51 protein-coding genes and 1 riboswitch (1 of these 52 only partly in view) are annotated in these 57,095 nt (G+C 54.5%); of the genes, 21 read left to right on the top strand and 30 right to left on the bottom strand.

Going from position 1 to position 57,095, the window contains the following annotated elements; translation table 11 throughout:
- Window positions 1-129: 129 nt before the first annotated feature.
- From J4D97_RS06975 to mazG, 6 genes are all read right to left on the bottom strand, one after another.
- A complete protein-coding gene (locus tag J4D97_RS06975; protein WP_208306930.1) occupies window positions 130-978 on the bottom strand; it encodes an energy transducer TonB in 849 nt (282 codons plus the stop codon).
- A 266-nt stretch (window positions 979-1,244) separates the two neighbouring features.
- Window positions 1,245-2,093: an energy transducer TonB gene (locus tag J4D97_RS06970; protein WP_243900176.1), complete on the bottom strand. Its 849-nt coding sequence runs from the start codon at window positions 2,091-2,093 to the stop codon at window positions 1,245-1,247.
- Window positions 2,090-2,611: an ExbD/TolR family protein gene (locus J4D97_RS06965; protein WP_185282303.1), complete on the bottom strand. Its 522-nt coding sequence runs from the start codon at window positions 2,609-2,611 to the stop codon at window positions 2,090-2,092. The genes J4D97_RS06970 and J4D97_RS06965 overlap by 4 nt, the downstream gene beginning before the upstream one ends.
- A 14-nt stretch (window positions 2,612-2,625) precedes the next feature.
- The gene (locus J4D97_RS06960; RefSeq protein WP_208306929.1) at window positions 2,626-3,249 is read right to left on the bottom strand and encodes an ExbD/TolR family protein; all 624 of its coding nucleotides are present in this window, start codon (window positions 3,247-3,249) and stop codon (window positions 2,626-2,628) included.
- A 67-nt stretch (window positions 3,250-3,316) separates the two neighbouring features.
- Window positions 3,317-4,189, bottom strand: coding sequence for a MotA/TolQ/ExbB proton channel family protein (locus J4D97_RS06955; protein WP_208306928.1), 873 nt, complete (start codon window positions 4,187-4,189; stop codon window positions 3,317-3,319).
- Between the two features lie 259 nt (window positions 4,190-4,448).
- Window positions 4,449-5,291 carry a nucleoside triphosphate pyrophosphohydrolase gene (gene mazG / locus J4D97_RS06950; protein WP_208306927.1) on the bottom strand — a complete coding sequence of 281 codons (843 nt, stop codon included), beginning with the start codon at window positions 5,289-5,291 and terminating at the stop codon, window positions 4,449-4,451.
- 170 nt (window positions 5,292-5,461) lie between these two features.
- On the opposite strand from mazG, the gene glmM reads away from it, so the two are divergent.
- From glmM to J4D97_RS06930, 4 genes are all read left to right on the top strand, one after another.
- Window positions 5,462-6,856, top strand: coding sequence for a phosphoglucosamine mutase (gene glmM, locus J4D97_RS06945; RefSeq protein ID WP_185282307.1), 1,395 nt, complete (start codon window positions 5,462-5,464; stop codon window positions 6,854-6,856).
- Window positions 6,857-7,049: 193 nt separating this feature from the next.
- Window positions 7,050-8,216, top strand: a complete 1,167-nt coding sequence (locus J4D97_RS06940; RefSeq protein ID WP_208306926.1) for a cysteine desulfurase family protein — start codon at window positions 7,050-7,052, stop codon at window positions 8,214-8,216.
- A 327-nt stretch (window positions 8,217-8,543) separates the two neighbouring features.
- A complete protein-coding gene (locus tag J4D97_RS06935) occupies window positions 8,544-9,188 on the top strand; it encodes a hypothetical protein (RefSeq protein WP_208306925.1) in 645 nt (214 codons plus the stop codon).
- Window positions 9,189-9,216: 28 nt separating this feature from the next.
- Window positions 9,217-9,702 carry a PRC-barrel domain-containing protein gene (locus J4D97_RS06930; RefSeq protein ID WP_208306924.1) on the top strand — a complete coding sequence of 162 codons (486 nt, stop codon included), beginning with the start codon at window positions 9,217-9,219 and terminating at the stop codon, window positions 9,700-9,702.
- A gap of 206 nt (window positions 9,703-9,908) precedes the next feature.
- On the opposite strand, the gene J4D97_RS06925 is transcribed toward J4D97_RS06930, so the two are convergent.
- The 9 genes from J4D97_RS06925 to hemH form a co-directional block, all read right to left on the bottom strand.
- Window positions 9,909-10,832 (bottom strand): sulfite exporter TauE/SafE family protein, encoded by a 924-nt coding sequence (locus J4D97_RS06925; RefSeq protein ID WP_208306923.1) that lies wholly within the window; start codon window positions 10,830-10,832, stop codon window positions 9,909-9,911.
- A gap of 176 nt (window positions 10,833-11,008) precedes the next feature.
- Complete coding sequence (locus tag J4D97_RS06920; protein WP_208306922.1) at window positions 11,009-12,724, bottom strand: NADPH-dependent assimilatory sulfite reductase hemoprotein subunit; 1,716 nt, start codon at window positions 12,722-12,724, stop codon at window positions 11,009-11,011.
- A 23-nt stretch (window positions 12,725-12,747) separates the two neighbouring features.
- Window positions 12,748-13,398: a DUF2490 domain-containing protein gene (locus J4D97_RS06915; RefSeq protein WP_208306921.1), complete on the bottom strand. Its 651-nt coding sequence runs from the start codon at window positions 13,396-13,398 to the stop codon at window positions 12,748-12,750.
- A 164-nt stretch (window positions 13,399-13,562) separates the two neighbouring features.
- The gene (locus J4D97_RS06910) at window positions 13,563-15,389 is read right to left on the bottom strand and encodes an assimilatory sulfite reductase (NADPH) flavoprotein subunit (RefSeq protein ID WP_208306920.1); all 1,827 of its coding nucleotides are present in this window, start codon (window positions 15,387-15,389) and stop codon (window positions 13,563-13,565) included.
- An 11-nt stretch (window positions 15,390-15,400) separates the two neighbouring features.
- Window positions 15,401-16,183 carry a uroporphyrinogen-III C-methyltransferase gene (gene cobA, locus J4D97_RS06905; RefSeq protein WP_208306919.1) on the bottom strand — a complete coding sequence of 261 codons (783 nt, stop codon included), beginning with the start codon at window positions 16,181-16,183 and terminating at the stop codon, window positions 15,401-15,403.
- 100 nt (window positions 16,184-16,283) lie between these two features.
- A complete protein-coding gene (locus J4D97_RS06900) occupies window positions 16,284-17,570 on the bottom strand; it encodes a sulfate adenylyltransferase subunit 1 (protein WP_208306918.1) in 1,287 nt (428 codons plus the stop codon).
- A gap of 100 nt (window positions 17,571-17,670) precedes the next feature.
- Window positions 17,671-18,576 (bottom strand): sulfate adenylyltransferase subunit CysD, encoded by a 906-nt coding sequence (gene cysD, locus J4D97_RS06895; protein WP_185282316.1) that lies wholly within the window; start codon window positions 18,574-18,576, stop codon window positions 17,671-17,673.
- A gap of 91 nt (window positions 18,577-18,667) precedes the next feature.
- A complete protein-coding gene (locus J4D97_RS06890) occupies window positions 18,668-19,420 on the bottom strand; it encodes a phosphoadenylyl-sulfate reductase (RefSeq protein ID WP_208306917.1) in 753 nt (250 codons plus the stop codon).
- 273 nt (window positions 19,421-19,693) lie between these two features.
- A riboswitch (SAM riboswitch) is annotated at window positions 19,694-19,785 on the bottom strand.
- A 289-nt stretch (window positions 19,786-20,074) separates the two neighbouring features.
- Entirely contained in the window at window positions 20,075-21,121 is a 1,047-nt protein-coding gene (gene hemH, locus J4D97_RS06885; RefSeq protein WP_185282318.1) for a ferrochelatase, read from the bottom strand.
- A gap of 211 nt (window positions 21,122-21,332) precedes the next feature.
- Here hemH and era point away from each other — a divergent pair, with 211 nt between their 5' ends.
- From era to J4D97_RS06870, 3 genes are all read left to right on the top strand, one after another.
- Complete coding sequence (era, locus tag J4D97_RS06880; protein ID WP_208306916.1) at window positions 21,333-22,229, top strand: GTPase Era; 897 nt, start codon at window positions 21,333-21,335, stop codon at window positions 22,227-22,229.
- Between the two features lie 174 nt (window positions 22,230-22,403).
- Window positions 22,404-23,726, top strand: a complete 1,323-nt coding sequence (gene der / locus J4D97_RS06875) for a ribosome biogenesis GTPase Der (RefSeq protein ID WP_208306915.1) — start codon at window positions 22,404-22,406, stop codon at window positions 23,724-23,726.
- A 142-nt stretch (window positions 23,727-23,868) separates the two neighbouring features.
- Window positions 23,869-24,147, top strand: a complete 279-nt coding sequence (locus J4D97_RS06870) for a hypothetical protein (RefSeq protein ID WP_185282321.1) — start codon at window positions 23,869-23,871, stop codon at window positions 24,145-24,147.
- Window positions 24,148-24,242: 95 nt separating this feature from the next.
- Here J4D97_RS06870 and J4D97_RS06865 read toward each other — a convergent pair whose 3' ends face one another.
- A complete protein-coding gene (locus J4D97_RS06865; RefSeq protein WP_185282322.1) occupies window positions 24,243-24,809 on the bottom strand; it encodes a hypothetical protein in 567 nt (188 codons plus the stop codon).
- 200 nt (window positions 24,810-25,009) lie between these two features.
- Here J4D97_RS06865 and J4D97_RS06860 point away from each other — a divergent pair, with 200 nt between their 5' ends.
- Window positions 25,010-26,107 (top strand): porin, encoded by a 1,098-nt coding sequence (locus J4D97_RS06860; RefSeq protein WP_208306914.1) that lies wholly within the window; start codon window positions 25,010-25,012, stop codon window positions 26,105-26,107.
- A 121-nt stretch (window positions 26,108-26,228) separates the two neighbouring features.
- Here the strand turns inward: J4D97_RS06860 and murQ are convergent, their stop codons facing one another.
- The 4 genes from murQ to J4D97_RS06840 all read right to left on the bottom strand — a co-directional run bounded on the left by murQ (window position 26,229) and on the right by J4D97_RS06840 (window position 29,276).
- Window positions 26,229-27,029, bottom strand: a complete 801-nt coding sequence (gene murQ, locus J4D97_RS06855) for an N-acetylmuramic acid 6-phosphate etherase (protein ID WP_208306913.1) — start codon at window positions 27,027-27,029, stop codon at window positions 26,229-26,231.
- Window positions 27,030-27,053: 24 nt separating this feature from the next.
- Window positions 27,054-27,704, bottom strand: a complete 651-nt coding sequence (locus J4D97_RS06850; protein ID WP_208306912.1) for an HAD family hydrolase — start codon at window positions 27,702-27,704, stop codon at window positions 27,054-27,056.
- 44 nt (window positions 27,705-27,748) lie between these two features.
- Entirely contained in the window at window positions 27,749-28,003 is a 255-nt protein-coding gene (locus J4D97_RS06845; RefSeq protein WP_243900197.1) for a cytochrome b5 domain-containing protein, read from the bottom strand.
- 112 nt (window positions 28,004-28,115) lie between these two features.
- Complete coding sequence (locus J4D97_RS06840) at window positions 28,116-29,276, bottom strand: formimidoylglutamase (RefSeq protein WP_243900174.1); 1,161 nt, start codon at window positions 29,274-29,276, stop codon at window positions 28,116-28,118.
- Window positions 29,277-29,441: 165 nt separating this feature from the next.
- Between J4D97_RS06840 and J4D97_RS06835 the strand changes: the two genes are divergently transcribed.
- The 5 genes from J4D97_RS06835 to J4D97_RS06815 all read left to right on the top strand — a co-directional run bounded on the left by J4D97_RS06835 (window position 29,442) and on the right by J4D97_RS06815 (window position 37,642).
- Entirely contained in the window at window positions 29,442-31,220 is a 1,779-nt protein-coding gene (locus tag J4D97_RS06835; RefSeq protein ID WP_208306910.1) for an AMP-dependent synthetase/ligase, read from the top strand.
- 110 nt (window positions 31,221-31,330) lie between these two features.
- Complete coding sequence (locus J4D97_RS06830; protein WP_208306909.1) at window positions 31,331-31,807, top strand: MarR family winged helix-turn-helix transcriptional regulator; 477 nt, start codon at window positions 31,331-31,333, stop codon at window positions 31,805-31,807.
- A gap of 112 nt (window positions 31,808-31,919) precedes the next feature.
- Window positions 31,920-34,328 (top strand): 3-hydroxyacyl-CoA dehydrogenase/enoyl-CoA hydratase family protein, encoded by a 2,409-nt coding sequence (locus J4D97_RS06825; protein WP_208306908.1) that lies wholly within the window; start codon window positions 31,920-31,922, stop codon window positions 34,326-34,328.
- A 120-nt stretch (window positions 34,329-34,448) separates the two neighbouring features.
- Window positions 34,449-35,633 carry a thiolase family protein gene (locus J4D97_RS06820; protein ID WP_208306907.1) on the top strand — a complete coding sequence of 395 codons (1,185 nt, stop codon included), beginning with the start codon at window positions 34,449-34,451 and terminating at the stop codon, window positions 35,631-35,633.
- A 221-nt stretch (window positions 35,634-35,854) separates the two neighbouring features.
- Entirely contained in the window at window positions 35,855-37,642 is a 1,788-nt protein-coding gene (locus tag J4D97_RS06815; protein WP_185282333.1) for an acyl-CoA dehydrogenase family protein, read from the top strand.
- A gap of 190 nt (window positions 37,643-37,832) precedes the next feature.
- Here J4D97_RS06815 and J4D97_RS06810 read toward each other — a convergent pair whose 3' ends face one another.
- Window positions 37,833-39,281, bottom strand: coding sequence for a hypothetical protein (locus J4D97_RS06810; RefSeq protein ID WP_208306906.1), 1,449 nt, complete (start codon window positions 39,279-39,281; stop codon window positions 37,833-37,835).
- A 343-nt stretch (window positions 39,282-39,624) separates the two neighbouring features.
- Between J4D97_RS06810 and J4D97_RS06805 the strand changes: the two genes are divergently transcribed.
- On the top strand, window positions 39,625-39,873 hold the full coding sequence (locus J4D97_RS06805) for a hypothetical protein (RefSeq protein WP_185282335.1): 249 nt from the start codon (window positions 39,625-39,627) through the stop codon (window positions 39,871-39,873).
- A gap of 60 nt (window positions 39,874-39,933) precedes the next feature.
- Here the strand turns inward: J4D97_RS06805 and recG are convergent, their stop codons facing one another.
- From recG to mutY, 4 genes are all read right to left on the bottom strand, one after another.
- A complete protein-coding gene (gene recG / locus J4D97_RS06800) occupies window positions 39,934-42,033 on the bottom strand; it encodes an ATP-dependent DNA helicase RecG (RefSeq protein ID WP_208306905.1) in 2,100 nt (699 codons plus the stop codon).
- Window positions 42,034-42,127: 94 nt separating this feature from the next.
- On the bottom strand, window positions 42,128-42,724 hold the full coding sequence (gldD, locus tag J4D97_RS06795; protein ID WP_208306904.1) for a gliding motility lipoprotein GldD: 597 nt from the start codon (window positions 42,722-42,724) through the stop codon (window positions 42,128-42,130).
- Between the two features lie 250 nt (window positions 42,725-42,974).
- Entirely contained in the window at window positions 42,975-43,400 is a 426-nt protein-coding gene (locus tag J4D97_RS06790) for a single-stranded DNA-binding protein (RefSeq protein ID WP_185282338.1), read from the bottom strand.
- A 92-nt stretch (window positions 43,401-43,492) separates the two neighbouring features.
- On the bottom strand, window positions 43,493-44,578 hold the full coding sequence (gene mutY / locus J4D97_RS06785; RefSeq protein ID WP_243900173.1) for an A/G-specific adenine glycosylase: 1,086 nt from the start codon (window positions 44,576-44,578) through the stop codon (window positions 43,493-43,495).
- A 192-nt stretch (window positions 44,579-44,770) separates the two neighbouring features.
- Here mutY and J4D97_RS06780 point away from each other — a divergent pair, with 192 nt between their 5' ends.
- From J4D97_RS06780 to J4D97_RS06770, 3 genes are all read left to right on the top strand, one after another.
- A complete protein-coding gene (locus tag J4D97_RS06780) occupies window positions 44,771-45,076 on the top strand; it encodes an HU family DNA-binding protein (protein WP_185282339.1) in 306 nt (101 codons plus the stop codon).
- 78 nt (window positions 45,077-45,154) lie between these two features.
- A complete protein-coding gene (locus J4D97_RS06775; protein WP_208306903.1) occupies window positions 45,155-46,054 on the top strand; it encodes a tetratricopeptide repeat protein in 900 nt (299 codons plus the stop codon).
- A 393-nt stretch (window positions 46,055-46,447) separates the two neighbouring features.
- Window positions 46,448-48,055, top strand: coding sequence for an Rne/Rng family ribonuclease (locus J4D97_RS06770; RefSeq protein ID WP_208306902.1), 1,608 nt, complete (start codon window positions 46,448-46,450; stop codon window positions 48,053-48,055).
- Between the two features lie 218 nt (window positions 48,056-48,273).
- Here J4D97_RS06770 and J4D97_RS06765 read toward each other — a convergent pair whose 3' ends face one another.
- Window positions 48,274-48,951 (bottom strand): porin family protein, encoded by a 678-nt coding sequence (locus J4D97_RS06765; protein ID WP_208306901.1) that lies wholly within the window; start codon window positions 48,949-48,951, stop codon window positions 48,274-48,276.
- 105 nt (window positions 48,952-49,056) lie between these two features.
- Here J4D97_RS06765 and J4D97_RS06760 point away from each other — a divergent pair, with 105 nt between their 5' ends.
- Both J4D97_RS06760 and J4D97_RS06755 read left to right on the top strand, forming a co-directional pair.
- Complete coding sequence (locus tag J4D97_RS06760; protein WP_208306900.1) at window positions 49,057-50,064, top strand: gliding motility lipoprotein GldB; 1,008 nt, start codon at window positions 49,057-49,059, stop codon at window positions 50,062-50,064.
- A 90-nt stretch (window positions 50,065-50,154) separates the two neighbouring features.
- Complete coding sequence (locus tag J4D97_RS06755; protein WP_208306899.1) at window positions 50,155-51,384, top strand: glycosyltransferase family 4 protein; 1,230 nt, start codon at window positions 50,155-50,157, stop codon at window positions 51,382-51,384.
- Between the two features lie 43 nt (window positions 51,385-51,427).
- On the opposite strand, the gene nth is transcribed toward J4D97_RS06755, so the two are convergent.
- The 3 genes from nth to J4D97_RS06740 form a co-directional block, all read right to left on the bottom strand.
- Window positions 51,428-52,132, bottom strand: coding sequence for an endonuclease III (gene nth / locus J4D97_RS06750; RefSeq protein ID WP_208306898.1), 705 nt, complete (start codon window positions 52,130-52,132; stop codon window positions 51,428-51,430).
- 109 nt (window positions 52,133-52,241) lie between these two features.
- On the bottom strand, window positions 52,242-52,472 hold the full coding sequence (locus tag J4D97_RS06745) for a hypothetical protein (protein ID WP_208306897.1): 231 nt from the start codon (window positions 52,470-52,472) through the stop codon (window positions 52,242-52,244).
- Entirely contained in the window at window positions 52,408-53,046 is a 639-nt protein-coding gene (locus tag J4D97_RS06740) for an RNA polymerase sigma factor (RefSeq protein ID WP_208306896.1), read from the bottom strand. The genes J4D97_RS06745 and J4D97_RS06740 overlap by 65 nt, the downstream gene beginning before the upstream one ends.
- 503 nt (window positions 53,047-53,549) lie before the next feature.
- On the opposite strand from J4D97_RS06740, the gene J4D97_RS06735 reads away from it, so the two are divergent.
- Window positions 53,550-54,830, top strand: a complete 1,281-nt coding sequence (locus J4D97_RS06735) for an MFS transporter (protein WP_208306895.1) — start codon at window positions 53,550-53,552, stop codon at window positions 54,828-54,830.
- A gap of 7 nt (window positions 54,831-54,837) precedes the next feature.
- On the opposite strand, the gene J4D97_RS06730 is transcribed toward J4D97_RS06735, so the two are convergent.
- Window positions 54,838-56,280, bottom strand: a complete 1,443-nt coding sequence (locus tag J4D97_RS06730; RefSeq protein WP_208306894.1) for an alpha/beta hydrolase family protein — start codon at window positions 56,278-56,280, stop codon at window positions 54,838-54,840.
- A gap of 281 nt (window positions 56,281-56,561) precedes the next feature.
- Between J4D97_RS06730 and J4D97_RS06725 the strand changes: the two genes are divergently transcribed.
- A protein-coding gene (locus J4D97_RS06725; protein WP_208306893.1) for an SGNH/GDSL hydrolase family protein crosses the window boundary here: on the top strand, window positions 56,562-57,095 show its 5' portion. 135 nt of this gene lie beyond the right edge of the window; the window shows 534 of its 669 coding nt (coding positions 1-534); it begins with the start codon at window positions 56,562-56,564; its stop codon lies off the right edge, out of view.

Below are 57,095 nucleotides of genomic sequence, written 5' to 3'. Positions count from 1 at the left end.
CGTTAAAAGGAAGGGATTTTGTTCGTTTTGTGCGCGTCAGCTCCTTTTGGGAACGGCAACTAAAACCAAAAAACAGTCAACGGAAACCCCGTTGACTGTTTCTGACCGCTAGTATATAGGAAAATATGATTACTCGTATCGAAAAGTAATGGGCATGGTATACCGCACGGGTACTGTATGGCTGTTCTGACGGCCGGGCGTCCAAGCTGGCATCTTGCGTATGACGCGCATCGCCTCCTCGTCTGTTCCGTAGCCTAGGCCTTTCACAATCTCTACGTTCGTGATAGAACCATCCGTATTCACCACAAACGATACGTACACCTTGCCGGCAACATTGTTCGATAACGCTTGGGTAGGGTAATGCAGATTCTTCTGCATAAACTTCCGCAAAGCATCAGGCCCACCAGCAAATTCAGGCATTACCTCCGCGTGTATAAACGGTTGGGCCGGTGGTGCGGCCACGGTGGTGCCAGAGTCGCTGACGCCAGTAGTAGCGTTACCAGTAGCTCCTATCTTACCTGCGGCACTACCCCCTATTTCACCTACACGTTCAACATCGCCAAGTATACCGTCGTTAAGCGTAGTAGGCGGCGTTGCCTTTACAGGCTCTATTTTCGCTTGTTCGTCGGGCACCACGTGGGTAGGTACCTCTTCTTGTATAGGTGTTACTACTACCGCCGCAGGGGGCGCTACCGTTGCTTCAATCTGCTCTGCTGGCGGCGGCAAAACCACATCTACTAGTTTCAGCCCTTCATCCTCCAGGGCAGGGGGGAGGATAGTCGCAATGGTGGTGGGCCATATCTTATTTACTAGTAGCGGAACGCTCACCAGCAATAAAAACAGTGAGAAGGCAATAAGAGCGGCCCGCGTCAGGTGCTGATGATACAGCCGCCGAAGCACAAAAGCACCATAAGCTTTGTTACGCCCTTCGAAGACGATATCATCGAGGGTAGCGGTAGGGAGGTGTAGGGTATTCATGGGCAGAGGGGTTAAATAGTGAAACCATATCCGTAATGCGCATTACCCAAGCAGGTTACGGCCAATTGCCAATAGCGTTCTGCTTTCATCTCATCAACGGTACCTATCTGAGAAATGGTATATAGAGGCGTTGCATTTTTTTTGAAAAGTACATTACAATCAGTCTTCGTACGAAGCATCAAAACAGCTTCCGATAGAAAACAAAAAACCCGAACCGAGCAATGCTCAATTCGGGCTTTCTGTTTTCTATCGGAAGCTGTTTCGGCTTACTTGATAGCGAAGGTTACTGGTACAGTAAACGATACGCTTACATTCCGACCGTTCTGCTTACCTGGAGTCCATTTCGGTAGGCCTTTGATAACCCGCATTGCTTCTTCGTCGCAACCGGCACCAATGCCTTTTTGGATTTTAACCCCAGAGATAGAGCCGTCCGGACCTACTACGAAGTTCACGAATACTTTGCCTTCTACCTGGTTGCGCAATGCCATAGCGGGATACTTAATGTTTTTCCCGATGTATTGCAGCAGAGCGCCCATACCGCCCGGAGGCTCTGGCATCTGCTCCACGTAGTTGTACACCTTAGTGTCGATTACCTCTTTCACTGGCTCTTTGCCAGTTCCACCTTCAATACCGTTCAGGTCTGGTGGTGGGGGCACATCCGTGGTACCTTTCACCGTTTCCGTCGAAATGGTTGTCGTCGACAGCTTATCAACGTCTGGCACTTCTTCCACCTTGCGTACTTCCTCGTCGCGTTTTACCACGGGAGGCGTAAACTTGATCGTCGAAACAACTGGTGGCGGTGGTGGTGGCGCCTGAGGTGGTGGCGGTGGTGGTGGCGGTGGTGGCGGTGTAGCCGGATTGAGTGGTGGCGGCGCCATCAACTCTACGGTCTGTAGATTTTTCGGTGCTTCCACTACTTCCTCTTCAGGCTTTAGCAGATTCGCAATTGTCGGAATACTCACGGCAAAAGCAAAGAAAGCAACGGCAATCAACAGCGCCCGGGTAACGTGCTTGTTATACAAGCCGCGGAGCACATAGGCTCCATAAGCCTTGTTGCGACCCTCAAAAACGATGTCGTTGAGAGAAGCCTTGGCCAGTTGTGCGTTATCCATCATAGCCCTGAGCCTTTAATTAAGTCCTGATCATTCGTCGAAATCTCCATCAGGGCATATTTTTTCTGTCCCGTGATGTTCATTTCATCCAGAATATCCACCATGTTTTTATACGTGGAGGTATCATCTGGCTTAATCATCACCACTACATTCGGATTACGCTGCTTACGCTCGAACAATACCTTGCGGATACCATCAGCACTGAAATCCGAAGACTTCAAGTCCGGCTTCACATTGTTATCTAGCAGGCCATCGTAATAGTAGATCTTGTTGTCCCCACCGAGAAGAACAGTGAAAGCATTGGACGCTTTCAGTTCCGTTTTCTCTCGCTCATCTCTGATCTTTGCAGGCATGTTCAGCTCCATGACGGTAGGCTTGCTGAACGTAGAGGTGAGCATGAAGAAGGTAAGTAGCAGGAAGGCCAAATCTACCATAGGGGTCATATCGATTTTAGTCGACATTTTTTTGGCCCGCTTCTTACCTCCGCCACCGGAGTCGGCTTTTTGTTGTATTTCTGCCATGTTTATAAGGTCGGTTAGTTTCCAGCTACCGGCTTACCTTCCAAGTCGGTAATCAGATTGAAAGTGTTGATATCCTTATCCTGCAGAAGCTTAATGACTTTCAATACGGTGGGCACGTCGGCAGCACCATCGCCACGAATGGCGATATAAGCGGGCTTGTTGAAGGCTTTGTACTCAGCCCGCTGCGCAGCAGTCACCCATTCAATTAGCTGGTTATTAACCGAGTCAATGGGAACACCGGGCTGCGGTGCCTTCTGACGCTCCTCACTAGAGAGGTTCAGCAGACTAGGCAATTGCTGCACGGGTACTCCAAAGCTCGCCAAACCAGTGAAGCGTTTAGCTTGCTCTGCCGTGAAACCCACGCTGTACTTCGCACCTACGGTAGCCAACAGATCCTCTTTCACCTTCGCATCATCTAACCCGAAAAATACGCGCTTGTCCTTGTCAATGGAGATAACCATTACGTGGCTCTCAGGCAAACGAATTTCGGAGATGGAAGCAGGAGTATCTACTACTACGTCTTCTTGCGGCGCAAACTTAGCCGTGAGCATGAAGAAAGTCACTAGCAGGAATGCCAAGTCCACCATCGGAGTCATATCCAACGAGGGGGACGTTCTGTGAGGTTTTACTTTAGGCATTGCTGAAAGTGTTAGTTAGCAAAATTCAAAACGTTAAGAAACTAGGCTTTAGTGCGTAAACCGCAACTTAAGCAGGATAAGTTTCCGTTTCGCCGTGTTGCGAAGCAAACGTTTGGATAATGCTGAAGCCAGCTTCGTCGATGCTGTAGGTAAGAACGTCGATTTGGCTCGTGAAGTAGTTGTATGCAATAATGGCCAGGGCAGAAGTACCAATACCCAGAGCCGTATTGATCAAGGCTTCCGAGATACCCGTCGACAGAGCAGCTGTGTCAGGAGCACCGGCGTTAGCCAGAGCAGCGAAGGCGCGGATCATACCGAATACCGTACCGAGCAGACCTACTAGGGTAGCAACCGAAGCAATGGTCGAGATGATAACTAAGTTCTTCTCCAACATAGGTAGTTCCAAAGCCGTCGATTCTTCGATTTCTTTCTGAATCGACAGGATTTTCTGGTCTTTGTCCATGCCACGCTCACGAGCCATTTCCTGGTACTTAAGCAAGCCCGATTTCACTACGTTTGCTACCGAGCCTTTCTGCTGGTCGCACACGGCAATAGCACCTGCGATGTCGTTTACGTTCAGCTTCTGGCGGATCGAACGCACAAAGCTTTCAATACTCTTAGCGCCTTTGGCTTTGCCAATGGTTAGGAAACGCTCAATTGAGAAGGTAATAACCAAAATGAGCAGCGTCAGCAGCACCGGTACAATAATACCACCGGCGTATATAGTGCCCATGTAATTGCCAGGCAAGGGTAGGTTCTCGTTGTCGTTGCCTTGGAAGTTGGACGGGTTACCGAAGACGAATTTGTAAATAATGAGAGCAACTACAAAAGCCAGCGGAATAACGATGGCGGCGAACGCAGAGCCGCCTTTTGCTTCACCCTTGGGGGCAGCGGGAGCGGCAGGCCGCACGTTCTTGTTCGTGGCATTCTTTTGTTCCATTGTTCCGGAAAATTAGGGGAGGTTGGTGAAAGGTTGAAAAATGTAAAACGTTTGTGTCAGTTTAGAAAATATAGGTTGAGAGTGTTGTTCGCTCAAATAGTTGGCCCAAAAATTGAGAGGAAGAAGCAAAGCTATCAACCGCATGTATTGTCCCACTTACGATGGCAAGGTAGCCTTGGCAAACCTAATGAAAAAGGAATAGGTAGCCAAAAGAAAAATGCGTTTAAACGGTCTGAAAAGGCTTGAGGCTTAAAAAAATCTATTCCTGGTTTGCGGAATCTCGAGCAAAAGATAGAGCTTTTTTAGCTGTCTCCCAATACACGTCCATCTCGGGTAGGGTCAAATCAGCTAGCTGATGTCCGTCGCGGGCCGCTGCGGATTCCAAAAACTGGAAGCGCTGGATGAACTTCCGGTTGGTACGTTCAAGTGCCTCTTCAGGGTTTATGCCGGCGAACCGGGCAAAATTAACCAACGAGAACAGCAAATCGCCAAACTCCTGAGCAGCACGCTCCTGGCGGGCTGTATCTGCGGTGTCGATTGCTGAATATTCTTCGCCGAACTCCTGTAATTCTTCCTGAACCTTCTCCCAAACCTGCGCGGGCCGCTCCCAATCGAAGCCGGCACCGCGGGCTTTTTCCTGAATGCGCATGGCCTTTACCAAAGCAGGAAGAGATACGGGAACGCCGCCTAGTACCGACGTATTGCCTTTTTCCTTCAATTTCAGCTGCTCCCAGTTGCGCTTCACGTCCTCCTCCGTGTCGGCCTTAGTGTCGCCATAGATATGCGGATGACGGAAAATAAGTTTTTCGCATTGGGCATTCAGGACATCAGCAATGTCAAACTGACCCGTTTCGGAAGCTATTTTGGCATAAAAGAGTAAGTGAAGCATGACGTCGCCTAACTCTTTGCGCACGTCGGGGAGGTCGTTGCGTAGAATGGCGTCGCTCAGCTCGTAAGTTTCTTCTATTGTTAGGTGCCGTAGCGTTTGCATCGTTTGCTTACGGTCCCACGGGCACTCGGCACGCAAGCGGTCAAGCACATCGAGTAAACGGCCGAAAGCAGCTAGTTGGGCCGCACGAGCAGAGGAAGAAGTAGTATCCATTCAGCCAAATATACAAAGACATTCTGCTTCGTTGCCGTATAAGGGGTAGACAGCGACTCTATTTATATGTGCTGGTTACGCCGAATGCAACTTGGCACATCACCTAACTACTTTAGGGAAAGCAGCCACTATTTTCTACTTTTGCGCACTTTAAAAACGAACCCGTACTCGTGGCACTTATCAAATCTATTTCAGGCATTCGCGGCACTATTGGCGGTGCTCCCGGTGAAGGCTTGACACCCATTGACGTAGTGAAATACGCCGCTGCTTTTGGCACCTGGATGCTGGCTAACTCTTCTCAGACTACTATTGTAATTGGCCGCGATGCTCGCTTGTCAGGCGATATAGTGAGCAAACTGGTAGCTGCTACTCTCCAAGGACTGGGTATTGATGTACTAGATTTGGGGCTGAGCACAACGCCTACTGTTGAAATGGCCGTGCCGGCCAAACAAGCTGGAGGCGGTATTATTCTCACCGCTTCGCATAACCCTAAGCAGTGGAATGCGCTGAAGCTATTAAATCAAAAAGGCGAATTCATTTCGGATACAGAAGGGCAGCAGGTATTGGCCCTAGCTGACATGGAAGCGTTTGACTTTGCGCCTGTCACTAAACTTGGTAACTACAGCACCGACGATACCTTCCTGCAAACGCACATTGATGCCGTACTGGCTCTGCCGCAGGTAGACGTAGAAGCAATCCGTGCGAAAAACTTCCGGGTGGTAGTAGATGCCGTGAACTCAACGGGCGGTATTGCCGTGCCGCAACTGCTGGAAGCGCTGGGGGTAGAGAAAGTAGAAAAGCTATTCTGCGAACCTACCGGCGATTTTGCGCACAACCCAGAGCCCCTACCTGAAAACCTGCGTGATATAGCCAAAGTGCTGTCGCGTGGTGGCTTCGACCTGGGCATTGTAGTTGACCCCGATGTAGACCGGCTAGCACTGGTGTGCGAAAACGGCGAGATGTTTGGCGAAGAATATACACTAGTTGCCGTAGCCGATTATTTGCTGAAAGAAAATGGCGGTGGCAATACGGTGAGCAATCTGAGTAGCACCCGTGCCCTGCGCGATGTGACCGAGAAACACGGCGGTACCTACGCCGCTGCTGCCGTAGGTGAGGTGAACGTGGTGAACAAGATGAAGGAAACCAACGCGCTGATTGGCGGCGAAGGCAACGGAGGTATCATCCTACCCGAGCTGCACTACGGCCGCGACGCGTTGGTAGGCATTGCGCTTTTCCTGACGCACTTGGCTAAAACAGAAATGACGATGACCCGGCTGCGGGCGTCTTATCCCAATTACTTCATTTCGAAAAATAAGATCGAGCTAACGCCTGATATCGATACCGACCAAGTGCTGGTGCAGATGCAGGAGCGTTACGCCAAGCATCCTATCAACACGATTGACGGAGTGAAAATCGAGTTTGATAAAGAGTGGGTACACCTACGCAAATCGAATACCGAGCCGATTATCCGCATCTACGCCGAATCGGAATCGAACGCCACTGCCGACCACTTGGCCAATAAAATTATTGGCGACATTAAGGAGATTATTTCTCAAAAGGCGTAGTTTCTTCCCGAAACCATATGCAAGTTACTTGTTTGTTTTGTTGTTGTATCGCCTGCTGGCATGCTACAGTAACAGCTAATTGTGTGGCTGTGTGAGTGAAGGATTCCGGGACCCATGCCGGAATCCTTTATTTTTATATACCCGTTGCGGCTACACGTGCTACGTGTAGTCCTTACGTAACCCCTCTGCTACTATGGCGCTTGCTTCTGCTACCCCTACCACCGTTTATTTCGATAATGCTGCCACTACGCCGCTCGACCCCGAGGTGCTGGAAGCAATGCTGCCATTTATGCGTGAGTTTTACGGCAACCCCAGCAGCATTCATGGTCATGGGCGCAAGGTGCGGGCAGTGCTGGAAAATGCTCGCAAGACTATTGCGCACCTTATCAATGCTGCGCCTGCTGAAATTACGTTTACCTCAGGAGGCACCGAGGCAGATAATTATGCCATCTTCGGCAGCATCCAAACGCTGGGGCTAACGCGGGCTATTACGTCGCCGTTGGAACATCATGCGGTGTTGCATCCGTTGCAAGCACTGGAAAAATCAGGAGCCATTACGCTCCACTACGTGCAGCAAGACGCACTAGGTACGTTGAATCTGGCGCATTTGGAAGAGCTGTTGGCCGGGCAGCCCCGCGCTCTGGTCAGCCTGATGCACGGCAACAATGAGGTAGGCAATCTTAATGACGTGCAGGCTATTTCCGATATCTGCCGGCAGCACCAGGCTGTGTTTCATACCGATACGGTGCAAACCATGGGGCACTACCGCCACGATGTGCAGCAGCTAAAACCCCACTTCTTGGTTGGGTCAGCTCATAAGTTTCATGGGCCGAAAGGGGTAGGGTTTGTATACCGCAATCCGGAGTTGCAGGTGAGGCCGCTTATCCACGGGGGCTCGCAGGAGCGGAACGTGCGGGCCGGTACTGAGAATGTGTATGGTATTGTGGGGCTAGCTAAAGCATTGGAAATTGCCTACCGCGACATGGCTGCGCACCATCAGCATATCCAAGGCCTGAAAGATCGGTTTATCGAAAAGCTACGGGCGGGGATTGATGACGTGCAGTTCAACGGCCACTCCGCAGAAGCTGACAGAAGCCTGTATACAGTGCTGAATGTGAGCTTGCCACCGTCCGAACTAAACGAGATGTTGCTGTTCAACCTCGACATCAACCGTGTGTCGGTATCGGGTGGTTCGGCGTGTACTAGCGGGGCCAATGCGGGTTCACACGTACTCACGGCTATGAACTGCGACCCGAACCGCGGCGCCATTCGCTTCTCTATGAGCAAGTACAATACACCTGAAGAGGTTGATTATGCGGTAGCGCAATTAGCGAAAATGTATCACCGCGAAGCAGTGTAGCTCTTTCGTAATATTCCTCCTTGAAGGCTTGGTTATTATATAATGCTAGCCTGACTGTCACGCCCTACCTCGTCACAGAATATTTCAGACGGATAGCGGCAGAAGGCCGCTTGTTGCGCCGTTGTCGCAACCAAAACAATATACGCACAGTGGTATACCAACTGGAGCGTCATTTCAGGCTGTGCAGTAGATATACTCGCTGTTACCGATTTTATCCCGCTACCCATTGTACAAGCGTAGGCGAGAAACGGTAGAGTAAGGTGTATGGATAGTACCCATTTTTGCCGGTATGCGTACTTCAGTGCGTGCTCACTTTTATTCGCTCTCATGGCTGAAATCAATATCCAACGCAAGAAGTCTTCTCCCAGCCCATGGCTATTGGTTATTTTGGTAGCGCTGGCGCTGGCCGTGGCTGGCTACTTTATTTTTCGGAACGACACGGAGGCAACTCCGGCGCCACCAATAGTTAGTGACGGAGCTTCTACCCCCGCCGACCTGAACGCTAGCAGAGCTATGCCAGCCTCCGATGAGCAGGCCGTAGCCGATATGGCTGCCACCGAATTGCTGCCTACCCCCGACGAGTTGGAAGCCTACGCGGCTACCGACCCTGCGCAACCGGAATATGCCCGGGAGGGTCTGCGCATGTTCACGGCAGCGTTGGTGCGCATGGCCGACCGCACCGAATTTCGTGACTCAAACGTGAACGAGCAGCGTGACCAGCTGACCAGCGCCACAGCTCGCATTGACGAAGAGGGCACCAGCCTGCGCCCTGGTTTTCTGGCGGTGGCCTCGCTGTTGAAAGCTATGCAACAAAAAGCCTACCCCGACGAAGAGTTTGCTGCTAACGACCTCGGCCTACAAGCCAGCCAGTTCAGCGGCCGCACTGGCACGGCGCAGGAGCGCGAGTGGGTGCAGAATTTTTTCCGGCACGCCGCCCAGCTCATGAAAACGATGAACGGACCCACCTCGTAGGCCGAAGCAACTAAACGAAACATCCGAGATGGAAACTACCTCTACGCCCGTGCCCTCGGGCCAGCACATGCACCTACGCCGTCTGCGCGACCTAACCGAGTTTGAAGTGGCCGATGGCAACCCCGACGTGCGCGGATGGTCGGTACGCGGTGGCGACGGCAAAAAGTTTGGCGACGTGTACGAGTTAATTGTGGAGGTGGAAACCCTGAAGGTACGCTACCTCGATGTGGAGTTGGATGCTTCGTTGCAGGTCAATAAATGGGAGCGGCACATTTTGCTACCCATTGGGGTAGCAGCTATTGATGAGGACGCCGATAATGTGTTCGTGCCATCGCTTACCATAGAAACGGTGCTGGAATATCCTCCTTATACCGAAATTCAGATTACGCGGGAGTATGAAGAAGCTATGCTACGTAGTCTGAAGCTGGGGTTGCCGCAGCATACCAGCAGCAATTTCTACGATCAGCCTTCTTACAACGACGAGCAGTTTTATGCTAATCGTCGGCCAAGATGAAAAAGGTGAAGTGGTGAGTTTGTGAAGTTGAGAAGTTGAAATAAGAGAGCTTCTGTCATCCTGAGTTTGCGAAGGACCTTGTTACGTGTGAACGAGTCGTTGGTACGATGGTCGTTTAACTGGCAGAAGGTCCTTCGCAAGCTCAGGATGATAGAAGCTCTCTTATTTCAACTTCTCAACTTCACAAACTCACCACTTCACCTTTTCTAAAATACCAGCTTCCGCAGAGTCCAGAGGCTCCAGAAAATCACCATCAGCCCTACCCCGATAAACATACCGCGGATGGGGATACGACCGGCCAGCCGGGCCGCGAAGGGTGCTGCCGAAACGCCGCCTACGATCAGGCCCAGCACAATCTGCCAATGTGTGACGCCTAGGGTAGCAAAAAAGGTGAGGGCACTGGCAAAGGTTACAAAGAACTCGGTAAGGCTTACTGAGCCAATGACATACTGGGGCGTGCGGCCGTTGGCGATGAGCGTGCTAGTAACTAGTGGTCCCCAGCCGCCACCACCAAACGAGTCGAGGAAGCCGCCGGCGCCGGCCAGCCAGCCTGCATGCTTCACTTTTTTGCGGCGGTCGGCGGTCTGTTTGAAGGCTTTGCTGATAATGCGAATGCCCAATAGCAGCAGGTATACCGCTAACACCGGTTTGATCCAGTTGGCATAATGCTCTCCGAAATACGTGAGCAGCAGCGCCCCGCTCACCGAGCCTAGAATGCCAGGAATTAGCAGAGCTTTGAACAGGCGGCGGTTGACGTTGCCTGCTTTGTAGTGGCTGAAGCCCGAAGCGCCGCTAGCAAACATCTCGGCCGTGTGAATGCTGGCACTCACGGCAGCCGGATTCAGGTTCATCGACATCAGGCTAATGGCCGTAACCACGCCGTAGCCCATACCCAGTAGCCCATCAATCAGCTGTGCTCCGAAGCCGATGGCAACGAAAATGTAGAACGTTTTGGATGTGCTCAGAAACGTCCACACCGACTGCTGAGCAAAATAGGTTGCGGAAAAGTGCAGAATCAGCAGGAGCGCGCCGGCTGCCAGTGCACCTAGTGCCAGACGACGCCACCACGCCATACCCGCCGTTGGGGGGGCTGGTTTAGGGGGCGTGTAAGCAGCATGGGGAGAGTCCATTGGATGAGTAATCAGGTGTAGGTTGTGGTCAGTTGCGAGTGAGAATATATCTGTCATCCTGAGTGCAGCGAAGGACCTTATTCCAGTGGAACGAGTCGTTGCTACGCTAGTCGTTCTGCCGTGATAAGGTCCTTCGCAAGCTCAGGATGACAGATATATTCCCACTCGCAACTGAATTAAGCGTGGAAATCCAAGCCTTGCACGGTGGCGGTCACGTGGCCCTGGCGGATCACGAAGTCGCCGAATTTTTCCTGGGGCTCTCGCTCCTGAGCGTAGGCTTCCAGCAGCGGCGTTAGCTCAGCCAGAATGCCTTCCTCATCTAGCATTTCCTTGTAGAGCTTGTTCATCCGTTGACCGGAGTGGTCGGCGCCGAGGTAGAGATTATAGCGCCCGATGGCCCGGCCTACCAAGCCAATCTCGCCGAGGTAGGGGCGGGCGCAGCCGTTGGGGCAGCCCGTCATCCGAATCAGAATGCCGTCATCGCTGAGGCCATTGGCTTGAATGACGGTATCGAGGCGGTCAAGGAGGTGGGGGAGGTAGCGCTCAGCTTCGGCGAAGGCCAGCGAGCAGGTGTTCAGGGCCACGCAGGCTAGGGAACTGAGGCGCAGCGCGGTTTGCTGCTGGGTTTGCGCCCAGGCACCGCGGCTTTCCAGAATCTGCTGCACGCGTTGGCGGTGCTTGGGGTCGATGTTGGCAATGACTAGGTTCTGATTGCCGGTCAGGCGGAACTCGCCGGTGTGGAAGGCGGCAATTTCGCGCAGGGCGGTTTTCAGCTCTACACCGTTTTTGTTGGTCACACGGCCACCTTCTACAAATAGTGCCAGATGCTCCTTACCATCTTCGCCCTGCGACCAACCAAATGAGTCGCCGGAGCCGGTGAAGTGGAAGGGGCGTGCTTCCTCCAAGTCGTAGCCCAAACGTAGGCGTAGCTCTTCCAGGAATGCGGGCAGCCCTACCCGGTCGATGGTGTATTTGAGACGGGAGAACTTGCGGTTTTCGCGGTTGCCCCAGTCGCGCTGAATGGTTACCACTTTCTCGCACACGTCTACCACCTTATCCACCGGCACAAAGCCGATGAGGTCGGCCAGGCGGGGGTAGGTTTCGGGCATCCCAAAGGTCATGCCCATGCCGCCGCCAATAGCCACGTTGAAGCCTTGTAGCACGCCGTTTTCAGCAATGGCTACCAAAGCAATGTCATTGGAGAAGATATCGGCGTCGTTTTGGGGCGGAACGGCAATGGCAATTTTGAATTTGCGGGGCAGGTAGGTGGCACCGTAAATCGGCTCAAAGTCTTCCTTCTCCCCGTCGTTCACCAAGCTGGAATACTGCTTCTCCCCATCCAGCCACAAATCCCAGTAGGCGGTGGTGCGGGGCGTGAGGTGGGCGCTGATGGCCGTAGCCACCGCATACACATCCTTGTGCAGGGCCGACTCGTGCGGATTGGCGGCGCACATCACGTTGCGGTTCACGTCGCCGCAACCCGCAATGCTGTCCATCAGCACATCATTGAATTCCTGGATGGTAGCCCGCAAATCGCGCTTCAGGATGCCGTGCAGCTGAAACGTCTGGCGCGTGGTGAGCTTAAGGGCGCCGCTGCCATAAGCATCAGACAAAGCATCCATGCGCTGCCACTGGTCGGGGGTAGCCACGCCGCCGGGCACGCGCACCCGAATCATGAAGGAGTAAAGCGGCTCCAGCTTCTGGCGCTTCCGCTCGCTTTCCAGGTCGCGGTCGGTTTGCTGGTAGGAGCCGTGGAACTTGATAAGTTGCGTGTCGTCGGGCGCAATAGCGCCGGTGATAGGGTCAGCCAAACTTTCCTTCAGGGTGCCGCGCAAGTAATTGCTGCCCGCCTTAATGTGTTCGACTTCAGATAATTTCGGAGTATCAGCCATGATGGGTAGGTTTCAGAAGAAAGTTAGCGGGCAGTCAGCAGCGTCACATCTTTATAGAGTGTGAAGCGCAGCACGTCGCGGTTGTAGTTGTCGGGGCGCAACAAGCGGTTTTGCCAGAGTTTCATGTAGCCTAGTTCGGCCGCGAAGCCAGTGCCCAATTGGTACTCTGCTCCCGCATAAAGGCGATTTTGGTCGAAATCGTGCATCGATACCATAAACTCATCGAACAAACGCAGGCGCCAGCGTGGGTGCGGCTGCCATTCACCCTGCACCCGGTAGCGGAACCGCACGGGTGTGGTGTAATCGTCGATTAGGTGCCGGTCGCGTACTTGCTGTATCCAACGCTGCTCCACGCGCAGCTTTTGTTGCAGGCGCACTGCCGCGCTGAGGGGTATCGTCCAGCTGGTTTCGCCAAACAAGCGATACTCCGGTATCGTCACCGTACTCTGCGACTGGCGCGAGTACGTGCCGCCCACGCCTGCGTCGAGGGTAGGCGTTAAGCGGTAATGCACGTGCTGGTGGGTGATAAACTGCCACTGCTGGTCGGGATTGACAAAGCGCCGCTCGTCTACCTCGCTATGCCACGTCCAGTGCGGACTCACCTTTAAGCGCAAGTACGCCCGCGTCCAATAGCCTTGCTGATGCACGGTCTGTGCTCCGGCAGCGGTAGCCATAGTGAGCAAGAGCAAGAGGAGGGTAGGGCGTTTCATCAAGAAGAATTGAACAATTATTTCGACCAGCGAGAGAAATCTAACGTGCTGTTTTCTAAGTGAATGATTATCAAGCAAGATCTCTCCCACTGGTAGAAATGACCGCTCTAGTATGGTGGGCGCGTTGGTTAATACACGTCTTCCAGGTAGCGGCGCTGCTTGCGCAGATTGCGCACGTAGTCGGTGGCGGCTTCGGTGTCGAAGCCAGACTCTCGCTGCACTACCTCGGTAAGGGCCAATTGAATGGCGTTGCCGAGGCGGGCTTTGTCGCCGCATACATAGAAGGAAGCGCCATTTTCCAGCCACTCATACACTTGGCGGGAGTTTTCGAGTAGGCGATGCTGTACGTAGAGCTTCTCGGCCTGGTCACGGGAGAAGGCTACATCCAGCTTGCTCAAGCCGCCTTTTTTCAGGTATTGCTGCCACTCCGTTTGATACAGGAAGTCAGTTGTGAAGTGCGGGTTGCCAAACAGCAGCCAGTTGCGGCCAGTGGAACCCAACTCTACCCGTTCCTCCACAAACGCCCGGAACGGTGCCACGCCTGTGCCGGCCCCTACCATAATAATATCGGTAGCGGTGTCCTGCGGCAGTTTGAAGTATTCGTTCTGCTCCACGAACACACGCACGGTGTCGTCGGGCTGCACGCGGTCGGCGAGGAAGGTAGAGCAAGCACCTTGCTTCTGCCGGCCCAGCGACTCGTAGCGCACGGCGCCCACCGTAAGGTGTACTTCGTCGGGATGGGCCAGCAGACTGCTGGCAATAGAGTAGGCACGGGTAGGCAGCGGCCGTAGCGTATCCACCAGCGTTTGGGCCGATAGCTCGGTGGGATACTCCGCGAGCAGGTCCGCTATGTCGCGGCCGTAGAGGTAGGGTTGTAGTTTGGTCTTATCGGCCAGCAGCTCGCGCAGCTCGGTGCGCTCGGTGAGGGCGGCGTAGCGTTCCAGCACGTCGCGCGTGAGGGTTGATAGCTCACGGTGCTCCGTGAGGGCCGTGCTTAGGGGTAGGGTTTTGCCGTCGAGTTGTACCGTGTCGCTGGCGTTCAGGCCAGCGGCGCGGAGCGTGTGCTCTACCAGCGGCGCTTCGTTTACCGGTACCACAGCCAACGCATCGCCGGGCTGGTAGACAAGGCCCGAATCGGCTAGGTCTAACTCTAAATGGTAGGTTTCTTTCGTCGATCCACGGCCATTGAGCTGGATGCTTTCCAGCACGCGGGCCTCAAACGGATGGTCGTGTGAGTACACCGGGGCCTCAGGTGCGAGTGCGCTGCCGGTCACGGCCGCAGCGGCCGACACGCTGGCCGACGGCGTAGCTTCCGCAGCAATTTTCGTCAGCACCTCCTCAATCCACTGCTTTGAGGGCGGAATGAACGCTACGTCTACATCTACCCGGTCTTGCAGGCGCTGGCCGCCCAGCTCTGCCAAACGGGCGTCGAACTCCTTGCCAGTCTGGCAGTATTGCAGGTAGCTCTGGTCGCCGAGGGCCAATACAGCGTAGCGCAACTCCGGCAATTGGGGTGCCCGCTTGCCAAGAAGAAAGCGGTGCAGCTCCTCCGCCGAAATAGGCGGGTCGCCTTCGCCCTGCGTGCTCACTACTACCAACAGCAACTTTTCCTGTGCCAACTGGCGCGGGGCGTAGTCGTTCATGTCTTTCACCACTGCCTGCAAGCCCTTGGCGGCGGCGGCCTCAGCGGCCAGTTGCGCTACCTTTTTGGCGTTGCCGGTTTGGGAACCGTAGAGAATGGTGATGGGCGGGAGGGCAGTTGGAGCCGGCGTAGCGCTGAGAGCAGCCGGAGCCGCTGCCGTTCGCTCGCCTGCTGGTACAGCACCCGTGGCGGCGTAGCGCCCATAGAAGTAGCCGCTTAGCCACAGCAACTGCTCCGGTTTCAGCGTGGCACTTTGCTGGTCGAGGCTGGAGGGGTCGAGGCCGAAGGGTAGGGAGTTGGTTGGAGTTGACATGCAGAAAGCCCTTAGGCTACTTGAGCGTATTGATAAAGAATAGTGGCTGCCTCCTGGGGCGTAGCCTGGGTGGTGGCCAGCGTCACCACATCGCCTACCACGATAATGGCCGGCGCACCGATGCCGGCTTCGTCGGCCTGGGCAGCTAGAGTGGCCACCGTGCCTACCACAAGGCGAGCAGTAGGTAGGGTGCCGTTTTGCACTACGGCGGCCGGTCGGTGAGCCGCGCCGTGCCGGGCAAACAGTTGCATAATCTCTTGCAGCCGGCTTAGCCCCATCAGAATAATGGTAGTAGCATTGGCCTGTGCCGCCGCCATCACCTCCCCCGATAGCTCCCCACTCGATGTGGTAGCCGTAATCACCCGAAAGCCCTCACTCAGGCCACGGTGCGTGACCGGAATGCCCAGGCTACCCGCGGCTGCCACCGCACTACTAATGCCGGGCACATACGCCGTAGCAAGGCCGTGCGTCTCGGCGTACAGCATCTCCTCCCGGCCACGCCCAAACACGAATGGGTCACCGCCTTTCAGGCGCACTACGTGGCCGTGCTGGCGGGCTTGCTCCACAATCAGGGTGTTGATTTCATCCTGAGAGTAAGCGCGCTTTCCCCGACGTTTACCCACAAAAATCTGTAAGGCGGTAGGGGCATAGGCCAGCAGTTCGTCGTTGGCCAGTGCGTCGTAGAGCACCACGTCGGCCTCAGCCAGCACGCGGGCGCCCTTCAGCGTCAGCAGCTCCGGGTCGCCGGGGCCGGCGCCTACTACGGTCAGGCGAGGGGTAGGGAGGGTAGGCATGAGAAGTTAAGGTAGGGGGGCGTTGCACGCGCCCGTTGTTGCACGATAGCGCTATGTATAAACAACTTCAGCAACGATGGGCGTGTGCAAAGCGCTCCTGTTAAATAGAAAACGCCACGGCGCCAGGCTCTGCCACTGTGAAATAGTCCGGGTCAACAGCTTCGATGAGGCCAGCCGCTACCGTGTTGCCCGTCTGCTCATCTACCAAAATAAAGGAGCCAGACTTCCGGTTCTGCCGGTAGGGGTCGGCGGCCAGCGGTACGGCCGTTTTCAGGCGCACCCGCACAATGTCGTTCAGGCGGGCTTCCTCGGCGCCCAGGTGCGTGAGACTTTGTACATCGAGGCGGTAGAGAATAGTAGGCAGCGAGGCCTTCACCAGGGCCGCGTGGTGTTGGAGCAGGAAGCGCCGACCAGCGCGCAAGGGTGTTTCGGCCATCCAGCACAGCGTAGCTTCCAGCTCGCGCGTGAGGTGCGGCACATGGTGCGCGGGTACAATGGTGTCACCGCGGCTGATGTCCACGTCATCAGCAAGACGAATAATCACGCCTTGCGGGGCCACGGCTTCTTCCACTTCCTGCTGATTGATTTCAATGGCCTCAATGGTCGATTCCAGGCCCGAGGGTAGGACGTGCACTTTGTCGCCACGACGGTAGGAACCGCTCTGGATCTGTCCGGCGTAGCCACGGTAGTCGGGTAAGTCGGCAGTCTGGGGGCGCACCACATACTGCACTTGGAAGCGCGGCTCAGCCTTGGTTTCCTCGGCGCCAGGCACGGCTTCGAGGTGCTCGAGCAAATTCGGACCGGTATACCATGCCATGTGCTCCGAGTTGCGTACGATGTTGTCGCCCTGCAAAGCGCTCATCGGAATCGGCGTTACGTCGGTCAGCTTCAGCAGCTTGGTGATATCCTGATAATCGGCTACAATCTTGTGAAACACGTCCTCGTCGTAGCCCACCAGATCCATTTTATTCACAGCCAGCACAAAGTGCTTGATGCCGAGTAGAGCCGCAATGATGCTGTGGCGGCGCGTTTGCTCAATCACGCCATGGCGGGCGTCTACCAGCACAATGGCTAGGTCGGCATTGCTGGCACCCGTCACCATGTTGCGGGTGTACTGCACATGGCCCGGCGCATCGGTAATGATGAACTTGCGGCGCGGCGTGGTGAAATATTTATAGGCTACGTCGATAGTAATGCCTTGCTCGCGCTCGGCTTTCAGGCCATCGGTTAGCAAAGCCAAGTCTACGTTGCCCTGGGCAGCGCCCCGGCTTTCCAGCGCCGCCAGAATATCCAGCGACACTGAATCGGAGTCGTACAGCAACCGGCCAATCAGCGTACTTTTGCCGTCGTCTACACTGCCGCAGGTGATAAATCGAAGAAGATCCATGAGATGGAATGGTGAAATTGTGAGGTTGTGAAATTGTGAGTTTGTCGTGCGGGTGAATTGTGCGTGTAATTCACAACTTCACCCTTCACAACTTCACCATTTAGAAATAGCCGTTGCGTTTGCGGTCTTCCATGCCGGTTTCCGAGATGGTATCGTCGAGGCGGGTGGCACCCCGCTCGCTCACCTTGGCCTGGATGATATCGGCAATGATGTCTTCCACGGTGCTGGCGTCGCTGGCCACGGCGGCCGTGCAGGTGGCGTCGCCTACGGTGCGGAAACGCACTTGGCGGCTCACAATCTCATCGTCGGCATCGAGGTGCAGGTGCTCCGTGAGGCCTAGCAGCTGCCCGCCGGGTAGCACCACGCACTGGCGCTCGTGGGCAAAGTAAATTTCGGGAAGGGCGATGTTCTCGCGGCGGATGTAATTCCACACGTCCAGCTCCGTCCAGTTGGAAATAGGGAACACGCGCACGTTTTCACCCTTCTGAATTTTGCCGTTGTAGATGTTCCACAGCTCGGGGCGCTGGCGCTTGGGGTCCCACTGGCCGAAGTCGTCGCGCACAGAAAAAATACGCTCCTTGGCGCGGGCCTTCTCCTCGTCGCGGCGCGCCCCGCCGATACAGGCGTCAAACTCAAACTCCTCAATCACATCCAGCAGTGTATAGGTTTGCAAGGGGTTGCGGCTGGGGTATTTGCCAGTGGGGTCCTGCAAGCCTTTCTGCTTGATGGTGTCTTCTACCTTGCGCACCACCAGCTTCTCGCCGAGCTGCGCGGCCAGCGCATCGCGGAAGGCCAGCACCTCAGGAAAGTTGTGGCCCGTGTCTACGTGCACCAGTGGAAACGGAAACTTGCCCGGCCGAAAAGCCTTTTCGGCCAATCGTGTGAGCACAATAGAGTCTTTGCCGCCCGAAAACAGCAACGCCGGCCGCTCAAACTGGCCCGCTACTTCGCGCAAAATGTGAATGGCTTCGGCTTCGAGCCGATCCAGGTAATCAAGGGTAGGCATATAGTGAGTTGTCTGTATTCAGTTGTTAGTTGCCAAACGGAGACGTCATTTCGACCAGCGGGAAAAATGACGGTCCGGTTTAGCAATTGATCTACGCTGGCACCGATTCTACCACGGGGTCGGGGCCGTTATGGGTAGCGTGCAAGCCGCACTCCTTGGCATCAGCATTTTCCCACCACCAGCGCCCAGCCCGGAAATCCTCGCCCGGCTTGATGGCGCGGGTGCAGGGCGCACAGCCAATGCTTACGAAACCTTGCTGGTGCAAGGGGTTGGTAGGCACGCCATTGTCTTTGGCAAATGCCCAGCACTGCTCCCAAGTCCAGTTGAACAGCGGGTGTATTTTGACAAGCTGATGTGGCTCGTCCCACTCCACGGGCTCCATCGTCTGGCGGTTCTGCGACTGCTCGGCCCGAATGCCGGTAATCCAAATCTGCTGACCTTGCAGCGCCCGGTTCAACGGTTCCACTTTGCGAATACCGCAGCATTCCTTTCGGTTCTCGATGCTCTCGTAGAAGCTGTTGGGGCCTTTGGCTTCTACCAATGCCTGCACACTATCGGTCTGCGGGGCGTAGGCTTTGATGGACTTCTGATATTTCAGAATAGTCTTGCTCCAGGTGGAATACGTCTCCTGAAAATTGCGGCCCGTATCCAGCGTGAACACCTCAATGGGTAGGTCGTGCGCAAAAATCAGGTGAGTAATAATCTGATCCTCAATGCCAAAAGAGGTAGAGAAAGTAATTTTGCCGGGAGCCTCTTCTACCGCAGTGCGCAGGATATCTAGTGCATCCTGGGTAGCAAACTGCTGGCGTAGGTCGGAAACCCGCGATTCGAGGGAAGTAGACATAAAACGAAAAAAAGCTAGAGGAAGAAGTGCGGACGAGGCCGCGGAAGGGTAGCCGGCGGCAGCTGTGGCTGCTTGTGCGCGGTACGAATGGGGAGTCGGGGCCGTGCCGGTGGCACTTTAGGCAGGCAGACTCAGGTCAAAGGGAAATGCTTCCCGGTCGTTTCAACAACAACAGGCACAGCAGCACATCATACCCATGCAGGCGGCCACACGGCCGGAGAGGGTAGGAGAAGCAAGTGTGCGGAGGTTGTTGGAATGGACCACGGTTGTTTGTTTTTATATGGTCAGGACTTGGCACCGTTCCGCATTAAGCGGAGGTTGCCGGCGTTTCGTCGAGCCTGTCTCTCCACGCCTCTGTATAAAAACAATCCTTCAAAGGGAAAGAATTGGTGGCACAAAGGTAAAGACACAGCGCCGAAAAACACAAATAAAAAATATCCGACCTGCTATACAAAGCGGGTCGGATATAACTAGTGAAGCTAAGAAAGGTTCTGAGCGGGCTAACTTGTATAGCTAGAAAAGTGGGTTTTCCATACTAGCACGTCATTTTGAGCCGGTCAAGAAATCTCGCGTGCTCCCGGTAATTTCTATCTTTCGTCAGCACGCGAGATTCCTCGACCAGCTCGGAATGACGTGCTAACTGATCAGGCGCTGCTAATTCTGGCGAATCATGTTCACCACGCCTTCTACCCATTGCGGGTGCGAGTTCAGGGAGGGCACCAGCTGCCAGTGCTTGCCGCCAGATTCCTCAAACAATTCCTTGAACTCCACGCCTACCTCAATGGTCGTTTCTAGGCAGTCGGCCACGAAAGCGGGGGAGAAGGCCAGCACGTTGTGAATGCCTTTTTTGGGGAATTCCTTCAGCACTTCGTCGGAGTAGGGTTGCAGCCACGGGTCGCGCAGGCGGCTTTGTAGGCGGCTCTGGAAGGCCACAGTGTACTGGTCGTCGCGCAGGCCGAGGCCTTTCGCCAACAGGCGCGAGGTTTCAAAGCACTGCGCGCGGTAGCAGTAGCGGTTGTTTTTGTTGTAGGTGTTGCAGCACTTGCCCAACTGACAATACCCCTTAAAGCTACCCTTGAGCACGTGGCGCTCGGGAATACCGTGGTAGCTGAACAGCACATGGTCGTAGTCATGTTTGGCCATTTCGGCCTTGCCCAGCGTCACGAAGGTGCCGATGAAGCTAGGGTCATCGGTGAAATTGCTGATAAAGCTGATGCTGGGTACAATCCACCACTTGCTCACAATATCCATCACCTTTTCCTGCACCGAGCCCGTGCTGGCTGCCGCGTACTGCGGAAACAAGGGTAGCACAATGATGCGGTCTACGGCTGCGTCGCGCAGCTCCTCCAGCCCTTTCTCGATGCTGGGATTCTGATAGCGCATCCCGAAGGCTACTACGTACTCGTCGCCCAACTGCTCCTGCACCAGCTTCTGCAAATCCAGGCCGTGGTAGAGTAGGGGCGAACCGCGCTCCGTGTCCCAGAGCTGCTGGTAGATTTTGGCCGATTTGGGCGCCCGCAGCGGCACTACCAAGCCCTGAAAAAGAGGGTAGCGCACGGCGGCCGGCATGTCAATCACACGGCCATCGGTGAGAAACTCATTGAGGTAGCGGCGCACGTCGGGCGTACGGGGCGAGTCGGGTGTGCCAAGGTTGACGAGCAGGACGCCAACGCGGCGTTTGGGAGTGGCGGGAGTAGGCATTATTGTTTAGCTGATAGCTAGTAGCGGTTGGCTATTCGCTTTTTTCGATAGAACGGACAGCTCCTAGGCTCACTTATGTCTAGAGGCTGACTATGTAACCGCAAAGTTGGCCGGTTATCTTCAATCCAACCACAAAAAAGCTAACGACTGCCAGCTACTAGCTAAAAGCTCAAAATACCCGTACCTTTGCAGGCTAATTCCCTGACAACCCGTGAATACCGAACCAAAACCGCACCGCGCCGGCTTCGTGAGCATCATCGGCAAGCCCAACGTGGGCAAGTCGACGTTGATGAACGCCCTGATGGGTGAGCGGCTTAGCATTGTTACCAGCAAGGCCCAGACCACGCGTCACCGCATCCTGGGCATTCTGAACGGCGATGATTTCCAGTTGATCTATTCCGACACGCCCGGCATTATTCAGCCCAAGTACGAGTTGCACAGCGCCATGATGTCGTTTGTGTACTCATCGCTGGAAGATGCCGACGTGGTGTTGTTCGTAACGGACATCTACGAGAAGCACGACGAAGAACCCGTAGTGGAGCGCCTGCGCAAAATGCAGGACACGCCCATCTTTCTGCTGGTCAACAAGATTGACCAAGCCGACCAAGCCGAGGTAGAGGCCAAAGTAGCCTATTGGGAGGAGCATCTGCCCAATGCCACCCGCGTGCTACCCATCTCGGCGCTGGAGAAATTCGGGACCGGTGAGCTGCTGGATCTGATTCTGGCAAAGCTGCCCATCCACCCGCCCTACTACCCCAAAGACGAACTAACCGACAAGCCGGAGCGTTTCTTTGCCGCCGAAATGATTCGGGAGAAGATCTTCAAGCTCTACAAAAAAGAGGTGCCTTACTCTTGTGAGGTAGGCATCGAGGAGTTCAAGGAAGAGGACGACATTATTCGGATGCGGGCCACGATTTACGTGGAGCGCAGCAGCCAGAAAGGCATCATCATCGGTAAAGGCGGGGAGGCCTTGAAGAAGGTAGGGACTTGGGCGCGGGAGGAAATGGAGAAGTTTTTCCTGAAAAAGGTGTTCCTCGAAATCCACGTCAAAGTCAACGAGAACTGGCGCACTGATCCGAAGGCACTAAGCCGGTTTGGATATCAGTAAGGGTGTGTTGCACGCACCCATCGTTGAACGACCGTGTCGCGCAACAGTGTTTTACTAAACAACATCAGCAACGACGAGCGCCTGCAAGGCGCCCCTACATTCCGACCTCAACAACTCACTTAACTACTCCGGGCACTGCCGAACTTGGTCGGGCCGGCGGCTGGAGTCAGACCAATGAAAAATACCATTGCAATTGTGGGCCGCCCCAACGTGGGTAAGTCCACGCTATTCAACCGCTTGGTGGGGCAGCGCAAAGCCATCATGGACAACGAGTCGGGCGTAACGCGCGACCGGCACTATGGCTACGGCGACTGGATTGGCAAGTACTACACCGTGATAGATACGGGCGGCTACGTGCATAACTCCGAGGACGTATTCGAGGAGGAAATCAATAAGCAGGTGAAGCTGGCCATTGATGAGGCTGACGTGGTGCTGTTTATGGTGGACGTAGACGCCGGCCTGCACCCTCTAGATGAGGAGTTTGCCAACGTACTGCGCCGCTACCAAGACAAAAAACCGATTTACCTGGTGGCCAACAAGGCCGATACCAATGCCCGCGCCCACGCCGCCGGTGAGTTCTACGCCCTGGGTATGGGCGACGGCGAAATCTACTCTATCAGCTCGCAAAGTGGCTCCGGCACCGGCGACTTGCTGGATGCCGTGGTAAGCCACTTCGAAGAAGAAGGTGTAGAAGAACCCGATGCCGGCGTACCTAAAATTGCCGTAGTAGGCCGCCCGAACGCCGGTAAGTCGTCGTTTGTGAACCTACTGTTGGGAACAGACCGCAGCATTGTAACCGATATTGCTGGTACCACCCGCGACTCCATTTCGGCGCGCTACAATGCGTTTGGCAACGAGTTTATCTTGGTAGACACAGCCGGTTTGCGCCGCAAAACCAAGGTAAAGGAAGACGTGGAGTTCTACTCCGTACTGCGGGCCATCCGGGCCATGGAGGAGTCGGACGTGTGCGTGGTGATGCTGGACGCTACCCGCGGCATTGAGGCGCAGGACGTGAACATCATCTCCCTGGCCGATAAAAACCGGAAGGGCATCGTGATTCTGGTGAACAAGTGGGACCTGATCGAAGACAAGGAAACCAACACGGCGAAGGACTTCGAGGCGAAAATCATGGAAAAGATTGCGCCCATTGCCTACCCGCCCGTGGTGTTCATTTCGGTGCTGAACAAGCAGCGCGTACATAAAGCCATCGAAACGGCCATTCAGGTGTACGAGAACAAGATGCACAAAATCCCTACCTCCCAGCTCAACGAGGTGATGCTGCGTGAGATTGAGAAGTCGCCGCCACCTGCTACGAAGGGCAAGATGGTACGGATTAAGTACGTGACGCAGTTGCCGACGCACAACCCGGTGTTTGCGTTCTTCTGCAATTTGCCGCAGTACGTGAAGGAATCGTATACACGCTACCTGGAGAATCGTCTGCGCGAAAACTTTGGCTTTCAGGGTGTTCCGATTGGTATTGTGTTTAGGAAAAAATAGGGTAGAAAAAATTTAAGTTTTTTTTCTAGTGTCGGGTTACCTTCTGCCAACGCCGGTATAAACTCCCGAATTTCGCCTCCAGCCTGGCTGGAACCGCGAGAAACACTAAACCTGAAATTCCATTTTTCAATTTACCTCCATCATGAAAAAAGTACTGTTCCTCGCTCTGGCTGCCGTTTCGTTCTCGTTCGCTTCGTGCGACAGCAAAACTGAGAATGCTCAGGAAAATGCTGCTGACAACGTAGAAGAAGCTGGCGAAGCTAAGGCTGACGCTATGGAAGAAGCTGGCAACGAAGCTGGTGCTGATTCGGTAGAAAACGCTACTGAAGCTAAAGCTGACGCTATGGAAGATGCCGCTGACGCTCTGCCAAGCCAGGCTACGCCAGCTCCAGCTGGTGGCGCTACCACCACCCAGCAGTAATTACGCAGCCTGCAAAGGCGGAAAAGGGGGCTTTCCACATAGGAGAGCCCCCTTTTTTATGTTTACTTTGAATAGGTTCGCTATAATAACAGCCACTATCCTAACCGATAGCCAATAATTTTATCGACTACGTTGAATAGTTTGCGCGGCTCATAGGTTCGCCAGGGTAACTCGTCGAGTTGCCCACCAAAATTGATGTAACTATCGAGATTAAACTGGCGCATTTCGCGAATAACATGCTCTTGGAAGTTGACGCCAGCAATCCAGCCGTCTTCTACATCCTCAAACCACTCTTCATAATACGAGTCGTCGGAGCCATGGAAGTTAAACACGTTTTCGCCTACCAAAATAAAGCGCGCAATGCCCTCGTGTAGCAACGGGTCGATAATCTCGCGTTTGAGCTGCATGATGTCGTTTTCGATAGCATCATTCCATTCTCCGATAAACTCCAGAATGGCTGATTGTTGCTCGTAATCGACGAATAAAATCTTGATAAACAGGGTGTCCGACCCGAAGTCGTCCCACTGCGGGTGTATGTAGTAGCCGTAGATGGTATTGACGTAGCTGTCGAGGCTGTTCTCGGCGCCGTGCAGGGGCGAGCGCGGGTCTTCAGAAGCCGAGTATTGGTCGATCCAGGCGTAGTGTGGCTCGATGGTATGCACGCAGGTAGAGCTAGAGGTAAAACAACCGACCCCGGACGCCCGGGCCGCTCCTCCCTAACGCAGTAGCGAATTGAAGTGTTCGACTGGGTAGAGTTTGCCATGCAAATTGCCAGGGTAGTACGGTCCCTCCAACCACTCCGGAACAAGAGGTTTTGAGGTAGAAAGTCAACATATAGAGCGCCTTTTCGTTACGGTCGGCTATGAAACACTGCTACGTATTGCTGAGTATTTTACTCCTGCTGAGTCAGCTGGCTGCTGCTCAGATTTCGCTCGATACCGTTGCTCGTCCGTCGCCCATCACGCTCTACGGCTACATCGACGGCTACTACGGCTATGACTTCCCACACCCTGATAACACCAGTCGGCCAGGCTTTTTCTACTCACACAACCGCCAGAACGAGTTTACGGTAAACCAAGCGCTGATTGGGCTGCGCTACGACGATGGCAATATCCGTGGGGCGCTGGGCTTACAGGCCGGCACCTACCCCGAGGCCAACTACGCCGCCGAACCCACGCTGTTGCGCAGTATTTATGAGGCCTACGCGGGCTTTCGGCCATTGAAAAAAACCTGGCTTGATATCGGGGTGTTCGGCGCGCACGTCGGGTTTGAGTCGGCCATCAGCAAAGACAATTGGACCGTGACGCATTCCCTGGCCGCCGAAGGCTCGCCGTATTACGAGGCGGGCGCCCGCTTTACCTATAAAGCCTCCGACAAGCTCACGCTCACGGCGTTGGCGCTCAACGGCTGGCAGAACATCCGCGACAACAACCGCGCAAAATCGGTGGGCACACAAGTGCAATGGCGCCCTACCGAGAAGCTACTGTTCAACTACAGCACGCTTTTTGGCAACGAGCAGCCCCAGGATTCGGTGCGGCGCTTCCGTTACTTCCACGATTTTTACGTGACCTACACGGCCACCAGTCGCTTACAGGCGCTACTGTGGTTTGACATCGGTAAGCAGGAAAAGCGCCGGCCTGATACCAAGGACGATACCTGGCACACAACCGCCGCCATTGTGCGCTACCAGCTGTCACCGCAGTGGTTTGTGGCCGCTCGTGGCGAGTATTACTATGCCCGCAATGGCGTAGTAGTCCGCGACCTGGGCCCTACCCCTAATGAACCCGATTATTTCGTGCGCGGCGGCTCTTTAAACTTCGACTACCGCCCCAATAAACACGTATTGGCCCGCTTAGAAGGCAAAATCCTGAACGCCCGCAACCCTATTTTCGCCAATACAGACGGCGCTTTCCGGCACACCTACGGCAACTTGACTTCGACGATTGCGCTGTCGTTTTGAGAGTAGGATTTAATGTCATCCTGAGCGTAGCGAAGGACCTTATGACAGTAGAACGAGTCGTTGTTACGTCTGTCGTTCTGCTGTCATAAGGTCCTTCGCTACGCTCAGGATGACACATAGCTTACCCTCGCGCATCCAGCGCCGCCCGCACGGAACCGTGTTTCTTCAATAGCGCAGCTGCCTCATCCTGCTCAATACCTAGCTCATCCATCAGCATCCGTTCGCCGCGGTCTACCAGCTTGGCGTTGGAGAGCTGCATGTCTATCATCTTGTTGCCCTTGACCTTGCCCAGCCGGATGAAGGTAACAGTGGTGAGCATGTTGAGCGCCAGCTTCTGGCCAGTGCCAGCCTTTAGGCGCGTGCTACCCGTCACGAATTCCGGCCCGGTCACGACTTCTACCGGAAACTCGGCCGCGGCGGCCACCGGAGAATCTGCGTTGCACACAATACAGCCCGTAGCCAGGCCGTGTTGCCGGGCCTGTTGCAGCCCGCCAATTACGTAGGGCGTGCGGCCCGAGGCAGCAATGCCTACTACAATGTCTTTCTCATTGACGTCGTGCGCTTGCAGGTCGCGCCAGGCTTGCTGGGCATCGTCCTCGGCGTTTTCCACGGCTTTACGAATGGCGGTATCGCCGCCAGCAATGATGCCCACTACCAACCCGTGCGGCACGCCGAAGGTAGGCGGGCACTCAGAGGCATCGACTACGCCCAGCCGCCCGCTAGTGCCCGCCCCAATGTAGAACAGCCGCCCGCCCTGTTGCAGCCGGGCCACGGTGGCTTCTACCAGCGCCTCTAGCTGGGGTAGGGCTTTGGCTACGGCCTGGGGCACGGTCTGGTCCACGCTGTTCATGCCGGTCAGCAACTCGTGGGTCGACAGCGTTTCGAGATTATTGAACAGGGAGGCGCTTTCGGTGGTGCTCATAGGGTGGGGGCTAGAAAGGGTAAATTACAGTAAGTTGCTGATAAAGGTATCGTTGAAATCCTTGACGAAGTGCAGCACGTTGGGCAGGTGCGCAAACTCCTGCGGCTGGTGCGTGGTAGTGAGAATCACGGTGTTCATGCCGGCATTGTGGGCAGCTTCGGCGCCTTTGGGCACGTCCTCAAACACCAGGCAATCAGCAGGCGCTACGCCTAGCTGGGCGGCGGCTTTCAGGAAGGTTTCGGGGTGGGGCTTGCTCAGCGTTACGTCGTCGGCGCTGACGATGGCCCGGAAATAGTGCCGGATGTCCAGTGTGTTCAACACAAAATCAATATTAAACGGAATAGCAGCCGACCCAATGGCCACCGGAATGCCCTGCCGGTAGGCGCGTTCCAGAAACTCGGCCAAGCCCGGCAGCAGCTGCAAATACGGCCGGAACTCGTCTTGGTACCGCTGCTCTTTGGCTACCGACAGTTGCTCTATCTCCTCGGCCGTGAACCGATCTGGCCCGAACATCCGCTCCAATACCTCCCCGTTCTTGCCGTACATCTGCGGCTTTACTTCTTCCCACGTGAAATTACCGCCCAACTCGTGGTTGAAAATGTGCTGCCACGCCTTGGTATGGTATTCCATATCATGAATCATGGTGCCGTTCAGGTCGAAGATAAATGCCTTCATGCAGTGCGTAGTGAGGGTAGGGAAAGCAAGCGTGATGCTTGTATTTAAGGTTTTGATGATGAGCTACTAGCCGCCAACTTGCCGATAATCGGGAAGTTGTCGAATACGTTGGGCGTATGTGGGGCATCGTGGTCCAGCTCGCGGGTCAGGTCTTGGCCAGCCCAGTGTTCGTAGTGGTTGCCGCGCCGCCACAGCCGGGAGCGGCTCACGTCGTAGATGTTGCCTTGGTAGGCCACCCAGATTTCGTCCCGGTCCTGCCCGTTGCGCAGGGCCAGTTGGGCGCGCGTGTAGGTAGGCAACAAGGTGTCTACCGGCGTGGGTATGCTATCTGGGGCAGATGAGTTTGTTTGCGTTTCGCTCATAGATTCAGCAAATAACCAGCGAAACGGCCAAACTTCCTTGCGGCGGGACCTACCCCAGCAGCGCCTGCGTTAGAATCCAGCGGTTGGGCAGGTCCCCCTGAGCGGCGCGGATGTAGTCGTCGTAGCTGCACGGCACGATGCGCTTGATGTCCTGGTCGGCCAGGCTTTCCACTTCCAGCCACCATTTTTCGGTGCGCTTGGCTTTGTAGAACACCAGCTTGGCTGGCGTGCCCGGCAGCCCCACCGCATAGCGAATAAACCGCCGACTCTGAAAATCCATTTCGCCCCAGCGGTGGTAGAAACCCTCCACAAAGTACCAGAGCATGGTAGCTAGCGTGCCGGCTGCCAGGCCGTGCGCGTCGTGGTCGGGGCGGTAGCCGTAAAGCCCGAAGGACGTGAGCTGGTCGTTGTGGCCGGCGTACCAGGCTAGCTGCGCGGCTTCTTCGCTGCTGAGGCCGAAGGGGTTGGCCGGGTAGTAGCCCGGCGCCTCCGTCCAGCGCAACGCAGCTACATCAAACGTCACGAAATCGGCCTGCCGGAGTAGGGGTTCTGCCTGGCGCACATCGGTGCGGATGGCACCCAAGCGCATGGTTTCAAAGTGCAACTTTTCCAGCGCCGCCAGCACGTCGGGCGCTACTAGGTATTGCTGGTGGCCTAGCTGCGCGAAGTTGAATAGGAAGTTGGGCTCGTGCATAATCATGCGCCGCAGGTGCGCTTCCTCGGCGGGGGCGCAGTCGTACTCGGCCATGTCCACGCGCGCATCTACAGAAGCAAAGCTGATGGGGCGGTCCAGGGTTTCGTAAGCCAGAAACTGCCCATAATCCAGGTCGGGACCACCGCCGAGCAGGATAGCTACCGTGTTGTGCTCCAGTAGAGTAGCTACAATTTCGCGCAGGCGCAGGTAGGTGTCTTCCAGCGTGAGGCCGGGCCGCAGATTGCCCAAATCCACCAATTTGGCTGGCCGTACGCCGCGCTGCAAATGATAGAAACGCTGCCGCACAGCATCGGCGCCGTGGTGGGTAGGCGCCCCGGCGGCGGTGCCGCGCCAGTCGTCGAGGCCGATGATGGCCAAGTCGGCTGTGCGCCAATCGGGGAACGTATGCACGAATGGGGCAATGTACGCCGCCAGGGCCGTAGGCGCAGCCGGTGGGGCCACCACCTCTTCCCGAAGCGGATCAAAAAAGATACCCAGATTCATGAGTGCAGGCAAAGCGTAGAAGCCCAAAATTACGCAAAAGGCGCTACCCAAGGGCTTTTTACGTACTAGAAAGTAGCTGGTCAGCTAGTTAACTACTAGCCCAACAGCCAAACCGTAGCTTTTCTATGAAAAATCCGGTTATTTAAGCGGTATTTCCCATCCTTCTGCTCTCTCTTTATGGACGTTCGTCGCGCATTTGATATTCTACCTGCTCAACAGGAAAAATTTCCCCAAACCGATTGCCTGACTGCTAAACACGACGGCAACTGGCAGAAGATGAGTACTCAGGAAGCCATTGATCAGATTAATCTGGTGAGCCTGGGCCTGGTGAAGCTGGGCTTGAAAAAAAACGATAAAGTGGCCCTTATTGCCATGAATCGGCCTGAGTGGATGTTGGCCGATTTCGGCATTTCGCAGATTGGCGCCGTGGTGGTGCCCATGTACCCCAGCATCACGATAGAAGACTACAAACACATTTTCAGCGACGCCGATGTGAAGGCTGTGCTGGTATCGGACGAGAAGCTGTACGAGAAGGTACTGGCCGCCACCGAGGGCATGGACATTGCCCACGATCATATTTTCAGCTTCGATAAAATTGATGGCGCCCGGCACTTCTCGGAGCTGTTGGACATGGGCCGGCAGGGCAACCCCGCCGACTTGGAGCCGCTGCGCGCTGCTGTGCAACCCGATGATTTGCTGACGCTTATCTATACCTCTGGCACCACCGGCAAGCCCAAAGGCGTGATGCTCAGCCACGACAACCTGCTCAGCAACCTACGCAGCGCCGCACCCTATGTGCCGGTAGGACCCAAGGACAAGGCCCTAAGTTTCCTGCCCCTCTGCCACATTTTCGAGCGCATGGTCACCTACCTCTACATGACGCACGGCGTGAGTATCTACTACGCCGAAAGCATGGAAACCATTGCTGACAATTTGCGCGAGGTGAAGCCCGAAATCTTTACCACCGTGCCCCGTCTGCTGGAGAAAGTCTATGAGAAGATTGTAGCGAAGGGCCACACGCTGGAAGGCGTCAGCAAAAAGCTGTTTTTCTGGGCGCTGGATTTGGGTTTGAAATACGACACCCAAAAGGACCAAGGTTTCCTATATAATTCGCAGCTGGCGCTGGCTAACAAGTTCATTTTCAACAAGTGGCGTGAGGCGTTGGGTGGTAATCTGCGTTGCATTGTGAGCGGGGGCGGGGCGTTGCAACCACGCTTGGCGCGGGTGTTCTGGGCCGGGGGCATCCGGGTGATGGAGGGCTATGGCCTCACCGAAACTTCGCCGGTAATTGCTGTGGGAGGCTACAAGCATGAGGACAACCTCATTGGCACGGTAGGGCCACTTATCGACAACATTGAGGTGAAAATTGCGCCTGATGGGGAGATTCTGACTCGTTCGGCTTCCGTGATGAAAGGCTACTACAACCAGCCTGAAAAAACCGCCGAAGCCATCGACGCCGACGGCTGGTTCCACACCGGCGATATTGGCGAGTTTGTGCAGGAGCGTTTTCTCAAAATCACGGACCGTAAGAAGGAGATGTTCAAGACTTCGGGCGGTAAATACATTGCGCCGCAGGTCATTGAAAGCAAGGTGAAAGAGTCGCCGCTGGTAGAGCAGATTATGGTGGTAGGCGACGGTCGCAAGTTCCCTTCAGCCCTGGTAGTGCCAGCCATGGACGAGCTGAAAAACTGGGGCAAGAAGAACGGCGTGGAGATTGGCTCACTGAAAGATGCCGTACAAAACGAGAAGGTGGTAAAAATGTACAACGACCTCGTGCACGGCTACAACGACAGCTTCGCGCACTGGGAGCAGGTCAAGAAAGTGGTGCTGGTGCCCAAGCAGTGGTCGGTGGAAACGGGTGAGATGACGCCTACCATGAAATTGAAGCGCAAAGTGATTTCGGAGAACTTGAAGGATGTGATTGAGAGCATCTACGAGTTCAACGAGAAGCGGTAAGCTTGGCAGGGTAGGGGGCACCTGCAGCCCTACCCTGCCAAATTTTTTGCCTTTACTTAGTATGCAAGCATAACAAATAATCGTATGTTTGCCAGACTTCACCCCGCACAATGAAACCGGAAGAAACCGTCGATTATAACATTAAAGTAGCCTGGCACGCCATTTCGCGTATGTATAATACGCAGGCAGCTAAGCACGATATCACCACCAGTATCGGCTTTGTGCTGCTGAATATTGACCAGGAAAACGGCACGCCCGCTACCAAAATAGCGCCGCTGCTGGGCCTGGAAACCCGCTCGCTCACGCGCATTTTGCGAAGCATGGAAGAGAAGGGCCTAATCTACAAACAGGCCGACGCGCACGACAAACGCTCGGTGCGCATCTTCTTGACCGAAGAGGGTCTGCGCGGCAAGGAAATCTCCCGCCAAACGGTGCGTCACTTCAACCAAAAAGTGCACGAACAGATTCCGCAAAACCAACTCGACGTGTTCTTTAAGGTGGTAGGGCAGATTACGGGCATGATTGAAGGCAAAACGCTTTTCGATGATTTCTCTGTGAAACCGCCGCGCAAGGAATTGCCGGCGTAGGAGCGGCCAGAGTTGGCTTTGCCTTTTGCAAGAAGCGTAACGTTGACAAGTAAATAGGTACTAATCAGAACAACTGCTAACGGCTAATAGCCATCAGCTAACAGCTAAACATATGAATAGAATTATCAAGAAAGTAGCGGTGCTGGGCTCTGGCGTGATGGGTTCGCGTATTGCCTGTCACTTCGCTAACATTGGCGTACAGGTGCTGCTGCTCGACATTGCGCCGAAAGAACTGACCTCCGACGAAGAGAAAAAGGGACTGACGCTGGACAAGCCGCAGGTGCGTAACCGCATTGTGAACAGCGCCCTGGAAGCCGCCGTGAAGTCCAACCCCTCGCCGCTCTACCGCAAGCAGGACGTGTCCAAAATCAAGACCGGCAACTTTGATGATAACCTGAAAGATATTGCCTCCTGCGACTGGACCATTGAGGTAGTCGTGGAGCGGCTCGATATTAAAAAGAGCGTGTACGAGCGGGTAGAGCAGTTCCGCAAGCCGGGCACGCTCATCACCAGCAACACCTCCGGCATCCCGATTCACCTGTTGGCTGAGGGTCGTTCTGAGGACTTCAAGCAGCACTTCTGCGGCACGCACTTCTTCAATCCGCCGCGCTACCTCAAGCTGCTCGAAATCATCCCTACCCCCGACACCAAGCCGGAGGTAGTGGATTTCCTGCAACACTATGGCGACCTGTACCTGGGCAAAACCGTAGTGCTCGCCAAGGATACGCCTGGCTTTATTGCCAACCGGGTAGGCGTATTTGGCCTGCTCGACGCCATGCACGTGATGCAAGAGCTGGGCCTGACGGTAGAGGAAGTGGATAAGCTGACCGGCCCGGTGATTGGTCACGCCAAGTCGGCTACCTTCCGCACCTCCGATGTGGTAGGGCTGGATACGACCGTGAACGTAGCCAACGGCCTCGGCCAAAGCTTACCCCACGACGAAGCCAAAGCGGTATTTACCCTACCCAACTTCGTGCAGAAGATGAACGAGAACAAATGGTTGGGCGATAAAACCGGTCAGGGCTTCTACAAGAAAACCAAAGGCGCGGGCGGCAAAACCGAAATCCTGGCCCTCGACCTGAACTCGATGGAGTACCAGCCGAGCAAGAAAATCAAGTTCTCTACCCTGGAAGCCACCAAGCCTATCGAAAAGGTGGCCGACCGCTTCAAGATACTGGTGGGCGGCAAAGACAAAGCGGGCGAATTCTACCGTAAGTCGTTTGCCGGGCTGTTTGCCTACGTCAGCAACCGCATCCCCGAAATTACGGACGCGCTTTACAAAATTGATGATGCCTTGCGCGCTGGCTTCGGCTGGGAGCTAGGACCCTTCGAAACCTGGGACGCGCTGGGCGTGCAAAAAGGGTTAGAACTGGCCGAGGCCGAAGGCAAAACCGTGGCGCCGTGGGTAGGGGAGATGCTGGCTGCCGGTCACACCACCTTTTACAAAGTAGACGAGAAAGGCACGCGTCAGTATTATAATAATGAGTCGAAGACTTATCAGCCGATTCCGGGGGTAGAGAACTTCATTATTCTCGACAACCTGCGCGCGGCCGGTAAAGTCTTGTGGAAGAACGCCGGTGCCTCAGTCCTCGACCTCGGCGACGGTATCCTGAATGTGGAGTTTCACTCGAAGATGAACGCCATGGGCTCCGACGTGATTCAGGGTCTAATGAAAGGCGTGGACATGGCCGAAAAAGGCTACCGCGGCCTGGTGGTGGGTAACGACGCACCCAACTTCTCGGCCGGCGCTAACCTGGGCTTGGTGTACATGTTTGCCCTGGAGCAAGACTACGACGAGCTGAATCTAATGATTGCCCAGTTTCAGCAAGCCATGATGCGCATGCGCTACTCCAGCATTCCGGTAGTAGGCACGCCCCACGGCTTGGCGCTGGGAGGTGGCTGCGAGCTGAATCTGCACTGCGACAAAGTAGTAGCCGCCGCCGAAACCTATATGGGTCTCGTCGAATTTGGGGTAGGGCTGATTCCCGGCGGGGGCGGCACCAAGGAAATGACCTTGCGCACCGCCGCCAAGTATGAGGAAGGCGAGCCGGAATACAATCTGTTGCGCAACACCTACATGACCATCAGCACGGCCAAGGTTTCTACCTCCGCCGCTGAGGCGTTTGATCTGGGTTTCCTGCGTCGGGGCGACGAAATTGTAGTGAACAGCAACCGCGTCATTGCGCAAGCCAAAGCGGCTGCTTTGGAACTGGCTGATGCCGGCTATACTCAGCCCGTACCCAAAACTAACATCAAAGTACATGGCCGCGGCGCGCTGGCGATGTTCAATACCGGCGTGTTTGCTATGAAGGAAGGCAACTACATCTCGGCCCACGACCAGAAAATTGCTGATAAGCTGGCCTACGTGATGTGCGGCGGCGACCTATCGGCCCCTACCGAAGTGAGCGAGCAATACCTGCTGGACCTGGAGCGTGAAGCCTTCCTAAGCCTGACCGGCGAGCGGAAAACGCTGGAGCGCATTCAGTCGATTCTGACCACGGGCAAGCCGCTGCGTAATTAAGTTTTTGTCATGCTGACGAAGGAAGCACCTTATCACGGCTGCTTTCGTCGGCACTCATATTCCCAACGGCGCGGGCGTGATAAGGTCCTTCGCTGCGTTCAGGATGACAAAGAAAATACCATGTCTCAACAAGCTTATATAGTTGCTGGATATAGAACTGCCGTGGGCAAAGCTCCGCGCGGCGGCTTCCGCTTCACCCGTACCGATGACCTCGCCGCCGACGTCATCAAGCACTTGGTTTCTACCGTGCCCGCCCTCGACCCCACCCGCATCGACGATGTGATAGTAGGCAACGCCGTGCCCGAGGCCGAGCAAGGCCTGCAAATGGGCCGCCTGATTTCCCTACTCTCCCTACCCCTCAACGTGCCCGGCCTCATTGTGAACCGCTACTGCGGCTCCGGTGTGGAAACCATTGCAATGGCCGTGGGCAAAATTGCCGCCGGCATGGCCAACTGCATCGTAGCTGGCGGGGCCGAAAGCATGAGCATGGTGCCCACCGTAGGCTGGAAAACCGTGCCTAACTACAAGCTGGCCAAGGCCCACCCCGACTACTATATGGGCATGGGCCTTACCGCCGAAGCCGTTGCCAAAGACTATGGCATCTCCCGCGAAGACCAGGACCAGTTTGCCTACAACTCGCACCAAAAGGCTTTGAAGGCTATTGCCGAAGGCAAGTTCAAAGACCAGATTGTACCCATCACAGTAGAAGAAACCTACGTGGATGCGGCTAGTGGTAAGAAGAAAACCCGCTCCTACGTGGTGGATACCGACGAAGGCCCGCGCGCCGATACCTCGCTGGAGGCCCTGGCCAAACTGCGGCCGGTGTTTGCCCAAGGTGGCACCGTGACGGCCGGCAACTCGTCCCAGACTTCTGACGGCGCAGCCTTCGTGCTGGTGATGTCGGAGCGCATGGTGAAGGAATTGAATCTGGAACCCGTGGCCCGTATGGTGAACTACGCCACCGAAGGGGTAGACCCGCGTATCATGGGCATGGGTCCAGTAAAGGCCGTACCGAAAGTGCTGAAGCAAGCCGGTATGAAACTCGAAGACATCAACCTGATTGAGCTAAACGAAGCCTTCGCCTCCCAGAGCATTGCCGTGCAGCGCGAATTAGGCATTGACCCAGATAAGCTGAACGTGAACGGCGGTGCTATTGCTCTGGGCCACCCGCTGGGCTGCTCCGGCGCAAAGCTCAGCATTCAACTGTTTGATGAGCTGCGCCAGCGCGGCCAGAAGTATGGTATGGTGACAGCCTGCGTAGGCGGCGGCCAGGGTGTAGCGGGTATTTATGAGTTGCTGAAGTAGTAAGGTCATTTCTCCCGCTGGTTGAAATGACGTTTTTGAGAAGAACTCCCCGAACCAATCGGGGTTTTCTTTTCGTTAACTACTCGGCAAGCATAACAAATTTTCGTATCTTTCGATACTTGAATATAGACCTCTTAAAGTCTTGATATACTCGGCAAGCCGAGCAGTTTTACCCTTTTAGAATTAGCATTTCACCCAACAGTAACACACCGCACCCGACCATGGAAGTAACGCAGAAACCCCTCAAAGGCGGCGAATTCATTATCAAAGAAACCAACGCCCAGGATGTTTTTACGCCCGCTGAATTCTCCGAAGAGCAGCGCATGATGCACCAAACCTGTCTGGACTTCATTGCCAGCGAGGTGCAGCCCCTGCTAGAGCGCCTCGACAACCACGAGGAAGGCCTGATGGAAGACCTGATGAAGAAAGCCGGTGAGTTGGGCCTGTTTGGCGTGAGCATTCCCGAGCAATATGGCGGGTACGATATGGACTTCAACACGGCCCTGCTGGTGACGGAAGGGGTAGGGGGTGGCCACTCGTTTCCGGTGGCATTTGCGGCGCACACAGGCATCGGCATGCTGCCCATTCTGTATTTCGGTACTGAGGAACAGAAGCAGAAATACATTCCCAAGCTGACCACCGGCGAGTGGGTAGGCGCCTACTGTCTCACCGAGCCTGGCTCCGGCTCCGATGCACTGGGTGCGAAAACCAAAGCCGTACTGACCGAAGACGGGGAGCATTATGTGCTCAACGGCCAGAAAATGTGGATTACCAACGCCGGTTTTGCGCACGTATTTATCGTGTTTGCCAAAATTGACGGCGAGAAGTTTACAGGCTTCATCGTGGAGCGCGACACGCCCGGCCTGACTTTCGGCAACGAGGAGCACAAGATGGGCATCAAGGGTTCTTCTACCCGGCAGGTGTTCTTGTCGGATGTGAAGGTGCCCAAGGAAAATGTGTTGGGTGAGATTGGCAAAGGCCACCTCATTGCCTTCAACATTCTGAATATTGGTCGTATTAAGCTGGCTGCCGCGTGCCTGGGCGCTTGCAAAATGGCCGCCGACCTGAGCGTGAAATACGCCAACGAGCGGGTGCAGTTCAACCTGCCTATCTCGAAGTTTGGCGCCATTCGGCACAAGCTGGCCGAGCAAGCGGTACGGATCTACGCCGTAGAATCGGCTATTTACCGCGCCGGTATGGACATCTACCGTACCGAGCAGGAATTGCTGGCCCAGGGTCAGGGTGCCAACGAGGCGCTACTGGGCGCTGCCCGCGAGTTTGCCGTAGAGTGCGCTATGCTGAAGGTAGAAGGCTCGGAGGTACTGGACTTTGTGACCGACGAAGGTGTGCAGATCTACGGCGGCTATGGCTTCTCGGCCGACTACCCCATGGACCGTGCCTACCGCGACTCGCGCATCAACCGCATCTTCGAGGGTACCAACGAAATCAACCGCCTACTCTCCGTAGACATGATTTTGAAGAAAGCCATGAAAGGCGAACTGGACCTGATGGGACCGGCCCAAGACGTGCAAAACGAGCTAATGGCCATTCCCGACTTCAACGTGGAAGAGGAAACGGGCCTGTTTGCCACCGAGAAAAAGACTATTCAGAAGCTGAAAAAAGCTATTCTGATGGTAGCGGGCACGGCCGTGCAGAAGTATATGAACTCGCTGGCCAAGGAGCAGGAAATCCTGATGAACATTGCCGACATGGCCATCAAAACCTATGTGGCCGAAAGCACCATTCTGCGGGTAGAGAAAGAAGCCAATGAAAAAGGTGAAGAGGCCCTGGCCACGCAAATCGATATTGCCCGCGTCTACCTCGCCGACGCCGTAGACATCGTGAACAAAGCCGGCAAAGATGCTATTGCTTCCATGGTAGAAGGCGACGAACAACGCCTCCTCTCACTCGGTCTCAAGCGCTTCACGAAGGTAGATCTATTCAACGCCAAGGAAGCTCGCCGCCGCATCGCCGCCAAGCTGATCGAGGCGAATGAGTATGTGTATTAACGTCTGAACCACGGATTCGCTCGAATTACACGTATTACACGGATTTCGTGGACCGCTGATCTACCGTATGATTGATACAGAAAGAGGGCGACCCAAATGGGTCGCCCTCTTTTATTGCTGAGTAGGCAATGAACGTATTGTCCAAAAAATCCGTGTATTCTGATAAATCCGAGCGAATCCGTGGTTCAGATTACTTCACTACAATCTTATTTAGCATCAACGCGGCGGATTTCTTACTTGGGCGGCTTACACCGATAATGGTTTTGGCATCGGCCCAGGTAGTGAAGTCCTTCACGTAAGCCAGGTTTTGGTCGTTGGCTACCTTCAGGCCTAATCCTTTTGGCTCTTGCACTACGCCGGTTGTCATGTCCACGTGGCGCACATATAGGTCAGATTTTCCTTTGATGGTCTCCTCCGTCAGGAGTTGCAGGTCCGGGCCAAATATAGCCGCACGAAAGCCGATGCTGGAGAAGGCTTCGGCGGGTGGGGCTACCTGGTTTTTGTTGATGATGGTGTGCCAGCGAGGCGCCAAAAACTCATTGTACCCAAACAGGTGCAACTCCCGCGAATGAATCGGTGAGTTCTCGCCGCCTTCTTCGTACTGTTTTTGCGCGATGATGACCAGTTGCTTATCCTCATTCACAAGCAACTGGGCCAAGTAAATGTCTTCTAGACGTTTGCTGGTGCCTTGGGTTGCTTTGTTTACCTCGGCTAAGTAGTCAGGCGAGAACTTCACTTCCGGCGCAAACTTCATGTCGCCCTCGTCGGTGAAGTCAAATCGAACGGCTTTCAGACTGTGATAAAGGCCAGTTTTGCGTTCGGTACAAATAGCAGCGGCGTACAAAGTGTTATCAGGTTGCAGACTAAACTTCGTATCGAACACCATCACCTCCTGCCCGCCAAACACGCCCCCAAGCGCTACCGACATCACCTTCACTTCCGTGCTGGTATTAAGGTAGCGCCGCACACTCAGCTTTTTCATCCCGTCGCTGAGCAGCGTTACGTACTGCGTGCCATCGTTGCCTAGGCTAACAGTAGTGGAAAAAAAAGCACCCTGATCATGGAAATCGTAGGTGCGCTCTTTCACTTGGGAAAGTTGCGCGTCATACACATCAGCAATGATAGCCTTTATTTGCTGTTCGCGGGTGAGGTAGCGCCACGCTACCGTGTGGGTGCCATCCGGTGAAAAAGCAACGCCTGGGCGTCGGTCACGCAGACCGGCTTCTGTTAATTTCTTCCCAACGCTTTTTTGACCTGTTTTCAGATCGAATGTGTAAGCCGTGAGCTGCTGAGCCGCACTGGTTTTGCGGTATATTACTACGGTAGCTTGCTGGTTGCTTTGCGCAAATCCTTCAATGCTTTCTTCCGCTGTTAGTGGTAAATCGGTACTCCATACACGTTTTAGTTCGCCATCATAACGCTCTACGGCGTAGCCCGAAACTGATTTATGTGCTAAAATCAAAAAACCACCATCTGGCTGCGAAAGGGTCTTTTGGGAGACACGCTGATTGTATCGGTCATATGATTGCTCGGGGAGGTATGCAAACGATACCGATTTCGTTTTCTGTGCTTGCATCACCTTCGGAGCCAGTAATGTGCTGCCCAATAGGATGCTGAATGACAAAAATGTAAGCCTCACAGATAAAGGAATTTAAGATGGTTTCAGAAAAAAATCAGTGAAAAGCACTGCGCAAAAGTGACCAATTATCAGGTGTTTACGTATATGAGCCGGACTGACGAAAAATAGTCTATTGCAAAGCGTAAGTTTCATAGAAGCTTAATAGTTTGATTAACCGCTATTAGCTGAAAATGCCTTTACTTTGCAGCCGGATACAGGAATGAAAAGGAAAAATGTGCGGTGCAAAGCTTGCGAAAAAGTGACGTTGTGCTGAAGAGTAAGATTAGCTAAATACAAAAAAACAAGTGATGCACAGAAGTTGGTCTCAACTTTGTGTCAGAAAGACTACAAATACCTTTCCTTTATGAAGTTCTTAGCAAAATCGTTGTTGCTTTCAGGTTTACTTGTAGTTGGCAAGCTCGTAAAGCAGCAGTCGCCTGAAGCAGTTATCACTATCGCCCCCGATTCGTTATCGTTAGAAGCAACCTCCACGCAGCCAATTTCTTTCTTCACTCGCCAATTATACCCTCAGGTGGTGAGTGTACAGGAAAACCAGCAGCCATGGCGAATTACCCCCGCCTATTTCACTACCAATGAGGTAGTCAATCAGTAAGTAGTTTCCTTAAGACGACCCATCAGGTCGTCTTTTTTGTATGATACCGTTTCTACGGCATCAGCTAATGCGGCTCCAGTTGACGGCCGTAGCCGGTAGTGACTCTATATGGTGCCGGATATTCTGATTTTGGGGCAATTGTAGGGTAGGGTCCTCTTGCAAAAGCTGATTAGCAGCAGCTCTGCTCTCTGTTAAAATGCGGGCATCTTTAGCCAAATCGGCAATCAACAGGTCCAGTACACCGCTTTGCTGAGTGCCCATCAAGTCGCCGGGGCCGCGCAGCTTTAGGTCGATGTCGGCGATTTCGAAGCCGTTGTTGGTGCGCACCATCGTTTCAATGCGGGTGCGTGACTCCTTACTAAGCTTATAGCCCGACATCAGGATACAATAGCTCTGGTCAGCGCCGCGTCCTACCCGGCCGCGCAGCTGGTGCAACTGCGAAAGACCAAACCGCTCAGTGCTTTCAATCACCATTACCGAGGCGTTGGGTACGTTCACGCCTACCTCAATTACGGTGGTAGCCACCATGATCTGGGTTTTGCGCTCTACGAAGCGCTGCATTTCGGCATCCTTCTCGCCAGCGGTCATGCGCCCATGCACAATGCTTATCTGAAATTCCGGGAAAGCTCGCTCTACGCTCTCGTAGCCATCCATTAGGTCCTTATAGTCGGCCATGGCCTCGCTTTCCTCAATCAGCGGGTACACAATGTACACCTGCCTACCCAGGTTGATCTGGTCGCGCAGAAACTGAAATACTTTCAGGCGGTTGGAGTCGTAACGATGGACTGTGATGATGGGCTTGCGGCCGGCCGGCAGCTCGTCAATCACCGACACATCCAGGTCGCCATAGAGTGTCATGGCTAGTGTGCGCGGAATGGGCGTGGCCGTCATCACCAGCACATGCGGAATCACATGCGGATTTTTCTGCCACAGCTTCGAGCGCTGCGCTACCCCAAACCGGTGCTGCTCGTCCATGATGGTGAGGCCCAGGTTGCGGAACTGCACTACATCTTCCAGCAGCGCGTGCGTGCCTACCAGCATGTGCATCTCGCCCGAGCGCAATTGCTCGTGCAGTACCCGCCGCGCCGCCGTGCGCGTACTCCCCGTCAGCAACCCGATTTTCAGGCCCAGCATATCAGCGTACACCTTTAAACCAGTATAGTGCTGATCGGCCAGGATTTCGGTGGGAGCCATCAGGCAGCTTTGGGCACCGTTGTCGGCAGCCATCAGCATGGAGATAAACGCTACGATGGTTTTGCCCGAGCCTACGTCGCCTTGCAATAGGCGATTCATCTGCTTTCCTGAGCAAAAATCCTTGTATATGTCATGAATAACACGCTTTTGCGCGCCGGTAAGGTCGAAGGGCATCACGTTCTTGTAGAAATGCACCAGCGAGGGTACCTCCTTAAAGATCTGCCCAGCCAACTCTACCTTCCGCTGGTCGCGCTGGCGCAGGAGCTTGAGCTGCACATAGAATAGCTCCTCAAACTTCAGGCGAAAGCGCGCAGCTTGCAACAGCTCGGTGCTCTGCGGGAAGTGAATCTGCTGCAAGGCGTTAGCCTTGCTCATCAAGCCATACTGCTGAATAAGGTAGGGCGACAACGTTTCCGTTACCTGAGGCAAGGCCAGCTTCAGCAAGTCGGCCACCATGCGCATGATGGCTTTGCTATCGATGCGGTGGTAGTTTTTAAGCTTCTCGGTGGTATTGTATACCGGTTGCAAAAAGCTCTGGCCGATCTTCTGTTCCGTCACTTCCTCTAGTTCCGGATGGGCCATCTGGGGCCGGCCGTTGAACATGGTAGGCTTGCCGAATACAATGTACTCCTGGTGATTCTTGATAATCTTCTCCAGGTAATTCACTCCCTTAAACCACACTAGCTCTAGCTCGCCACTGGCGTCGGCTACCTTGGCCACCATGCGTTTCTTGGGGCCTTCGCCAATCACCTCGCGGTTGCGCAAGATGCCTTTCACCTGCACGAAAGGTAGGTCATCGTGCAGGTCCACGATGTTGTAGAACTGCGTGCGGTCAAGGTAGCGGAAAGGGTAGCGCTGAATCAGGTCGCCGTAGGTGAAGATGCCTAGCTCCTTTTGCAACAGCTGCGCCCGTTGCAGGCCCACGCCCCGCAGGTACTCTATTTTAGTCTGAAAGAAATTACTCATCTACTAGCTGTTAGCCATTGGCTGTTAGCTATTCGCTTCAAAAAAAGGAGTTTGCGGAAAGCTAACAGCCAATGGCTATTAGCTAACAGCTAAATTATTGATACTTCAACGTGTTCAGTAGCTTCATTACGTCCTGCTTCACGTACTCAATCACCGGCGCCAGCGAGTCGTTGGCGGTGGCGGTGCGAAAATATAGCGCGCCCCGGAAGAAATGTCGAGTACTATCAGTTGTGTAGAACTGAAACTGACTAGGTACTTCGCCCTGCAACTCAAACACCGACACGCGCATGCCGTTGGGCGTTTTCATGGTACTCTCGTCGATGGCTGTTGCTTTTATTTCGTGCTTGCTGGTGAGCTTGCGCGCATCTTCCAACAGCTTATTGTAAAGCTGATGGTTCCCCTTTAAGTCGGCGTACGTGATCTGCACATTGGCGTGCAATTGAGGGTAGTAGATGTTCAGCCAGTGCGGCTGTGCCAAGTAGGAAGAGTCGCGCAGAATGCGTGCTTGTTGCGAATACTGAAACGTATACGGATGCCCCGGCGCTAACTGCTGGTAGCTGTGCGGTGGCAGGTCGATGCGGTTGTAGCCTTTGGGTTTCGGCGTGTAATCGGGAGCCGACGAGCAGCCGGTTGCCAGCAGCAAAAAGCTCAGCGCGGCGCTAAGGCCACGTAGGGAAGCGGAAACAGGCATACGAAGCAAGGCAGAGTTCACGTAGTAAAGGTAGCATATAAGGCGGTAGGGGCATATTATGGCCGCCCGTTGTTTGCTGGTTTTAAACAATGTCAGCGGCAATTGAGAATTCCACTGTTCCTACCTGTCCTCGCAGTTTACTCAATTGCTTCTAAACAACATCAGCAACGAGGGGCAGCTGCAAGCTGCCCCTACAACGCAAAAAGCCCCAGCAGCGTGCCGAGGCTCAGAAAGGCCAGGTAGGAGATGATTAAAACGGCAATTGGTCAAGCTCCGGCTCTTGCCGGAACGTGACCGTAGCCGCGGCAGATTGCTCCGCCGCGGGGGTAGTACCATCTCCTTGCGGGCGGCCGCCCAGCATGGTTAGCTCATCGGCTACAATCTCCGTGATGTAGCGCGTCTGGTTGTCCTTGTCCTGGTACTGGCGCGTGCGGAGTTTACCTTCCACGTACACCTGCTGACCTTTCTTCAAGAATTTCTCAGCCATTTCAGCCAACCCGCGCCACGCCGTGATGTTGTGCCACTCGGTGCGCTCCACGCGGTTGCCCTGCTTGTCTTTGTAATAGTCGTTGGTGGCCAGGGTGAAGTTTGCGACGCTGACGCCGCCTTCCAGATGCCGAATCTCCGGGTCTTTGCCCAAGTTGCCAATCAGGATGACTTTGTTGATGCCTGCCATAGTGTTACTTTTTCGTTCTGTGTGACATAGTATTTACTGTTCTAAAAGTAATAGATGAAAATATATATTCCAAGTTTTTTAGCTGAATTATTTCACTTTTTGCTAATATACTTAGTGATAAGAATGGGCTTAGGTAAGGCCTCCACTTCTGCAACGCTGAACGCGGCCAACCCTAGTTCCTGCAATGCCGCAACAGGCAAAGCCGCCTGCAACTGAATAGGGTAGAACCGGGCCTCCAGCTTCTGGTGGCTAAGCACGTGCCGGTAGGCCGCCGAAGGTTCCTCGGCTCTATCTGAAACTATCGTACCACCCAAAGCTTCTACCCGACGCAAAACCTCCACCGCCGATAACTCGGCTGAGTCTGTTTCCGTCAAAGCGAAATCGTAGAGGCCCTGCCAAATGTCTTTGCCAGTACGCTTACGCATGTACACCTTGTCGGCGTGACGTAGTACCAAGTAGTGAAAATAGCGCGTGCGGGTTGCTTTGGCTTTGCTCTTGATGGGCAATTCGGCCACCATGCCGTGCTGAAAGGCATAGCACTGCGCCTGCAACGGGCAAAACAGACAGTCTGGCTTCACCGGCGTGCACTGAATAGCCCCAAACTCCATGATAGCCTGATTGAACTCAGCCGGCGCATCGGCTGAAATCAGCGTATCGGCTAACTGCTGAAACACTTTGCGGCTAGCTGGCGCGGCAATATCCTGCGTGAGGCCAAATACGCGGCTCAGCACCCGAAACACGTTGCCATCCAGCACCGCCACTTTCTCGTCGAACGCAAAAGAAGCAATGGCGGCAGCCGTGTATTGTCCTACCCCGCGCAGCTTCAACAACTCGACATAGGTAGTCGGAAACTTGCCGCCGTACTCACGCACTACCTGCTGGGCGGTATGGTGCATGTTGCGAGCACGAGAATAGTAGCCCAGGCCCTGCCAATGGCGCAGCACCTCATCTTCGGGAGCAGTCGCCAAGTCCTGCACGGTAGGGTAGGAGTTGATGAAATCGAGGTAGTAAGGCAGGCCCTGCTTCACGCGGGTTTGCTGCAAAATCACCTCCGATAGCCAAATGGCATACGGGTCACGAGTGTGGCGCCAAGGTAGGTCGCGGCGGTGGCGCGGATACCAGTTGAGCAGGGTAATCGCGAAAGCGGAATGAACAGAAGTAGGAGGAACGTTGTTCAAAACAGTGAGTCAGAAAGACTTGTAAAAAAATAGGACAGAGGCCGGGATTGTGGGAAAAAAATTGGAAAACCAAAAAAGCAACCTACCTTTGTGGCCCCAATTCGGAAGCGAACAGCCTAGTGGGCAAAGGCTTACGTGTTGAACGGGGAAATTGCCCAGTACATTTTTTCACTCCATAGTACACTTACCAGCGTGACTAAAGCAGAAGTAATCGCCGAAATTGCCGATAAAACTGGCATTGAGAAAGCAGACGTGTCCGCAACCGTTGAAGCCTTCTTTAAAGTAGTAAAGGACTCGATGGCCGAAGGCAACAACATCTACGTGCGCGGCTTCGGTAGCTTCGTAAACAAGAAGCGGGCAAAGAAAGTGGCGCGCAACATCTCGAAAAATACCTCGATCATCATCGACGAGCACTTTATTCCGAGCTTCAAGCCGTCGAAAACATTCATCGGCAAAATCAAGAACAGCAAAAAGATCAAAGAAACGGCTAACGCCTAACTTTTTGTTGTTGTACTATTGCGGCGGAGCCGTCGGGCGCCCTTTCTTGGGAACTACCCGACGGCCTGCTTTTTCTGCATGGCCCGATCAAAATCTTCTCACCAGCTCACTGTTGTTGCTATAGCCGTTGCCCTGGTTATTGCGTTGTTTCTGTTGCCGAAGGTAATTGTGAAGCCCAAACAGGGTGAAAGCGAGCTTACGGCTCAAACAGCTGCCCGCACCGCCAATCGCGACCAAGGAGCTGCTGCGCCTTCCACAGCTTCAGTAGAAGCCGATGGCCGACCAGCCGGTGCTACCCCGGAGCAGCCCCACATGTCGCTTACGTCTCAGCAACGGAGCAGCATTAATGGTTTGCTAGGGCAATACAATGCTACCACCGACCGCGACACCAAGCTGCGCTTGGCCACCGATTTGGCAAAGCAATACAAGGCAGTCGAAAAGTTTGATAGTGCAGGCTATTACTACGAGCAAGTAGCCCTAGCCCGGCCCGGTGAGCAAGCCTGGCAGCGTGCTGCCGATGAGTATTTCGAGGCCTTCAGCTTTGCGGCTACCGCCGAGCGAGGGAAGATGTTGGGCGCCAAATCACGGGAATTGTACGAGCGGGTGCTCAAAAACAACCCCGACAACCTGAACGCAAAAACTAACCTGGGTATGGCCTACATGGCCAGCGACAACCCAGTGCAGGGCGTCACGTTGTTGCGGGAAGTGATTGCCGCCGACCCTAAAAATGAAAAGGCGCTCTACAACCTCGGGCTGCTTTCGATGCAAAGCAATCAGTACGACAAAGCAGTGGAGCGCTTTCGGGAATTGACTGCTGCCCATCCCAATAATGTGGAAGGGCAGTTCTACCTAGGCGTTGCCTTGGCTCAAACTGGTGCCAAGGAGGAAGCAAAGGTTGCGTTTGCTAAGGCCAAAAGCCTAAGTAATGACCCTGGCTTGGCCGCCTCAGTTGCCGAACAACTGCAAAAGCTGCAATAAAGAAGCTACGGAATGAAATCCGTACCTTTGCCGTCCCTCGGCTGGTACGAGGTTTCCCAAAGCCTACGTAATTCAAGTTTTAACCCTTAACCCATCAACTCATGCCCTGCGGTAAAAAGAGAAAGCGTCATAAGATTGCCACCCACAAGCGGAAGAAGCGTCTACGCAAGAATCGTCATAAGAAGAAGTAAGCCTTCCGGGGTCTGCTGGCGGTTGTTTCCGATGTAGGAAATGTCCGTCTATCTCTCATATAAATTCCCCGAGAGTGGCTAGCCGTATGCTTTCCCCGTGGCCTGAAAGGGAAGCTGGTGCCGTGCGCACTGGCTTCCCTTTGCGGGTTTCGGGTGGTGTAGGGTTTTGCCAGCCAGGGAGTTGCTTAATTAACCTAATCCATTGAGTAACGAATTAATCATTAATTCTACTCAGGAGGGAGAACGAATTGCCCTGCTTCAGGATAAACGGTTGCTCGAATATCATTTCGACCGCAACGACACCAACTATTCCGTTGGCGACATTTTCCTGGGTACGGTCAAGAAAGTTATGCCCGGTCTGAACGCCGCGTTCATTGATATCGGGTATCAAAAAGACGCTTTTCTGCACTACGGCGACTTGGGGGAGAACTTCCCGTCGCTGAATAAGTGGGTGAAAGGCGTACAATCGCAGAAAATTACCGTTGGTCCGCTCAAAACGTTTCAGTTTGAAGGACCACTAGATAAGGTAGGGAAGGTAGCCGACACGCTCAAAAAAGGTCAGCAATTGCTGGTGCAGATCGTGAAGGAGCCCATTTCTACCAAAGGACCGCGTCTATCTACCGATATTTCGATGGCGGGGCGCTATCTGGTGCTGGTACCGTTTTCCAACGTTATCAGCGTTTCTAAGAAAATCGTGAGCCGCACGGAGCGCGACCGGCTCAAGCGCCTTATCCAGTCTATTAAGCCTGATAATTTCGGGGTTATTATCCGCACTGTGGCCGAAGGACGCGAGGTGGCCGAACTGGATAAGGACATGCAAAGCATGATCGATAATTGGGAACAGCTCTTCCAAACCCTGCGTAAGGCCAAGCCGAACGATAAGATTTTGGGCGAGCTGGGCCGTAGCAGCTCCATGCTGCGCGATATGCTCAACGAGTCGTTTGATTCCATCATCGTAGACTCGCCGGCTTTGCACGACGAGATGCGCGGCTACCTCCAAAAAATTGCCCCCGACAAGCTAGGGCTACTCAAGCTCCACACCGGCAAGGTGAAAGTGTTTGAGCAGCACAATATTGAGAAACAGCTGAAAACGCTGTTTGGCAAAACGGTGTCGGTGCCTGGTGGTGGCTATCTGGTGATTGAACATACTGAGGCTCTGCACGTTATTGACGTAAACTCAGGCAACAAAAGTAACCAGGAAGGCGACCAGGAGGCCACAGCCCTCATGATTAACATGTTGGCGGCCAAAGAAGTAGCCCGACAACTACGCCTGCGCGACATGGGCGGCATCATCGTCGTCGACTTCATTGATATGAAGTCGGCGGAGAGCCGCAAGAAGGTGGAGGACGCTGTGCGCGACGTGATGAAGCACGACAAAGCACGGTTCACCATTCTGCCCATTACTAAGTTTGGGCTGCTGCAAATTACGCGGCAGCGCGTGCGCCCCGCCGAGGCCATCGTAACCGGCGAGGTGTGCCCTACCTGCGGCGGTACCGGCAAAATCTCAGCTTCTATCTTGGTCACCGACGAAATAGACAATAGCATTGATGATTTGCTGCTGACGCAAAACCAGTCGGGTATTACGCTCTACGTACATCCTTTCCTGCACGCTTACTACACCAAAGGTCTGGTATCGAGGCAGATGAAGTGGTACTTGAAATACTATAAGTGGGTGAAGGTGATGAAGGACACCAGTCTGGGCCTCACCGACTACCGCATCGAGGACGAGCACGGCGAGGACATCGAACTGCACTCAGCCGCAGCGGCCATGAGCCGTATGCAAGACCGCGAAATAGAAATAACGGACTGATTTTTCTGCGAAAATCTCCCCTGAATAAGAAGAAAGCCCGCCTTACTCCGAGAGTAGGGCGGGCTTTTCAATGGTGGGTTTTGCATTAGAATGCATCTGTCCTCCTGAGCTTGCGAAGGACCTTATGCCCGTTGAACGACCATCTTACCAACGACTCGTTCTATCGTGATAAGGTCCTTCGCAAGCTCAGGAGGACAGACGTATTTTAATTCGCCGGGTTAAAACTTAATCCCCAAATCCAGTGCTACTTCACTATTTTTTAGCGTGACGTTGTTGAATTTGCGGGTGTTATCAAAGTACCGGTCAATATTGACGATGCCGTGATGATAGGAGAGGCCAGCTATCAAACGGGTGCTTTGGCCTAGCAGATATTCAACACCAGCACCGCCAAGCAGGCCTACATCGGGAATAATAACGTGCTTGCTGGCGCGTGTTTCGGCGTTGCTGTTACCAGGATCCTGGTAGAATTTCTCGCCGTCGATACGGGCAGAAATAGCCCCCGCTAGTGTGCCGCCTACTTGGAAATATACTTTGGTTCCTTCAGAAATATCGTTGGTGAACAGCTTCAACGATACAGGTACCTCCAAATACTGTACACCAATTTTCTGATTATAGCGCGTGCTAGTACTCGGGTCGAGGTAGGAAACAGTACCGCCTTTACCGGTCAGGAATAAGCCGGAGCTGAACGCATAGTTTTGACCAAAGAAGTAGTCAATAATAACACCACCGCCGAAGCCTATTTTCGCCTTCTCATTTTGGAAGCCGGTGGCGTTGCGGGGCGAATCGGCCCGAAGATTGGTGATAGAAGGCGAAACTTTCAAGCCAATCTCAACCTGAGCAGAAGCTGCACCAGCGGTCAGAAAGGTTACACCTAGGGCAAGCAGAAGTTTTTTCATAGAGCGGGCCGAATTATCGGCAGTAAGAAAAGAAAGCAAACGGCGTAGCGTTTGCTTTTGGCTATTTTCGCCTCAAATATACGTGTGATGTACAACCTAATCCCGATGCGTACTTTGCTAGTGGCCCTGCTGGGCGGGTTCCTGCTCACGTCCTGCTCTACCGGCTCCGACTGCGAACAGAATCCCGACATAGCAAAAGTAGAGGCGCCAGTGCAGCTGGAACGATTGGAAAAGCCATTTTTTCAAATCAAAAACCCGGCCGAAGCCCAGCAGTTTTTGGATCAGCATCCGCTGTTTGCGCGTCAATACTTGCTGGAAGGACGCTACGGTTCTGAGCAATTGGCGCAAACCATGGCCCAACTGGCTACCAACGTTGGCTTGCAGAAGCTAGGCCGCGAGACGGAGGCCGTCTTTCAGAACACGGATAGCTTGCAGCAACAACTGCGTGGCTTGTTCCAACATGTGCGCTATTACTACCCTGGTTTTCGGGTGCCGCCAGTGAAGACCTTCGTGAGCGGCTTAGGTAAGGAGCCAGAAAAGGATGCGCTATTTGCCAATGACAGCCTGATTGTGCTCAGCCTGGATTTCTTTGTGGGGCCTACTGCCTCTTACCGTGCCGATGTGCCGGCCTATATCAACCGGCGCTATACCCCTGCGCACGTGCTGCCGGCGCTGGCCCTCACCATTTCCAGCAAGTACAACCGCTCTTTGACCAGCAACCATACCATGCTGCGCGATATGGTGCAGTTTGGTAAAAGCCTCTATTTCGCCGAAAAAATGCTGCCTTGCACACCCGATTCGTTGCTGATGGGCTACACAAACAAGGAATTGGCTGGTGTGCAGTTCAACGAGGGAAAAATCTGGGCGCACTTCATCGAGAAGAATCTGCTGTATACTGCTGACCCATTCGTTATCAAAAAATACATTGGCGAACGACCTGCTACGCCCGAAATAGACAAGACGGCACCCGGCCGCCTGGGCGCCTGGGTAGGCTTGCAGATTGTGCGCAAATACATGGAGCAGCACCCCGAAACAACCCTGCCACAACTCATGGCTCAGCGCGATGCCCAACGCATTCTCAATGACTCACACTACAAGCCAAAGAGGAATTAAAAATTAGGAGTTGAGTTAAAAGTCGTCTCGACGGACTATATACGCTCGGGCAGCTTTTAATTTCTAACTCTTGGTTTTTAATTGATTAGCATGCACATCGCCATATTCAGCCAACACCACACCAACCCCGACTGTCCGGCTACTAGTCGGCACTACGCGTTGCTGGCTCATTTGGCGCGCACGCATCGTATCACGCTGATTACTACGAACACTTGGGAGCGACTGCGCATTACGCACCGCTACCCTTGGATACCGGAAGGGGTAGAGGTGCGTAATGCAACAGTGTCGTACGAAAACAAAATGGGGGTAGGGCGGCGGCTATTATCCTTCGGACGCTACGCCACCTACGCCATTCGTGAAGGCCTACGAATCGATAAGCCCGACGTTATTTGGGGAATTTCGACCCCGCTAACGGCTGCGTGGGCAGCCGCACAGGTGGCGCGGCTGCGCGGGGTGCCGTGGGTGTTCGAAGTGCAAGACCTATGGCCCGCTTTCCCGATTGCCATGGGCGCTGTTCCGAGCAAGTGGGCGCAGCGGCGTCTGCATCAGATGGAATACGGCTTGTACCGCTCGGCACAGCAAATCGTGACGCTTTCGCCGGATATGAGCAGCACCGTCACTGAAACAGGGTTGGCGAAAGGTAAGAAATGGCGTTTTGGAGAAGAGAAAGTAACAACCATCCTCAATGGTACTGATTTGGAGCTGGCCGCACTAGCCACCGATGAAGCCGTAGCTGCGCTCCGACAGGAATATGATTTGCAAAACCGATGGGTAATATTGTACGCTGGCACCTTTGGCCGAGCCAACGATATCCCTACCATGCTGGCCGCCGCCGAGCAACTAGCTGACGACCACCCTACCCTGGTTTGGCTGTTTATGGGACACGGCTACGATGAACCGTTGGTGCAAGCCGCTGCCGCCCGTTGCGCTGCTATCCGGCTGGTACCGCCGCAGGCCCGACACGCCGTCTTCGCGTGGTTTCGGCTGGCCGATTTATCGGTCGTTTCTTTTCTGGGGCTGCCCGTACTAGATGCCAATTCGCCGGCCAAGCTATACGATAGTCTGGCGGTAGGCACGCCAGTTATCGTCACGAATCCTGGCTGGACCAAGGAACTGGTGGAAGCGCACAACTGCGGCTGGTACGTGCCAGCCAGCAATGCCTCAGCGTTGGCCGACCGCGTGGCAGAATTGCTGGCGGAACCGGCTACTGTCTTGGCGGCTGGCCAAGCCGGGCAACAAGTAGCACAGCAGTATTTCGATCGGCAGCAGCTCGCCGCTACCATGCAGAAGATTCTGGAGCAGAGCGCAAAGCAACAATGATCTGTGATTGTACTAGCAGATACTTGTTTTAAACTAAGTTGTACTAGATATCAGACTTCTTAGGGAGTTTCAGCCTCGAAACAGGCTTTTCCGTGTCTAAAACAGGAGCTACTTGAGTAGCATAATACTGGCAAAAGTCGGTGAGTGGGCAGCTGCTGCACTTTGGTGTGCGGGCCACGCAGATGTAGCGGCCGTGTAAAATCAGCCAGTGATGCGCTTTTGGAATCAGCTCCTCAGGAATGTAGCGGACCAATTCCTTCTCTACCGCTAGTGGCGTGGTAGCCGTTCGGCTTACCAAGCCTAATCGGTGCGACACCCGAAACACGTGAGTGTCCACGGCCATAGCGGGCTGGTTGTAGATAACCGATACTACTACGTTGGCCGTTTTGCGGCCTACCCCTGGTAGGCGCTGTAGCTCCTCAATGGTACTGGGTACTTCGCTGCCAAAGTCCTCAACCAGCATCTTACCTAGGCCTGCTAAGTGCTTCGCCTTGTTGTTGGGGTAGGAAACACTGCGGATAAAGGGGAAAACCTCCTCGGCCGAAGCCGCTGCCAGATGCGCCGGGGTAGGAAACTGCTGGATCAGGGCCGGCATTATTTGGTTCACGCGCTTGTCGGTACACTGAGCGCTGAGCACTACGGCCACAATCAGCTCGTAGGGATTGGCGTAGTGCAGCTCCGTTTCGGGGGCGGGGAAGTGCGTGGTAAAATATTCCAGAAAGCGACGATACCGCTCAGGCTTGCGCATAGAAAGAAGGACCGGTGAGAAACATCGGTCAAAAGTACATAACCGCGCCGAGCTACGTTCGGGCCTGGTCAGAAACGCAGGGACTGAACGTAGCTCGGTAGGGTAGCCTTTAGGAAGAATGCGGGAACGTACGCGAGTAGCGCAGAATATTCTGGGCAGTAGCCTCGCTAGGCGCCTGGCGAACGGCCGTGAGAGCACGTAGCGTCAAGAGTAGGTCGGCACACTGCGCGGCTAGCTCGGGGTCGTGCTGGAGCGCTTGCTCTAGAGCCTGTTGTTCATTCGCTGGCAGCTCGTTGTACACGTACTGGAGCAGCTTCTCTTGGGTAAAGGTTTTGATCATAGAACACGGGTTGCGCGGCCATCTTTTTCCGCAGGTTGATTAGCGCGTAGCGCATACGACCCAGTGCGGTGTTGATGCTGACTCCCGTGGCATCGGCTATTTCCTGGAAGCTCATATCGCCGTAATGGCGCATGATGAGCACTTCCTTCTGGGCCGTTGGCAGGTCCTGAATCAACTCCCGGAGCCGGGCGTACGTCTCCTCGCGGGTGAGCTGCGCTTCCGCGCCCTCTTCCGCAAGACTTAACGAATTGAAGGCATGGCTTGTTGTATCCAGATTCAATAAAGGGCTACGTTTTTCGCGCCGGAAGAAGTCGATGGCAAGATTGTGCGCAATACGGCAGATCCAGGAGGAGAACTTCCCTTCTTCGTTGTAGCGCCCGCTTTTCATCGTGTGAATGGCCTTGATGAAGGTGTCCTGCACCAAATCATCGGCCACGTCTTCGTCGCGCACGATCAGCATAATCGTGGTAAACACCCGGCTTTTATGCCGTTCCAATAAGATTTCGAAAGCTGATTCTTTACCGGTAATGTAAAGGGATATGAGAGCGGAATCGCTCGGCTGCATGGTTTCCATAAAGGCTACGAGTTAAGGAACGTAGAGCTTCAGGCCATAGAGTGGGGTTACCGGGTGAATGTCAGAGAGTAGCTCCTAGATGAGCAATGGATGAAGACCAAATGTAAAGAATGGTTATACCAAACGCAATGCCCGAACGCCACCAACTGAATATTTTTTTGTGCATTATGAAACCTTAATATTTTATATAGTATATCTATTATTTTGAGTTTTATAAAAAATTATGTCTTCGCTTATTAATTATGTTACTATTAGCTCTTAACTACTTGCAAAGTGCGGTTATTCAATCATTTATTTGCTCGAAAGGAGCAAAAGAAAAATAAGGTAATAAACTAGGTGACGAGGGCGACGCGTTGCAAAATCGACTATTTTCCGTGTACATAGTGTGGCGTGTAACCGAAGAAGCTAGTCTAGAAAGAGTAAGGGCAAGTAGCGAGGAGTAGGGCAGCCAGGGTTTCAGGTTACTTTTGGCATTCGTTCCCTATCCTTTTCGATTTGTTTGCATGTCGGCACCCCTCCACGACCCGTATGCCGCCCTGCGGATTCCAGATTTTCGCCGGTTGATTTCGGCGCGCATTTGCTATACCATTGCTACCCGCGTGCAGGGCTTGGCCGTGAGCTGGCAGATTTTCAAAATCACCAACGACCCCTTGGCGCTCGGGCTGATTGGGTTATCCGAAGCCATTCCCAGCATCGCGGTATCGCTCTACGCTGGGCACGTGGCCGACTCGGTGCGGCGCAAGAACATTATTGTGGCGGGAGTGGCCGTGCTGGTGCTGTGCGCGGTGGCGCTCTGGTTTTTTGCCTCGCCCTGGGGGCTGGATTTACTAGCGCCCGGCTCGCTCCATACCCTGCCGCTGTACGCGGTGATATTTGTGAGCGGCATTGCGCGCGGGTTTCTGGGGCCCGCCCTGTTTTCCTTTATGCCACAATTGTTACCCAGCCGCGAGCGGCTCTCCAATGCCATTACCTGGAACAGCACCACCTACCAGGGAGCGGCGGTGCTGGGGCCGGCAATCGGTGGCTACCTTATTGCGCATCTGGGCGTTGCCAATTCCTATGCCGTGGCATCGAGCCTGCTGGTGCTGGCGCTCGTGCAGTTTATGCTGATTGCCTCGCGGCCCCTACCCCCCATTGAAGGCGCCAAGCTCACGTTGCAGGAAAGCGTACTGAGTGGCCTGCGCTTTATCTGGGGCAACCAGCTAGTACTGGCTGCGCTGTCGCTGGATTTATTTGCGGTGTTGTTTGGCGGTGCGGTGGCGCTGCTGCCGGTATTCGCCGTGGAGATTCTAAAGGTAGGGGCTGATGGGCTGGGGCATTTGGAGGCTGCACCAGCTATTGGTTCGGTGCTGATGGCGGCCGTACTCACCTATTTCCCGCTGCATCAGCAGGCCGGGCGCAAGCTGCTGTGGGCTGTGGCGGGCTTTGGGGTATCCACCATCGGCTTTGCGCTGTCTACTAATATCTGGCTGTCGTTGTTCCTGTTGTTTATGACGGGCGTGTTCGACTCCGTATCGGTGATTGTGCGGCAGACGCTAGTACACACCTTCACGCCGGAGTATATGAAGGGTAGGGTATCGGCCGTCAACAATATTTTCATCGGCTCCAGCAACGAAATCGGCTCGTTCGAGTCGGGCGCGATGGCGCGGCTACTGGGCGTAGTGCCCTCAGTGGTTTTCGGTGGAGGTATGACGATTGTAGTAGTCTTGTTAACCGCCTTCAAAGCCGACAAACTCCGTCGCCTCGACCTGACCCCGGCGCCTACCCCCGCACCAGCCGAATAAGCCGTGGCTACTTGCTGGCCGTGTTGTTCTTGGTTTTGCTGGCGGCAGGCTTCTGCGGAGCCGCTGCCGATGGAGCCGCGGTGGTGCGCTTGGCAATCCATTCCCGAATGGTATCCAGCGCCTTGGGCGAGAAGTTAGGCTGCTGTTGTCCGTTCACCAGGGGCCAATCCTGCGGGTCGGGCTGAAACAGGTGGTTGACGCCAGCAAGTTTCTTCACGGTCACGTCGCGGTTGTTTTTCAGACCCTTTTGCAAGAGTGGCAGGTTGGTGGCCGCGCCTACCTGTAGGTCGTCGGTACCGTTCAGGGCCAGCACGGGACAGCGCACATCGAGCAAGGACCGGAGCGGGTCAAAGTCGAGGAAGAAACGTGACCAGGGCGACGTGAGCTGAATGGCGCGGGCACGGGCCATAGTTGGGTCAATCTGGCTGTTGTTGAGGCGTAGCGTGCCGGCCACCTTGCCGCGGGCCTGGTTATCGTTGGGCGTCTGCCGGATAATCGTAACCATGCGCTCGTACAACTCAATGGCCGCCTTCACCTGAGTTTGATCGGCCCCAATGAGGCGCATAATTTCCAGCTGCTGATGCAAGAGCACCTCGTGGCCCAGCTGTCCGTAGCCAGCCAAAGCCACCACAAAAGCTGGAGGCTGCGGCTGCGCGGCGGCCAGCAACGACACGTTGGCCCCTTCGCCATGCCCGATAAGGCCAATGTCGCGGTGGTTGATGAGCTTGTGCGCCCGCAGATACTGCATGGCGGCCTGCGCGTCGGTCACCAAATCGGCGGTGGTCGTGGTAAAATAGCGCCCGCCCGACTGGCCTACCCCCCGGTCATCAAAGCGCAGCACGGCCACGCCGCGGCGAGTAAGGTAGTCAGCCAGCATCCCAAACATGCGGTAGTCTTGCACCGCCACGTCGCGCTCCTGCGGGCCACTATCCGAAATCAGCACCACGGCCGGAAAAGGCCCCGGTCCGGCCGGCACCGTGAGCGTACCGCTTAGGCTTACGTTGGCGGTTGCGTTGTTGAACTTGATGTTTTCTTCGCGGTAAGGCGGAGTCAGGCGGGTGAGAGCGGCCGCCGAGGCCGTGGGCATGGCGCGGCGCTCCAGCGTGAGCGGCGCCGTAAGGCCAGGCTGCTTCCAGGTGCCCTTCAGCACCCGGCCACCTTCCAGCACTTGGCCCGTGAAGCTGCTACCCGCTTGCTCAATTTTCAAAGCAATTTCACTGCCCTTTAGCTCTACCTCTACCGGCATGCGGCTAATCTTCTGCTTGGGCACATCCAGGGCGGCGTAGTAGGAGCCGTTGGAAAGCGGAACCAACGTAATCAGCAAATCCAGAGAGCCGCCTGGTACGGCGAGTGGTCCTTGCCATTGGCCATTCAGAGGAGCGTCGGCGGCCCGCAAGGCGTATGGTAAAAGAAGAAATAGGAGAAACGCGAAACGTAAAGCTTTGGGCATAAAGTGAAAATCAAATACCGAACTGCGGCGGTATGAGCATATTCTTGGTAAAAAAGTGCTAAATGCCAGAATCTTGCCAACGTCCTATTTAGGTTTGAAAACGCACAGTATATCCGATGAGAGCAGTATGAGGAGCTACCAAGTGAGCTGTTTGCTCGACGTAGGTTCTGCGTAAGCATCACATCTTATATGCCCACATCTGTGTATGTTGGCCCTAGTATTCACTTTCTGTTCTCTTTTGTTTGCCGCACCGTATGCTGCTTCCCTCCCGTTCTCACTGTTTGTTGTTAGGATTTCTTTTGTTGTTGCCCGTTGTGGTGTGGGCGCAGGGGCCGCGCCGCGCCGAACCGCTCAACTTTGGGCAGTGGGTAGGCGAAATCAAAGCCTTCACTCAGCAGGATAGTCTGCAAAAGCCGCCCGTGGCGCCCATCGTCTTCACTGGCAGCTCGTCGGTGCGCAAGTGGGAGACGTTGCAGCAGGATTTTGCGGGCTACCCCGTTCTTAACCGAGGTTTTGGCGGCTCTCGCTTCCCCGATGCCAATCATTATTTCGATCAGCTCGTACTGAAATACAAACCCAAACAGGTAATACTGTATGAGGGCGACAACGACATCAACGCCGGTAATACGGTGAATGAAGTGTATCAGGCCTTTCTGGCTTTCAAAAGCCGCATGCGCCGCGACCTGCCCGGCGTGGAGCTAGTATATCTGGCTATCAAACCAAGCCCGTCGCGCTGGAAGCTCTACCCGCAGATGCAGCAGGCCAACGCCAAGATCAAAGCCTACATCGACCGCCACCCACAGCACCTGCGCTAT

The sequence above is a fragment of the Hymenobacter defluvii genome (genome assembly GCF_017589435.1).
GTDB lineage: Bacteria > Bacteroidota > Bacteroidia > Cytophagales > Hymenobacteraceae > Hymenobacter > Hymenobacter profundi.
The sequence above is the reverse complement of the archived record's forward strand: the minus strand, read 5'-3'. Positions and strand labels throughout refer to the sequence as shown.

Bases quoted from the DNA above. Each gene is read 5' to 3' on its own strand.
- J4D97_RS06975 (WP_208306930.1), bottom strand. From the start codon at position 978: ATGAATACCCTACACCTCCCTACCGCTACCCTCGATGATATCGTCTTC.
- J4D97_RS06970 (WP_243900176.1), bottom strand. From the start codon at position 2,093: ATGATGGATAACGCACAACTGGCCAAGGCTTCTCTCAACGACATCGTT.
- J4D97_RS06965 (WP_185282303.1), bottom strand. From the start codon at position 2,611: ATGGCAGAAATACAACAAAAAGCCGACTCCGGTGGCGGAGGTAAGAAG.
- J4D97_RS06960 (WP_208306929.1), bottom strand. From the start codon at position 3,249: ATGCCTAAAGTAAAACCTCACAGAACGTCCCCCTCGTTGGATATGACT.
- J4D97_RS06955 (WP_208306928.1), bottom strand. From the start codon at position 4,189: ATGGAACAAAAGAATGCCACGAACAAGAACGTGCGGCCTGCCGCTCCC.
- mazG (WP_208306927.1), bottom strand. From the start codon at position 5,291: ATGGATACTACTTCTTCCTCTGCTCGTGCGGCCCAACTAGCTGCTTTC.
- J4D97_RS06940 (WP_208306926.1), top strand. From the start codon at position 7,050: ATGGCGCTTGCTTCTGCTACCCCTACCACCGTTTATTTCGATAATGCT.
- J4D97_RS06935 (WP_208306925.1), top strand. From the start codon at position 8,544: ATGGCTGAAATCAATATCCAACGCAAGAAGTCTTCTCCCAGCCCATGG.
- J4D97_RS06930 (WP_208306924.1), top strand. From the start codon at position 9,217: ATGGAAACTACCTCTACGCCCGTGCCCTCGGGCCAGCACATGCACCTA.
- J4D97_RS06925 (WP_208306923.1), bottom strand. From the start codon at position 10,832: ATGGACTCTCCCCATGCTGCTTACACGCCCCCTAAACCAGCCCCCCCA.
- J4D97_RS06920 (WP_208306922.1), bottom strand. From the start codon at position 12,724: ATGGCTGATACTCCGAAATTATCTGAAGTCGAACACATTAAGGCGGGC.
- J4D97_RS06915 (WP_208306921.1), bottom strand. From the start codon at position 13,398: ATGGCTACCGCTGCCGGAGCACAGACCGTGCATCAGCAAGGCTATTGG.
- J4D97_RS06910 (WP_208306920.1), bottom strand. From the start codon at position 15,389: ATGTCAACTCCAACCAACTCCCTACCCTTCGGCCTCGACCCCTCCAGC.
- cobA (WP_208306919.1), bottom strand. From the start codon at position 16,183: ATGCCTACCCTCCCTACCCCTCGCCTGACCGTAGTAGGCGCCGGCCCC.
- J4D97_RS06900 (WP_208306918.1), bottom strand. From the start codon at position 17,570: ATGGATCTTCTTCGATTTATCACCTGCGGCAGTGTAGACGACGGCAAA.
- cysD (WP_185282316.1), bottom strand. From the start codon at position 18,576: ATGCCTACCCTTGATTACCTGGATCGGCTCGAAGCCGAAGCCATTCAC.
- J4D97_RS06890 (WP_208306917.1), bottom strand. From the start codon at position 19,420: ATGTCTACTTCCCTCGAATCGCGGGTTTCCGACCTACGCCAGCAGTTT.
- hemH (WP_185282318.1), bottom strand. From the start codon at position 21,121: ATGCCTACTCCCGCCACTCCCAAACGCCGCGTTGGCGTCCTGCTCGTC.
- der (WP_208306915.1), top strand. From the start codon at position 22,404: ATGAAAAATACCATTGCAATTGTGGGCCGCCCCAACGTGGGTAAGTCC.
- J4D97_RS06870 (WP_185282321.1), top strand. From the start codon at position 23,869: ATGAAAAAAGTACTGTTCCTCGCTCTGGCTGCCGTTTCGTTCTCGTTC.
- J4D97_RS06860 (WP_208306914.1), top strand. From the start codon at position 25,010: ATGAAACACTGCTACGTATTGCTGAGTATTTTACTCCTGCTGAGTCAG.
- murQ (WP_208306913.1), bottom strand. From the start codon at position 27,029: ATGAGCACCACCGAAAGCGCCTCCCTGTTCAATAATCTCGAAACGCTG.
- J4D97_RS06850 (WP_208306912.1), bottom strand. From the start codon at position 27,704: ATGAAGGCATTTATCTTCGACCTGAACGGCACCATGATTCATGATATG.
- J4D97_RS06835 (WP_208306910.1), top strand. From the start codon at position 29,442: ATGGACGTTCGTCGCGCATTTGATATTCTACCTGCTCAACAGGAAAAA.
- J4D97_RS06830 (WP_208306909.1), top strand. From the start codon at position 31,331: ATGAAACCGGAAGAAACCGTCGATTATAACATTAAAGTAGCCTGGCAC.
- J4D97_RS06825 (WP_208306908.1), top strand. From the start codon at position 31,920: ATGAATAGAATTATCAAGAAAGTAGCGGTGCTGGGCTCTGGCGTGATG.
- J4D97_RS06820 (WP_208306907.1), top strand. From the start codon at position 34,449: ATGTCTCAACAAGCTTATATAGTTGCTGGATATAGAACTGCCGTGGGC.
- J4D97_RS06815 (WP_185282333.1), top strand. From the start codon at position 35,855: ATGGAAGTAACGCAGAAACCCCTCAAAGGCGGCGAATTCATTATCAAA.
- J4D97_RS06805 (WP_185282335.1), top strand. From the start codon at position 39,625: ATGAAGTTCTTAGCAAAATCGTTGTTGCTTTCAGGTTTACTTGTAGTT.
- recG (WP_208306905.1), bottom strand. From the start codon at position 42,033: ATGAGTAATTTCTTTCAGACTAAAATAGAGTACCTGCGGGGCGTGGGC.
- gldD (WP_208306904.1), bottom strand. From the start codon at position 42,724: ATGCCTGTTTCCGCTTCCCTACGTGGCCTTAGCGCCGCGCTGAGCTTT.
- J4D97_RS06790 (WP_185282338.1), bottom strand. From the start codon at position 43,400: ATGGCAGGCATCAACAAAGTCATCCTGATTGGCAACTTGGGCAAAGAC.
- J4D97_RS06775 (WP_208306903.1), top strand. From the start codon at position 45,155: ATGGCCCGATCAAAATCTTCTCACCAGCTCACTGTTGTTGCTATAGCC.
- J4D97_RS06765 (WP_208306901.1), bottom strand. From the start codon at position 48,951: ATGAAAAAACTTCTGCTTGCCCTAGGTGTAACCTTTCTGACCGCTGGT.
- J4D97_RS06760 (WP_208306900.1), top strand. From the start codon at position 49,057: ATGCGTACTTTGCTAGTGGCCCTGCTGGGCGGGTTCCTGCTCACGTCC.
- J4D97_RS06755 (WP_208306899.1), top strand. From the start codon at position 50,155: ATGCACATCGCCATATTCAGCCAACACCACACCAACCCCGACTGTCCG.
- nth (WP_208306898.1), bottom strand. From the start codon at position 52,132: ATGCGCAAGCCTGAGCGGTATCGTCGCTTTCTGGAATATTTTACCACG.
- J4D97_RS06745 (WP_208306897.1), bottom strand. From the start codon at position 52,472: ATGATCAAAACCTTTACCCAAGAGAAGCTGCTCCAGTACGTGTACAAC.
- J4D97_RS06740 (WP_208306896.1), bottom strand. From the start codon at position 53,046: ATGGAAACCATGCAGCCGAGCGATTCCGCTCTCATATCCCTTTACATT.
- J4D97_RS06735 (WP_208306895.1), top strand. From the start codon at position 53,550: ATGTCGGCACCCCTCCACGACCCGTATGCCGCCCTGCGGATTCCAGAT.
- J4D97_RS06730 (WP_208306894.1), bottom strand. From the start codon at position 56,280: ATGCCCAAAGCTTTACGTTTCGCGTTTCTCCTATTTCTTCTTTTACCA.